54 protein-coding genes and 1 pseudogene (1 of these 55 only partly in view) are annotated in these 57,027 nt (G+C 57.8%); 32 read left to right on the top strand and 23 right to left on the bottom strand.

Annotated features, from left to right (window positions below; genetic code table 11):
- Positions 1-669: the 3' portion of an LCP family protein gene (locus tag HMPREF1153_RS04710; protein ID WP_009645746.1), read on the top strand. It extends 618 nt beyond the left edge of the window; only the last 669 of its 1,287 coding nucleotides appear in the window; its start codon lies off the left edge, out of view; the stop codon is at positions 667-669.
- 176 nt (positions 670-845) lie between these two features.
- On the top strand, positions 846-1,829 hold the full coding sequence (locus HMPREF1153_RS04705; RefSeq protein WP_009645878.1) for a nuclease: 984 nt from the start codon (positions 846-848) through the stop codon (positions 1,827-1,829).
- Between the two features lie 133 nt (positions 1,830-1,962).
- Here HMPREF1153_RS04705 and HMPREF1153_RS04700 read toward each other — a convergent pair whose 3' ends face one another.
- Entirely contained in the window at positions 1,963-2,799 is an 837-nt protein-coding gene (locus tag HMPREF1153_RS04700) for a C40 family peptidase (RefSeq protein ID WP_009645803.1), read from the bottom strand.
- Positions 2,800-3,158: 359 nt separating this feature from the next.
- Between HMPREF1153_RS04700 and HMPREF1153_RS04695 the strand changes: the two genes are divergently transcribed.
- The 8 genes from HMPREF1153_RS04695 to HMPREF1153_RS04660 all read left to right on the top strand — a co-directional run bounded on the left by HMPREF1153_RS04695 (position 3,159) and on the right by HMPREF1153_RS04660 (position 15,140).
- Complete coding sequence (locus tag HMPREF1153_RS04695) at positions 3,159-5,294, top strand: NAD-dependent epimerase/dehydratase family protein (RefSeq protein WP_009645773.1); 2,136 nt, start codon at positions 3,159-3,161, stop codon at positions 5,292-5,294.
- A complete protein-coding gene (locus HMPREF1153_RS04690; protein ID WP_009645750.1) occupies positions 5,291-6,196 on the top strand; it encodes a hypothetical protein in 906 nt (301 codons plus the stop codon). Before HMPREF1153_RS04695 ends, HMPREF1153_RS04690 begins: the two co-directional genes overlap by 4 nt.
- Positions 6,189-8,015: a DUF2194 domain-containing protein gene (locus HMPREF1153_RS04685; protein ID WP_009645808.1), complete on the top strand. Its 1,827-nt coding sequence runs from the start codon at positions 6,189-6,191 to the stop codon at positions 8,013-8,015. Before HMPREF1153_RS04690 ends, HMPREF1153_RS04685 begins: the two co-directional genes overlap by 8 nt.
- Positions 8,015-9,457 (top strand): GT4 family glycosyltransferase PelF, encoded by a 1,443-nt coding sequence (pelF, locus tag HMPREF1153_RS04680; RefSeq protein WP_009645871.1) that lies wholly within the window; start codon positions 8,015-8,017, stop codon positions 9,455-9,457. Before HMPREF1153_RS04685 ends, pelF begins: the two co-directional genes overlap by 1 nt.
- Positions 9,438-10,910, top strand: coding sequence for an exopolysaccharide Pel transporter PelG (gene pelG, locus HMPREF1153_RS04675; RefSeq protein WP_009645811.1), 1,473 nt, complete (start codon positions 9,438-9,440; stop codon positions 10,908-10,910). The genes pelF and pelG overlap by 20 nt, the downstream gene beginning before the upstream one ends.
- Positions 10,907-12,904, top strand: a complete 1,998-nt coding sequence (locus tag HMPREF1153_RS04670; RefSeq protein ID WP_009645847.1) for a peroxidase — start codon at positions 10,907-10,909, stop codon at positions 12,902-12,904. The genes pelG and HMPREF1153_RS04670 overlap by 4 nt, the downstream gene beginning before the upstream one ends.
- 24 nt (positions 12,905-12,928) lie before the next feature.
- Positions 12,929-13,951 carry an endo alpha-1,4 polygalactosaminidase gene (locus HMPREF1153_RS04665; RefSeq protein ID WP_009645754.1) on the top strand — a complete coding sequence of 341 codons (1,023 nt, stop codon included), beginning with the start codon at positions 12,929-12,931 and terminating at the stop codon, positions 13,949-13,951.
- A 172-nt stretch (positions 13,952-14,123) separates the two neighbouring features.
- Positions 14,124-15,140, top strand: coding sequence for a GGDEF domain-containing protein (locus HMPREF1153_RS04660; protein WP_009645747.1), 1,017 nt, complete (start codon positions 14,124-14,126; stop codon positions 15,138-15,140).
- Positions 15,141-15,197: 57 nt separating this feature from the next.
- Here the strand turns inward: HMPREF1153_RS04660 and HMPREF1153_RS04655 are convergent, their stop codons facing one another.
- Positions 15,198-15,629, bottom strand: coding sequence for a YybH family protein (locus tag HMPREF1153_RS04655; RefSeq protein WP_009645829.1), 432 nt, complete (start codon positions 15,627-15,629; stop codon positions 15,198-15,200).
- 278 nt (positions 15,630-15,907) lie between these two features.
- Here HMPREF1153_RS04655 and HMPREF1153_RS04650 point away from each other — a divergent pair, with 278 nt between their 5' ends.
- Positions 15,908-16,534 carry a hypothetical protein gene (locus tag HMPREF1153_RS04650; RefSeq protein WP_009645783.1) on the top strand — a complete coding sequence of 209 codons (627 nt, stop codon included), beginning with the start codon at positions 15,908-15,910 and terminating at the stop codon, positions 16,532-16,534.
- Positions 16,535-16,703: 169 nt separating this feature from the next.
- On the opposite strand, the gene HMPREF1153_RS04645 is transcribed toward HMPREF1153_RS04650, so the two are convergent.
- Positions 16,704-17,204 carry a bactofilin family protein gene (locus HMPREF1153_RS04645; RefSeq protein WP_009645812.1) on the bottom strand — a complete coding sequence of 167 codons (501 nt, stop codon included), beginning with the start codon at positions 17,202-17,204 and terminating at the stop codon, positions 16,704-16,706.
- Positions 17,205-17,218: 14 nt separating this feature from the next.
- Positions 17,219-18,145 carry a M23 family metallopeptidase gene (locus HMPREF1153_RS04640; RefSeq protein WP_009645835.1) on the bottom strand — a complete coding sequence of 309 codons (927 nt, stop codon included), beginning with the start codon at positions 18,143-18,145 and terminating at the stop codon, positions 17,219-17,221.
- 119 nt (positions 18,146-18,264) lie between these two features.
- Here HMPREF1153_RS04640 and HMPREF1153_RS12680 point away from each other — a divergent pair, with 119 nt between their 5' ends.
- The 3 genes from HMPREF1153_RS12680 to HMPREF1153_RS04630 all read left to right on the top strand — a co-directional run bounded on the left by HMPREF1153_RS12680 (position 18,265) and on the right by HMPREF1153_RS04630 (position 19,864).
- Positions 18,265-18,423 (top strand): hypothetical protein, encoded by a 159-nt coding sequence (locus tag HMPREF1153_RS12680; RefSeq protein WP_009645805.1) that lies wholly within the window; start codon positions 18,265-18,267, stop codon positions 18,421-18,423.
- A gap of 200 nt (positions 18,424-18,623) precedes the next feature.
- Positions 18,624-19,577, top strand: a complete 954-nt coding sequence (locus HMPREF1153_RS04635; RefSeq protein WP_009645886.1) for a D-2-hydroxyacid dehydrogenase — start codon at positions 18,624-18,626, stop codon at positions 19,575-19,577.
- 11 nt (positions 19,578-19,588) lie between these two features.
- Positions 19,589-19,864: a metal-sensing transcriptional repressor gene (locus HMPREF1153_RS04630; protein WP_009645791.1), complete on the top strand. Its 276-nt coding sequence runs from the start codon at positions 19,589-19,591 to the stop codon at positions 19,862-19,864.
- A 106-nt stretch (positions 19,865-19,970) separates the two neighbouring features.
- On the opposite strand, the gene HMPREF1153_RS04625 is transcribed toward HMPREF1153_RS04630, so the two are convergent.
- Entirely contained in the window at positions 19,971-21,494 is a 1,524-nt protein-coding gene (locus HMPREF1153_RS04625) for a DUF438 domain-containing protein (RefSeq protein ID WP_009645857.1), read from the bottom strand.
- A gap of 259 nt (positions 21,495-21,753) precedes the next feature.
- Here HMPREF1153_RS04625 and HMPREF1153_RS04620 point away from each other — a divergent pair, with 259 nt between their 5' ends.
- The 4 genes from HMPREF1153_RS04620 (at position 21,754) to rbr (ending at position 26,118) form a co-directional block, all read left to right on the top strand.
- Entirely contained in the window at positions 21,754-23,028 is a 1,275-nt protein-coding gene (locus HMPREF1153_RS04620; protein ID WP_037369861.1) for a PepSY-associated TM helix domain-containing protein, read from the top strand.
- Positions 23,029-23,198: 170 nt separating this feature from the next.
- Positions 23,199-23,417, top strand: coding sequence for a cation transporter (locus HMPREF1153_RS04615; RefSeq protein ID WP_006193255.1), 219 nt, complete (start codon positions 23,199-23,201; stop codon positions 23,415-23,417).
- 157 nt (positions 23,418-23,574) lie between these two features.
- Positions 23,575-25,455: a heavy metal translocating P-type ATPase gene (locus HMPREF1153_RS04610; RefSeq protein WP_009645738.1), complete on the top strand. Its 1,881-nt coding sequence runs from the start codon at positions 23,575-23,577 to the stop codon at positions 25,453-25,455.
- A gap of 129 nt (positions 25,456-25,584) precedes the next feature.
- Entirely contained in the window at positions 25,585-26,118 is a 534-nt protein-coding gene (gene rbr / locus HMPREF1153_RS04605) for a rubrerythrin (protein ID WP_006192533.1), read from the top strand.
- A gap of 88 nt (positions 26,119-26,206) precedes the next feature.
- Here the strand turns inward: rbr and HMPREF1153_RS04600 are convergent, their stop codons facing one another.
- Positions 26,207-26,965, bottom strand: a complete 759-nt coding sequence (locus HMPREF1153_RS04600; protein WP_009645874.1) for a class I SAM-dependent methyltransferase — start codon at positions 26,963-26,965, stop codon at positions 26,207-26,209.
- Positions 26,966-27,220: 255 nt separating this feature from the next.
- Here HMPREF1153_RS04600 and HMPREF1153_RS04595 point away from each other — a divergent pair, with 255 nt between their 5' ends.
- Both HMPREF1153_RS04595 and HMPREF1153_RS12895 read left to right on the top strand, forming a co-directional pair.
- Positions 27,221-28,078 carry an HAD-IIB family hydrolase gene (locus HMPREF1153_RS04595; RefSeq protein ID WP_009645823.1) on the top strand — a complete coding sequence of 286 codons (858 nt, stop codon included), beginning with the start codon at positions 27,221-27,223 and terminating at the stop codon, positions 28,076-28,078.
- The gene (locus tag HMPREF1153_RS12895; RefSeq protein ID WP_232208191.1) at positions 28,075-28,215 is read left to right on the top strand and encodes a hypothetical protein; all 141 of its coding nucleotides are present in this window, start codon (positions 28,075-28,077) and stop codon (positions 28,213-28,215) included. Before HMPREF1153_RS04595 ends, HMPREF1153_RS12895 begins: the two co-directional genes overlap by 4 nt.
- On the opposite strand, the gene HMPREF1153_RS04590 is transcribed toward HMPREF1153_RS12895, so the two are convergent.
- Genes HMPREF1153_RS04590 through HMPREF1153_RS04575 form a run of 4 tightly spaced genes read right to left on the bottom strand, consistent with a single transcriptional unit; the run spans position 28,199 to position 31,369 of the window.
- Positions 28,199-28,588: a cytidine deaminase gene (locus HMPREF1153_RS04590; protein ID WP_009645864.1), complete on the bottom strand. Its 390-nt coding sequence runs from the start codon at positions 28,586-28,588 to the stop codon at positions 28,199-28,201. The genes HMPREF1153_RS12895 and HMPREF1153_RS04590 overlap by 17 nt on opposite strands.
- Entirely contained in the window at positions 28,578-30,011 is a 1,434-nt protein-coding gene (locus HMPREF1153_RS04585; protein WP_009645866.1) for a thymidine phosphorylase, read from the bottom strand. The genes HMPREF1153_RS04590 and HMPREF1153_RS04585 overlap by 11 nt, the downstream gene beginning before the upstream one ends.
- A gap of 18 nt (positions 30,012-30,029) precedes the next feature.
- Positions 30,030-30,806 (bottom strand): cytochrome c biogenesis CcdA family protein, encoded by a 777-nt coding sequence (locus HMPREF1153_RS04580; RefSeq protein WP_009645794.1) that lies wholly within the window; start codon positions 30,804-30,806, stop codon positions 30,030-30,032.
- Positions 30,807-30,817: 11 nt separating this feature from the next.
- Complete coding sequence (locus tag HMPREF1153_RS04575; protein WP_009645869.1) at positions 30,818-31,369, bottom strand: TlpA family protein disulfide reductase; 552 nt, start codon at positions 31,367-31,369, stop codon at positions 30,818-30,820.
- Between the two features lie 261 nt (positions 31,370-31,630).
- Between HMPREF1153_RS04575 and HMPREF1153_RS04570 the strand changes: the two genes are divergently transcribed.
- The 4 genes from HMPREF1153_RS04570 (at position 31,631) to HMPREF1153_RS04555 (ending at position 37,274) form a co-directional block, all read left to right on the top strand.
- Positions 31,631-32,758, top strand: a complete 1,128-nt coding sequence (locus HMPREF1153_RS04570) for a DUF362 domain-containing protein (RefSeq protein ID WP_009645799.1) — start codon at positions 31,631-31,633, stop codon at positions 32,756-32,758.
- 131 nt (positions 32,759-32,889) lie between these two features.
- Positions 32,890-34,236: a Trk system potassium transporter TrkA gene (gene trkA / locus HMPREF1153_RS04565; protein WP_009645872.1), complete on the top strand. Its 1,347-nt coding sequence runs from the start codon at positions 32,890-32,892 to the stop codon at positions 34,234-34,236.
- 1 nt (position 34,237) lies between these two features.
- On the top strand, positions 34,238-35,686 hold the full coding sequence (locus HMPREF1153_RS04560; protein WP_009645786.1) for a potassium transporter TrkG: 1,449 nt from the start codon (positions 34,238-34,240) through the stop codon (positions 35,684-35,686).
- 259 nt (positions 35,687-35,945) lie between these two features.
- On the top strand, positions 35,946-37,274 hold the full coding sequence (locus tag HMPREF1153_RS04555; protein ID WP_009645849.1) for an ATP-binding protein: 1,329 nt from the start codon (positions 35,946-35,948) through the stop codon (positions 37,272-37,274).
- A gap of 6 nt (positions 37,275-37,280) precedes the next feature.
- Here the strand turns inward: HMPREF1153_RS04555 and HMPREF1153_RS04550 are convergent, their stop codons facing one another.
- The 4 genes from HMPREF1153_RS04550 to HMPREF1153_RS12280 all read right to left on the bottom strand — a co-directional run bounded on the left by HMPREF1153_RS04550 (position 37,281) and on the right by HMPREF1153_RS12280 (position 41,508).
- The gene (locus HMPREF1153_RS04550) at positions 37,281-38,453 is read right to left on the bottom strand and encodes a MalY/PatB family protein (protein ID WP_009645764.1); all 1,173 of its coding nucleotides are present in this window, start codon (positions 38,451-38,453) and stop codon (positions 37,281-37,283) included.
- Positions 38,434-39,840 (bottom strand): ATP-binding protein, encoded by a 1,407-nt coding sequence (locus HMPREF1153_RS04545; RefSeq protein WP_232208189.1) that lies wholly within the window; start codon positions 39,838-39,840, stop codon positions 38,434-38,436. The genes HMPREF1153_RS04550 and HMPREF1153_RS04545 overlap by 20 nt, the downstream gene beginning before the upstream one ends.
- 221 nt (positions 39,841-40,061) lie before the next feature.
- Entirely contained in the window at positions 40,062-41,201 is a 1,140-nt protein-coding gene (locus HMPREF1153_RS04540) for a trans-sulfuration enzyme family protein (protein ID WP_009645807.1), read from the bottom strand.
- A gap of 142 nt (positions 41,202-41,343) precedes the next feature.
- A complete protein-coding gene (locus tag HMPREF1153_RS12280) occupies positions 41,344-41,508 on the bottom strand; it encodes a transposase (RefSeq protein WP_369791796.1) in 165 nt (54 codons plus the stop codon).
- Between the two features lie 205 nt (positions 41,509-41,713).
- On the opposite strand from HMPREF1153_RS12280, the gene HMPREF1153_RS04535 reads away from it, so the two are divergent.
- The 3 genes from HMPREF1153_RS04535 (at position 41,714) to HMPREF1153_RS04520 (ending at position 46,185) form a co-directional block, all read left to right on the top strand.
- On the top strand, positions 41,714-42,301 hold the full coding sequence (locus tag HMPREF1153_RS04535) for a hypothetical protein (RefSeq protein WP_009645836.1): 588 nt from the start codon (positions 41,714-41,716) through the stop codon (positions 42,299-42,301).
- Between the two features lie 488 nt (positions 42,302-42,789).
- Entirely contained in the window at positions 42,790-43,758 is a 969-nt protein-coding gene (locus HMPREF1153_RS04525) for a hypothetical protein (protein WP_009645797.1), read from the top strand.
- Between the two features lie 762 nt (positions 43,759-44,520).
- Positions 44,521-46,185, top strand: coding sequence for a methyl-accepting chemotaxis protein (locus HMPREF1153_RS04520; RefSeq protein WP_009645792.1), 1,665 nt, complete (start codon positions 44,521-44,523; stop codon positions 46,183-46,185).
- A gap of 231 nt (positions 46,186-46,416) precedes the next feature.
- Here the strand turns inward: HMPREF1153_RS04520 and HMPREF1153_RS12890 are convergent, their stop codons facing one another.
- From HMPREF1153_RS12890 to HMPREF1153_RS12665, 3 genes are all read right to left on the bottom strand, one after another.
- Complete coding sequence (locus HMPREF1153_RS12890) at positions 46,417-46,614, bottom strand: hypothetical protein (RefSeq protein WP_037369855.1); 198 nt, start codon at positions 46,612-46,614, stop codon at positions 46,417-46,419.
- Between the two features lie 141 nt (positions 46,615-46,755).
- Positions 46,756-47,367, bottom strand: coding sequence for a hypothetical protein (locus HMPREF1153_RS04510; protein ID WP_009645779.1), 612 nt, complete (start codon positions 47,365-47,367; stop codon positions 46,756-46,758).
- A gap of 16 nt (positions 47,368-47,383) precedes the next feature.
- Positions 47,384-48,265: a hypothetical protein gene (locus HMPREF1153_RS12665; protein WP_009645851.1), complete on the bottom strand. Its 882-nt coding sequence runs from the start codon at positions 48,263-48,265 to the stop codon at positions 47,384-47,386.
- A 62-nt stretch (positions 48,266-48,327) separates the two neighbouring features.
- Here HMPREF1153_RS12665 and HMPREF1153_RS04500 point away from each other — a divergent pair, with 62 nt between their 5' ends.
- From HMPREF1153_RS04500 to HMPREF1153_RS04490, 3 genes are all read left to right on the top strand, one after another.
- Positions 48,328-48,519 (top strand): hypothetical protein, encoded by a 192-nt coding sequence (locus tag HMPREF1153_RS04500; RefSeq protein WP_009645787.1) that lies wholly within the window; start codon positions 48,328-48,330, stop codon positions 48,517-48,519.
- A 706-nt stretch (positions 48,520-49,225) separates the two neighbouring features.
- On the top strand, positions 49,226-49,594 hold the full coding sequence (locus HMPREF1153_RS12540; RefSeq protein ID WP_232208187.1) for a hypothetical protein: 369 nt from the start codon (positions 49,226-49,228) through the stop codon (positions 49,592-49,594).
- Between the two features lie 4 nt (positions 49,595-49,598).
- On the top strand, positions 49,599-50,261 hold the full coding sequence (locus HMPREF1153_RS04490) for a nucleotidyl transferase AbiEii/AbiGii toxin family protein (RefSeq protein WP_232208186.1): 663 nt from the start codon (positions 49,599-49,601) through the stop codon (positions 50,259-50,261).
- A 256-nt stretch (positions 50,262-50,517) separates the two neighbouring features.
- Here HMPREF1153_RS04490 and alr read toward each other — a convergent pair whose 3' ends face one another.
- From alr to HMPREF1153_RS04470, 4 genes are all read right to left on the bottom strand, one after another.
- Positions 50,518-51,636, bottom strand: a complete 1,119-nt coding sequence (gene alr, locus HMPREF1153_RS04485; protein WP_009645769.1) for an alanine racemase — start codon at positions 51,634-51,636, stop codon at positions 50,518-50,520.
- A gap of 50 nt (positions 51,637-51,686) precedes the next feature.
- Positions 51,687-52,964, bottom strand: a complete 1,278-nt coding sequence (serS, locus tag HMPREF1153_RS04480; protein ID WP_009645778.1) for a serine--tRNA ligase — start codon at positions 52,962-52,964, stop codon at positions 51,687-51,689.
- A gap of 158 nt (positions 52,965-53,122) precedes the next feature.
- Positions 53,123-53,539 carry a universal stress protein gene (locus HMPREF1153_RS04475; RefSeq protein WP_006192601.1) on the bottom strand — a complete coding sequence of 139 codons (417 nt, stop codon included), beginning with the start codon at positions 53,537-53,539 and terminating at the stop codon, positions 53,123-53,125.
- 61 nt (positions 53,540-53,600) lie between these two features.
- Entirely contained in the window at positions 53,601-54,038 is a 438-nt protein-coding gene (locus HMPREF1153_RS04470) for a universal stress protein (protein WP_009645881.1), read from the bottom strand.
- Between the two features lie 280 nt (positions 54,039-54,318).
- Between HMPREF1153_RS04470 and ilvA the strand changes: the two genes are divergently transcribed.
- Together ilvA and HMPREF1153_RS04460 are read left to right on the top strand one after the other, a co-directional pair.
- Positions 54,319-55,566, top strand: coding sequence for a threonine ammonia-lyase (gene ilvA / locus HMPREF1153_RS04465; RefSeq protein WP_009645863.1), 1,248 nt, complete (start codon positions 54,319-54,321; stop codon positions 55,564-55,566).
- Positions 55,567-55,644: 78 nt separating this feature from the next.
- Positions 55,645-56,394 carry a sulfite exporter TauE/SafE family protein gene (locus HMPREF1153_RS04460; RefSeq protein ID WP_009645777.1) on the top strand — a complete coding sequence of 250 codons (750 nt, stop codon included), beginning with the start codon at positions 55,645-55,647 and terminating at the stop codon, positions 56,392-56,394.
- 57 nt (positions 56,395-56,451) lie between these two features.
- On the opposite strand, the gene HMPREF1153_RS04455 is transcribed toward HMPREF1153_RS04460, so the two are convergent.
- Complete coding sequence (locus HMPREF1153_RS04455) at positions 56,452-56,838, bottom strand: desulfoferrodoxin family protein (protein WP_009645875.1); 387 nt, start codon at positions 56,836-56,838, stop codon at positions 56,452-56,454.
- A 79-nt stretch (positions 56,839-56,917) separates the two neighbouring features.
- Positions 56,918-57,027: pseudogene (locus HMPREF1153_RS13220) on the bottom strand (cupin domain-containing protein); the annotation flags it as partial.

Raw genomic sequence — 57,027 nt, 5'->3', positions numbered from 1 at the left:
GAGGAGGGCGACATCGGGCGCATCGAGCGCCAGCAGAAGTTCATGAAAGCGGTCATGGAAAAGCTCACGTCGCCCGCCATCATCACGCGCCTGCCCTCCGTCATCAAGGAGGTCATGGATTCCATCGAGACTGATCTCTCCTTCCGCCAGATGCTTGAGTTCGCGGGCACTCTGAAGGAGGCGCAGAAGAATGGCCTCAAGACCGACATGGTGCCAGGGCGTCCGCTCTACATCTCGGGGATCAGCTATTGGATTCCCGACATCATGAAGCTTCGCCAGACGGTCGCCAACACACTCGACATCGATGTCAACGCCTCGATGCGCGCCGCCATGGAACGTGAGAGCCACGAGTACGAAAGCTCGATCCCCGCGGGCGCAACCGAAGTGCCTGCAAGCGACACCTCCATCGGCCGCCCCAAGCGCGAAAGCTCGGGCAGAAGCGAAAGCTCCTCGAAGAGTTCAACAAGCCGCGAGGACGCGGACGATAAGGAGTCGAAGAAGGGCGGCAGAGATCGTGCATCGTCCGCTTCGTCAACAGAGAAGAAAGGCGCGGCACAGGACGCAGACGATTCGCGCACGCGTACGGAGGCGAAGTCTTCGGGCGCATCGCCCGCGGCGACGCCCTCTGCTGCACCCACCCCCGGCGCCGAGACGCAGAAAACGCAATGACGCTCCCCATACGAAAGGGGCTGTCGCACAAATCATGTGCAACAGCCCCTTTTTCGTGCGCAAAAGCGCCTTCTTCATCAACCCGGTCTATCCCTGATGCACAAAGGGAAGAATTTCTGGCGAAGCTTCTCAAATCATGGTATGATAGTAAAGAGAAAAAAAGGAGGCCGCCTGCCATGACGTCATCGAACATCACGCCGGAGGATCTGCTGCTCGGCTATGCGAACCCTGCCTACGATCAGCATGCCAAGCGTTTGCTCGCGCAAAAAGATGTCGTGGCGCGAATCCTCAAGGGCGTCGTTCCTGAATTTCGTCAAATCGATCTCGCAACCATCGTTGGTCGATGCATCGAGGGCGAGCCGGAAATCGGCGTCATCCCCGTCGATATGGACAAGACGAACGCTGCAAGGCGGATTCCGAAGGAGATTCGCGGAGACAATACGGAGAGCGCCAGTCCCACGGAAGGATGGATTCGTTTCGACATTTTGTTCCGTGCGAAAGTGCCTCAGACAGGTGCGCGTATCACCTTGATCGTCAACATTGAAGCTCAGAAGACGCAGTCGCACAGCCGTCTCGGTTACGCGCTGCTGCGGCGAGCCATATACTATGCCTGCCGCTTGATTTCCTCCCAGAAGGAAACGGAGTTTGCAAAATCAAACTATAATGACATCAAGAAGGTTTATTCCGTCTGGATCTGTATGGATGCGCCTGATGACAAGAGCGCCATCAACTTCTACGATATGCAGGAGCGTCACTTTCTGCATCGCACGAAAGCAGAAAAAAGCGATTATGATCTGCTGAACATCATCATGATTTACCTCGGTGCGGATGACTCGGGCAATGATCTCGTCCGCTTTCTGAAGCTCTTATTTCGCGATACAGCAAAATCTGCGGCAGAAAAGAAGAAGATTCTCGAAGCTGAATTCGATCTTGATGTTTCAAGCGATATGGAAAGGGAGATGAACACCATGTGCAATTTGAGCGAAGGCATCTTCGAGCGCGGCATCGTGCAGGGCATTGAGCAGGGCATTGAGCAGGGAGAATCTGGCATGATCCTTTCCATGCTGAAGAAAGGATACGATCTCACAAGCATCGCCGATATATCTCAATGGTCAATCAAGAAGATCGAGCAGTTGGCAAAGGCGCATCATCTGCTGTAAATACGCGCACAAACGTCCGCTGTTTGGAAAAAGATGCTTACACATTACCCCAAAGAGGGGCTGTCGCACAAATCATGTGCAACAGCCCCTTTTTCGTGTGCAACAGCGCCTCTATTGAACTGCACGATACCCTTCACCGTACAATATGCTTGCCGCCGTAATAATGCGCATTCCAGTAGTCGCTCGAAAGTTCGTCGATGCGCACGCCTTTGCTCGTCGAGGCGTGGATGAACTTGCCGCCGCCGAGGTAGATGCCGCAGTGCGACGCGCCTTTTTCGTACGTTTCGAAGAAGACGAGGTCGCCCTCTTCAAGCTCCGCCGTCTTCGCGCTCTTTCCGAGCTTGAATTGCTCGTCCGCCGTGCGCGGCAGCGTCATGCCGTTTTCTTGGAAGACATACTGCAGGTAGCCTGAGCAGTCGAACGCCTTCGGCGTTGTGCCGCCGAATTTGTACGGCGTGCCGATGTACTTCTTCGCCGTCGCTATGACGGCCGCCACCTTGGCTCGCTGCAGGAACGGAGCGCTCTCGGGCGCTTTTTTTATGCGCGGTTCGAGTGCGGGTACGTTCTCTTTGCCCGGCGCTTCCGCCGCTGTATCATCGACTGGCTTCACAGCGGGAAAGGCGATCGAGCCGCCCTGCGCAGGCTTTGCGGCGGGCGGGAGAGGAGCGGGAGAAGCGTCTCGTGCAGGCTGCTCCTGCAGGCGGCTCCATGTCTCGCGATCGACAACGCCCGTTTCCTTGAGGCTCTGGGCGCGTTGGAACGCAAGAACCGCGCTCTTCGTGCGGCTGCCGAAGATGCCGTCCGGCTCGTCGCTGAGGTAGCCTGTGCGCTTCAGTTCCTTTTGCAGCTTGAGGACGTCGTGCCCATGGGAGTTTTCCGAGAGGATCGGCGCGGCCAAGGCCGTGCCCGCCGACAAGAATACGGCAAGTCCGAAAGCAAGAAAGACCTTGCGCAAACGACAGAGGCGCATACCATCCCATCCTTTCCACGCAGCGGCAATCGCCTTAAATATATCTGTGCTTTTATATCGTTGCTTTCAAGTATACTGTAAAACTCCGAGAAGTCAAGCCTGAAGGGTATCGGCTCTATGTGAGCCCTTTGTCCTTAAAGGAAAGAATTCTATAAGATTTACAGAACATGTGGATAAAGACTTGCCATAAAATAATGAGTCATATATACTAGTAAAGTAAGTAATTCTAGGCGGATAGATACAGAATTTGCCATATTCACCGTCTTGTTGATAGACAGAAAGTCCTTTGCTAAACGATACACTGCCTGTTGCGTCGGATGGTGAATAAAGGTCAAGCGAATGGAGCCTGAGACAAGAATATGAGTACATGGACGAAAAAAGTGATGTTTGCGGGGCTGCCGCGCTTCTTGGAGCAGCTGCTTGCCGCGTGTTTTCGCAAGGAGGCGTGGGACGTCTCGCGCCTTTCTGCGAGCGTGGAGGAGCGCCCGCCCGCAGGCATGAAGACGTATGACTGCGCCTTGGAGAGCGCTGAGGCGGGCATGGTCTTTGCCGTGGAGAATCTCGATCTCCTCATCTATCGTTTGGAGTGCGATCCCGTGCTGGGAGTGCGACGCCTCGATGCCATGCTGCGCTTTGCCCGCGCCTCGAAGGTACGGCGCGTGTTCCTGCTCTCGGGTGACGAGGTGTTTGCGCCTGGGACAGAGCCGCTGGAAGACGCAGCGCTCCAGCCGCAGGGCGAAACGGGGGCGCTGCTCGCGCGTTTGGAAGCTATGGGGCTCTCCTGGCGTGCGCAGGGACTTTCCGTGTCCATCGTGCGCCTTTCTGAGCTTTATGCGCCGGGACAGACTTCAGACGACGGCTTCATCGGGCGCCTCTTCGGCGCGGCTTTGATGAATCGTCCGCTGCCGCGCTACACTGAGCCGGCCGCCACCTCCTGCGGCTTTCTCGATGCGCGTGACGCAGTCTATGCGATCTATCAGGCGGCGGCACGCGACTTCAATGGCGCACATCTGCACATCGGCGCACCTGCGGCAACGACGATGGAGGAGCTTTATGCGATCTGCCGCGAGTTCTTCCCGCGCACGGAGGAGGCGGCACTTCCGCGCGAAACGCAGGGACGCGCTATCTTGAAGAGCGCAATCGCAGAAAAGGAACTCGGCTGGCGTCCCGTGCGTCCTCTCGCGCAGGGGCTCAAGGAGACATGGGAGACGATGTGCGCGATGCACGATACGCGCGTCGCGGACGTCCGCGCGATGTCGCGGCGCGCGCGTCTCGCACGCCTCCAGCAGCGCTTCATCCCCTACGCGGAGAACCTCGCGGGCGCGGCTTTGACGGCGGGCGTAGGCGCTTTGCAGGGCGGCACGACGGTGAACGCCATGACGGCGTTCGACTTCGCCTTCCTCTACATTGGCTGCATGGGACTTCTCTACGGCAAGCAGCAGGCGCTGATCGCGGCTGTGCTCTCGCTTGCGCTGCTCGTGCACAGCCTTTTGGGGGCAGGCGGCGACCTCGTGGCGATGCTCTACAATCCGCGCGAGTTCCTGCACTTCGTTTCGTACTTCTTCGTCGCGGTGCTGACGGGCTACTTCGCCGATCGCGCGAGCTATCAGCAGCTCGCCGACATGCGCATCAAGCGCCGTCTGAAGAATCGCTATTCCTTTTTGGAAAGCCTTTTCAAGGAAAACCTCGCCGTGAAAGATCGCCTCTATCGCCAGATCGTGAACTCGGACGACAGCATCGGCCGCCTTTACCGCATCATTTCGCGCCTCGATTCCGTCGAGACGGAGAACCTCTTCACGCAGGCGACCTCGGTCACGGCAGACATCCTCGACGTCGAGGATGTCGTCGTCTACGTCGTCGGCGAGGGCGGCTACTACCTGCGACAGAAGGTGCGCCTCGGAAGTCGGACGGGTGAGATGCCGCGCTCTTTGCGCGTTGACGATTATCCGTATCTGCAGGAAATGCTCCGGGAGAAGAAGATCTTCGTCAACCGCAATCTCATCAAGGGGCTGCCCGATCTCGCCGCGCCGATTTCCTACGAAGGGCAAGTGATCGCCGTCCTGCAGATCTATCATCTGGACTTCGAGCAGTGGAGTCTCTATGAGCAGAACCTCCTCTCCATTACCGCGCGCCTTGTTTCGAGCTCGCTCGGACGCGCCTACGCGTGGGAGCAGGAGACGGCAGGGCGCAAATACATCGACGAGACGCGCATCCTGCGCATCGAGGAGTTCCAAAAGGTCATCGAGGAGTTTCGCGAGCGCCGCCGCATGCAGGCAGACTATCCTGTCGCGCTGCTGCCCGTCAACGTCAAGGACGAGAACTACCGAGAGATCGATCACAAGATTGCGAACAGCATTCGCGCCGAAGACTTCATCGGCGCGACGACAGACGGCGTTGCCCTCCTTCTGCCCGACGTCGCGGGCAAGACGCTCGACATGGTGCGTAACCGCTTGGAAAAGGCGGGAATTGAAACGGGGGAGAGCCTTTCGCTATGATCAGCGATTTGTTTGCAGGAACAGGACTCCTGCTTCTCGTATACTTCATATTGGTCGCCGTCTATATGGCGGTCGAAGGAAAGCGCCGAGGTCGGATCTCAGCGGCGGCCAAGGGCGTCTTTGCCGCCGCTCTGCCCGGACTCGGGCTTCTTCTGCTGCTCCTTTACGAGCTTTTCGGTCATGCGCTCGGGCTCATGAAGCGCACGGGGTCGGAGGAAGAGGAGGAGGACTTCAGCATGTCCTTCGGCGATCATGCGTACAATGCAGACATCGTGCCGCTGCGCGACGTGTTCTTGATGGACGATCCGAAACTCAAGCGCAAGTTCTTCACCGACGCCATCAAGCAGAACGTCGTGGAGCGGCAGGGAATCCTCAACGAGGCCGTGCATGACAGCGACCGCGAGATCGCCTACTACGCCGTGTCGATGATGACGGCGCACATGGAGCAGCTCGGCGAGGAGATCTATGCGCTCGAAGAGGCGATCAAGCGCGGCGTGGATGACGATGCGCTTCTCGACAAGTATGTGGAAAAGGTGCGCGAGTTTCTGCTGCGCCGCTACGGCGACTCCGTGACGCGCGAGCAGCAGCGCATGCGCTACATGGAGATGCTGCGCCTCCTCTCGGAGCGCCATCCCGACCATCCCGCCTATCACGCCGAGCGCATCCGTGCATTGATCCGCGCAAAGCGCCTGAAGGAGGCGGCAGAAGCCTGCGCCGCATTTCGCGCAAGCCTCCCCGAGGCGGAGCTGCCGCTTCTCCTGACACTTCAAATACAGCAGGCGGCGCATGAGCGCGAGGCGATGGAGGAAACGATCGAGTCGCTCAAGCGACTGCCAACGCGCCTGACGAACGAAGCGATGCAGGCGATCCGCTACTGGGAAGGAGGTGCGGCGCGTGAATAAGCGAAGCCTTTGCCTCCTGCTCTTCATCGCGTTCCTTCTGGGCTGCTTCTTCCAATACAGCCGCTTCGACGGCTTTCTTCATCTCGATGCTCGGGGAAACCGCACGCTTGCGGATCGCGTCCTGCGGCCGATGCCGCCCGAAGGGGAGGAGCTCGCGCGCGAGAAGTTCCTCATCGTCTATGATCCCGCCGATGTCCTCAGCATGTATGCACGGCACAATATGGAAAAGATCCTCAAGGAAAAGCGCAAGGACTACGAGAGCCGCACCGTCTACGATACACGTCCCTTTGACGGCGCATATCAAGGCGTCGCTCTGGCGACGGGGCGCTTGGACGCGGTGAAGATGCTGCCCGCGCTCTTGGACTATGTGCGCTCGGGCGGCACGCTGCTCGCTCTGCAAAAGATCGAGCAGACGCCCGAAAATCCTTTGCCGGCCGCCGTCCTGCAGGATTTCGGCATCGCATCCGTAGGCGAGACTGCCGATGTTCACGGCATCCATATACGGACGAACTTCCTCGTCGGCGGCAAGGATTTCCGCTTTGGCGAAAATTCGGCGTTTACGACGCAAGTCAATAGGGTCGATCTGACCGAGGACGCTGCCGTGCAGATCGAGAGCGCCGACGGGGTGCCGCTTCTCTGGGAAAAATCACTGGGGACGGGGCGCATTTATGCCTACAACGGCGTTGAGCGTGACGACAAGACGAACCTCGGCATCTTCACCGCGATGGCGGCGCACTGCGGCGAGGATGCGATCTATCCCGTCGTCGGTGTGAAGATCTTCGTCCTCGACGATTTTCCCTCCCCCGTGCCCGAAGGGGATTTCTCGCGCATCTACGACGAACTCGGCGTAGATACGGAGACCTTCTACCGCCAGATCTGGTGGCCGTTCATCCGCCGTCTGGCACAGGAGGAGGACATTCGCTATACGGGCGCCATCATCGAGACGTACGGCGCACAGGTCAAAGGGCCGTTCCGGCCGCTTGGCGGACGCGCGGCGCGTGACGGACTGATCATCTACGGGCGCGAACTTTTGAACATGGGCGGCGAGCTCGGCCTGCACGGCTACAACCATCAGCCGCTTGCCCCTGCGGGCTACGGACAGCCGCGGCTCAACTATGTGCCGTGGGAAAGTCAGGAGGATATGGAGGAGGCGCTGCGCGAGCTGAGGAACTACGTCAAGTCCGTCTATCCCGACTACGACTTCCGCTTCTATGTGCCGCCGTCGAACATCATGAGTCCCGAGGGGAAAGCCGCGATCCGCAAGGTGTTCCCCGAGGTCATCGCCTTCGGCTCTCTGTTCGACGGGCCGGCGAATGAGCGCGCCTACTATCAGGGTTTTGAGCGCAAGGACGGCGTCTTTGAACTGCCGCGCATCAGCTCGGGTCATGAGGATGACGGGCTCATGCTCTGGCAGGAAATCAGTGCGCTGAACTATATCGGCGTTTTCTCGCATTTCATCCATCCGGACGAATTGTTCTACGAGGAGAGCGCGAACATGACGTGGCAGGGCATGTCGGAGGGGCTGAAGAGCTTCATGCACAAGATCCGCGTGCGCTATCCGTGGCTGACGGCGGAAACGATTTCGGACAGCCTGCCGCTCTTTTCGGATTACTTCGATATGGATTACCGCGTGCGCCGGACAGATGATCGTCTGGAGCTTTATTCGTGGGGCACGGGCGGCGAGCTGCGCTTCCTGCTGCGCACGGCGAAGGAGATCGAGCGCACGGAAGGCTGCACGGCGGAATTTGCCGATGACGGCGTTTACCTCGTCCGCACGAGTGAGGCGCGAGCCTGCATCTATTGGAAAGGAGAGAAGTGATGCGCATCTGTCTGTTGGCGGAAGGTTCTTATCCCTACGTCGTAGGCGGCGTGTCCTCGTGGATTCAGATGCTCATGGAGGGGCTTCCCGAGCATGAGTTCGTCGTCTACACCATCGGCGCGGAGATGAAGGATCGCGGCAAGTTCAAGTTCAAGCTGCCCGCGAACTGCGTCGGCATCGAGGAGGTGTTTCTCGACGAGATCCTCTCCCTGCGCGCTTCCGACATGCTTGAGGGCATCTTGACGCACGACGATTGCCAGACGCTCTACGAGCTTGTGCGCGGCGAGCACGACATCCCGCTCAAGCGGCTTTTGGAAGTCTTCGCCTACGGGCGCTGGAAGTCGCCGCTCGCCGTCTTCATGTCGAGCGACTTCTTCGATGTGATCGTGCGCGTCTATCGCGAGCAGTACGAAAATCTGCCGTTCACGGATTTTTTCTGGACGATGCGCTCGATGCTCCTGCCGCTCTTCTACTTGCTGCAGCAGAAGCTGCCCGAGGCGGACGTCTACCACAGCGTCGCGACGGGCTACTCGGGCGTCATTGGCGGCATGGCGGCGACGCGATACAAGAAGCCGTACATGATCACGGAGCACGGCATCTACTCACGCGAGCGCGAGGCGGAAATCTTGAAGAGCGACTGGGCGAAGGCGGACTTCAAGGGCGTGTGGATTCGCTACTTCTACTACCTCGCACGCCTTTCGTACCACAGCGCCGATCGCCTCTACACGCTCTTCGAGCACAACGGCAAGATCGCCGCTGACCTCGGCTGCGATCCGGAAAAGATCGAGATCGTGCCGAACGGCGTGCGCATGGAGCGCTTCTCTTCCGTTCCCAAGCTTCTCAATCACAAGGGGCCGATCACGATCAGCGCAGTCGTGCGCGTCGTGCCCATCAAGGACATCTTGACGCTCCTTCGCGCCTTTGCCATCGTCAAGCGCGAACTGCCCGACGCGCACCTCGTCGTCATGGGCGGACTCGAAGAAGATCCCGACTACGTTGCAGTCTGCCATCGCACGGTGCGCATGCTCGGACTTGAAGATGTGACCTTCGCCGGCTCCGTCCCCGTGGCAGAATATCTGCCGAAGATGGACATCCTCGTCCTGTCGAGCATCAGCGAGGGGCAGCCGCTCGCCGTCTTGGAAGGATTCTCGGCGCACCGCCCCTACGTGACGACGGACGTCGGCTGCTGCCGCGAGCTGATCTACGGCGACAGCGGCGACGATCTCGGCACGGCGGGCGCGGTCGTCGCGCCGCTCGACTACGAGGCGATGGCGCACGAGATCGTGCGGCTCGCGAAGGACTACGAGCTGCGCCGCTCGATGGCGGCCATCGGCTTTGCCCGCACGAAGTCGCGCTACACGCACGAACAATTCATTGAGTCGTATCGCAAGGCTTATCAGGACATAGGAAAGGAGGGGGCACATGGCGGGCGTCGGCTTTGAACTCAAGCGTCTCTTTCGGGCGCGCACGGCGACGGGGCATCTCAAGGCGTACTCGTATTCCGCCATCGTCACGACGGGGCCGTTCGCCCTTTTGACGAGCATGGTGCTGCTGATCCAGACGCTCTTCCAGCTCCACGGCACGCCGGAGGCGGAATCGGCAGTCTATCTTGGTGCCGTCGTCTATTCCTTCGTGTTTTCCCAGCTGCTCTCGTGCGGCTTCACGATCGTCCTGACGCGCTACCTCGCGGACTGCATCACCGTGCAGCACTACCGCGATGTGACGCCGTCGCTCTTCGGCATGAGCGCGATCCTGCTCGTGCTCGGCGCTGCCGCCTCCGCGCTCTTCTTTTGGGACAAGCCGCTCGCCTTTGAGCTGAAACTCCTGTCGTACCTCTTCTTTTCGGAACTGCTGCTCGTCTGGACCGCGAGCGTCTATCTGACGGCGGTCAAGCGCTTCAAGTACCTGATCCTCGGCTACCTTGCGGGCGTCCTTTTAAGCGTTGCGCTCGCGGCGCTCCTCTTGGAGCTGGCGTGGCTTTCGCCTGCGGTGGCGGCGCTCTTTGCCATGGACGTCGGCATGGGCGCACTCGTCCTCTTCTTCTTCCTCTATGTGACGAGCCGTTTCGGCTTGCCGAAGGACGGCATGATCTTCGCCTTCCTGCCCTATCTCGGGCGACACGGGCGGCTCTTCATCGGTGCGTTCGGCTACACGCTCGGGCTTTTCCTGCCGAACATCCTCATCTGGCAGGGGCCTTGGGGCGTGCTCATCGAGGACACGTTCCTCTACGCGCCGCGCTACGACGTCGTCGTCTTCTACGCGCTCCTTTCCATCCTGCCGCTCACGACGATGTTTGTCGTCAAGGTGGAGACGCATTTCTACGAGCGCTACGCGCAGTATTTCACCTCCATCACGCACGGCGGCAACCTTCAGATGATCGAGGACGCGCGAAAGGATCTGCTCTACGTCATGTGGTTCGAGCTGCGTCAGGCGTTCGAGTTCCAGTTCGTCTTTACGCTCGTCTTTCTGGCCTTTGGCAACTATGTGCTGTCGTTCGCCGGACTCGATTACAACTCGGTCAACATGTTCAACGTCATGCTCTTCGCAGCCTTCTTCGCGGGCGCTCTGCAGGTTCTCATGATCATGCTTGAGTACTTCGACTTCCAGAGCGGCGTCTGGCGCATCGGCGCGATTGCGGCGCTCGGGAATCTCGCGCTGGGTCTTTTCTCTCTCTATCTCGGGGAAAAGAGCTACGGCTTCGGCTTCTTCCTCGCGACGACGCTTGCGCTCGCCTACGGCATCTGGGCATTGATGCGCTTCGCCAAGAGCATCAACTACTATGTGTTCTGCGCACAGCCCGTCTTCTATCGGGCCGACGCGGGGATTTTCCAAAAGATCGCATATTGGCTCTACGGAGAGGAGCTTCCCGATCTCGAAAGGATGGAAAAAGCATGAGCATACTACAGAAGATGAAACGTCGCAGGGCGCTCGCACTCCTCAAGAGAGCCTGCACCCTGACGCTCGCTCTCGGCATGACGTCGGGCGCGGCGTCGGCGGCGAGCCACGACGCCCTGCACGATGTCTACGGCTACTTCTCCTACATGATGAACGTCCGAGACGAGATACGATCCCACCGCGCGGCTCTCGCGGCGCTCGCCGAAGCACGGGCGGACGTGGAAAGCGCGCGCGCCAACCTCGTCGAGGCGCAGGAAGCGACGCGGGATGCCGCCGCCAACCTCGCGCTTGCCATCCAAAACCTGCGCGCGGCAGAAGAGCATCTCGCCGCCGTTCGCAAGGCGCTCGCGTCGGCCGAAGAAGCGAGCGCCTTGCGAACGGAAGAAGCGATCGCGGCACAGAACGCTGAGGCAGACTACGCACCCGAGGTCGAGGCGCAGCGCACGGCGCTGGAATCGCTCTACCGCGAGGCAGACAGTCTCTCGCGTGCGTCAGATACGACGGGCGGGGAGAATCCCGATCGCGAGAAAGTGGTCGCACGCATCCTCGCGGAAGTCGGCTACGAGCAGAACCGCATCGTCGACGCGCAGCGCATGGTCGAAGAAGCCCTTGCTGCCGAGCGCGGCACGACGCCGGACGCGGCCGGCGCAAAGCTCGCGGCCGTCTCCGCCGAGGTCGATGCGGCGCAGGCGAGGCTCGACGCGATGGAAGCGCAGCTCGATGCGCTGACGGCTCTGCGCGAGCAAACGGAGGACGCGGAGCGCGACGCGCGCGAACTCGTCGCCGACTACACGCAGGAAGCCCAAGCGAGCGAAGCCGACCTCGCCGAGAGCCGCAAGAACAAGGAGGAAGCGGAAACGTACGACGCGGAGGCGAAAGCCTGGGCGCTGCAGGCGGCGGATGAGCAGAAGGCCGCTGAGCGCCGGCTCCTCCAGAGCGAGCACGATCTCGCCTATTTCGGCGAAGGCGCGGGCGCGGAGACGGGCGTCGAGTACTACACATGGCGCGGCGAGAGAGCGGGGCATCAGCTCTATCTGCCGCTTTCGTACTTTTCGCGCACGCACGCGGGCAAGACGAAGCTCGACTACGGCATCTCTGCGGGCTACGTCAAATCCCATACGGGATTTGACAGCGGCGTCTCAGGCTTGACGGATACGCAACTCAGTGTTACGATTCACAATGAAAAGCCTCGGACGAGCGTCCATTATGGCCTCTCGGTCAACCTGCCGACGGGCGAGAGCAAGATTTATCAGCGTGCTGCCGTACCCGAAGGACTCGCACGCTTCACCGACTTCGGTGCGGGCTGGCAGTTCATCCCGAGCGTCGAAGTCACGCACCGCATCAGCGAGCGCGACCGTCTGACGGGGAGGTTCAGCTATGCCATGCGCGGCGGCTACGACTATTCGAAGGAAGTGCCGAATGCGCATGTATCGCCGGGCAACATCTTCGCGCAGGAAATCGAGTACCTCCATGCGGGAGATAAGAAATCGTATATGGTACAGCTCTACCACAACGCAACGTCGAGCGCCGTACAGGACGCGGTGGACACAGACAGCCGCACGATTACGGGCAAAATGCACTACCGCGACGGCGACGACTGGGAGCTTCGCTTCTTCTACAACCAAGCTGTTTCCCCAAAAGACGAACTGCGCTTCTATGCCATCTATGCGCTGACCGAAGCGGCCAAGGGCATCGCCTCGCAGGAAGTCGCGCGGCAGTACTACGGACTCGGCCTGCGCCACCGCGTGTCCGACAAATTGACGTGGCAGATCATGGCGCACTATCAGAACGTGAGCACGACCTACGACCCTTTGCGCACGGCGCTCAACACGGGCAATGGCTTCAAGCGCTGCTCGCTGATCGCAGGCCTTGCGTGGAAGGCGAGCGAGCGCAAAAATCTCACGCTCCAGGTCGAGCGCTATGTGAGAAGCGACGTGGGCGGCGCGGGCTACAACGGCTGGGGCACTGCGCTCTGGTATCAGCAGTCGTTCTGATTTTGTCATCGCGAAGGAGTGTGTATGGGGAAAATAAAAAAAAGCGTTGCCGCGCTTCTCTTAGGAGCGGCGGGACTCTTCGGGCTGCAGCAGACGCCCTTTATCGCAGATGCGCCGAAGGACGCCGCGGCACGCACCGCCGTCGTGCCGGAAACGGCGATGGTCGATCTTACGCAAGCGCTCGGCCGCTATGCACGCGCCCGTAAGGAAGACTTCCTGCTCGTCGGAAACGGCCCCGTGGGGCTTCTGGAAGTGACGGAGGACAATCCCGAGGAAAACGTCGCACGGCTCATCGGAACGCTCGACGGCATCCTCATGGAGTCGGTCTTCTATGACGGCTATGAGGAAGAAGGAGAGATGCCCGAGCGGCGCGATGCAGAGACGGAAGAATACCTCGCCGCCATGCTGCGAAAGCCGCTGCTCGCAGGACGCTCCGTCTTCACGCTCGACTATGTGAAGGGCGAGAAAATTGCCGAGGCAGAAGCGCTCGGACATGCGGCCGGCTACATCTCCGAAGCCGGCGACCGTCTCTTGGATGTGATTCCTGCGCGCGCGCCGCAGGAAGAAAATGCAGCGGACGTCACGCGCCTCAAGCAGGTGAAAAACTTCCTCGCTCTGTTGAACCCCGAGCATTTTCCCACGCGCGAAGCCTACCTCGACGCGCTCGCCGCGACGAACTACGACCTCCTGATCGTCGACCTCTACTATGGCGACCGTCCGCTCACACCCGAAGAGACTGCCCGCCTCAAGCACAAGGCGAATGGCGGCCGCCGCCTCGTCCTCTCTTACATGAGCGTCGGCGAAGCGGCGGATTACCGCCCCTATTGGAAAAAGGAATGGGACAGCGAGCGTCCGCACTGGCTCGCCGAGCCGAATCCCGAATGGCCGGGCAGCTACAAGGCGCGCTATTGGTCAAGAGAATGGCACGACATCCTCTACGGCAGGGAGGACGCCTACCTCGACCGCATCATCGCCGCCGGCTTCGACGGCGCCTTCCTCGACGTCATGGACGCGTGGCAGTATTTCAAGGAATCGGAAATGAAATAGCTCTATCTGATCGGCGCTGTAAATTCCCATACGTAAATTTCCAAAGAAAAGCCGGAGAAGAATTTTCTTTGAAAAAATCTTTCTTTTGTTCTATAATGAAAGAAAGGCTGTTTCACAGCGGTAGAGATTTATACTCGTCTCAAACTGCAGCGGCCGGATAGGAGTTTTACCGATGAAAAGCACCGACATGAGAAGGAAGCGTTCGCTGAAGGTCAGCGGAGCGCACCCTATGGAAACCTTGGGCATTCCTCAGCCGATGCCGCAAGAAGCGAGGAAAGATACAAAGGGGCGGGAGGAGGCGTGCAGAGAGGCGATATTACGCGTCTTCTTGGAAAAGACAAATGTGATCGCTTACCGCTACGAAGTGGCGAAAGACGAAACGACGCTCTGGCAGGCCGCTCCTGGCGAAGAAATGAAAGAAGCACATAGGGCAAACTTCTACGACTATTTTACCAATGAAGTGCTCGCGGATGCCGACCAGCGCGAGGAAGTGCTCGCACGCTTGACAGACGCCTGCCGGAGGATTCGCGACGATGTCGTCGAGTATCGGGTCAAGACGAAAGACGGCAGTCCGCTTTGGCGGCGCACGTCGTATCGCAGCTTGGCGGCAGAGGACGGACAGATCTATGCGGTCGTCGGACTCATGGAGGATCTGCACGATACTACGCACATGATGGAGCGGCAGGAGGCACAGCTGAAACGCGATCCGCAGACGAGGCTCTTTGACCGCGAGGGGTTGGAACTTCTCGTCAACCATCAGCTCATGAATCTATTGCGCGGCGAGAAGGGTGTGCTCTTCATCGTTGGCATCGACGACTACGAAGAGCTTTGTGAAGCGTTGGGCGAGTCAGCATGCAATGGCTACATCGGCACGCTCTCAGACTCCGTTCGTGCGGACTTCCGAGGCGTCGATGTCTTCGGGCGCGTCAAAAGAGATGAGGTTGCCGTCTTCATCTCGGGACGCATCTCCATCGATATCATCGAAAAGCGTGCGCAGCGCATTCTTGATCTCTTCCTGCGCGTGCAGCCGCAGGACCATGCGCCGGTATCATTCAGCATGGGTATATCGGTCACGGGATCGCCTGCAGAGACGTTTGATCACATGGTCGATGAGGCGGAGGAAGCCATGCTGTCAGCGCGTAGGTTCGGGCCGAACCGCTGCCGCATGTACGACGAGATCAAGGGATGAGGTTTATTCTTGACATGAAAAAAGAGGGGCTTCCCAGCGGAAGCCCCTCTTTTTCTGTCAGATCTGCTGGCGTTCGTTTGTGATCGGCATGCCCGAGATATGAGCGTGCAGGATCTTCCAGCCTTCCTGCGAGGTGCGGCGGTACATCTGGCTCGTGCGTCCCTTATGCTCGATCTCCGTGCCATCGGAGCGCAGCTTGCCGTGAAAGTCCCATGTGTACATGGCAATCGCCGTATCGCGGTAGACTTCGATCTCGAGGTCGCGGAACTCGAAGTGGCGCTCCGTGTAGAGCTTCTGCAGACGATCAATGTAGAAGTGCTGCCGGATGTTCTCCCAGCCGATGTCCTCCCCGCGCGGGTGCACCATGGACGTCTTCGGTCCTGATTGCCAGATGCTGTCTGCAAGCGCCGTGTTTGCATCATTCAGCGTCTTTTTGTAGAGATCGACGAACTCCTCTACGATGGCGGCGTCTCCTTCACGAACTGTCATGGACGATTCCTCCTTTGGATGGGGAGAGTGACCGTATGGAGCAAGAACCCCGTTCGGGGCAAAGGGTCACACTGCCCGATGTTGAAATTTTCCACAATCATCTGTTTTTATTTTACCATGAAAATCCAAGAGGTCAAGTCCGAAGGGCGCAGACTGATTGGCTAAGCTTCGGTAAGATATGTTATACTAGCATTGACGTATCTAGCCCTCTATAGACTTTAGCGCAGAGGAGCCGCTGCCCGAATGCGCCACATGAAGGAAAGGGAAAATCGCATACAATGAAAACACCGCTTCACTATCAAATTTCCGAATACGACTGCGGACCGACATCCATGCTCAATGCCATGAGCTTCCTCTTCTCGCGTGAGGAACTGCCGCCCGAGATCCTGCGCAATACGATGCTCTACTGCCTCGACTGTTACGGAAAGGAAGGACACCCTGGCAAGAGCGGCACCTCGTGCATGGCGATGATGTTCCTGTCGAACTGGCTCGACGGCTTCGGCAGGGCAGGTCTGCTCCCCGTATCGAGCCGCTATCTTCGCGGCGAGGAAGTATTCATCGGGGAAGGCAGCCGACTCAACGACGCGCTGTGTCGCAAAGGCGTCGCCGTCGTGCGCCTGTGGTTCGAGGTCGAGCACTATGTGCTCATGACGGGCGTCAAGGATGAGGAAATCCTGCTCTTCGATCCCTATTATCAGGAAGAGCCGTTCAAGGGTGCAGAGTCTTCTGTGCGCATAGATCTGAAGCATCCCCTATGGTACAACCGCCGCGTCCCTTTCTCCTTCTTCAACCGTGAGACGCAGGAGCTGTACGCACTCGGAGAGAAAGATACGCGCGAAGCCGTACTGCTCTTCAACGATACGACGAAGCTCACGGCAGAGAAATCCATCGAATACTTCATCTGAACGATGGATTGACCGCGCAGATCGCATCAAAAAAGCCGCTGCATGTCCGAAAGGTTCATGCAGCGGCTTTCTTTACGGCAAACTGGACACACAAACGTCCACTTCGCGGACAAAAGTACGCCGCCCTTAATGAAAGTTCCGAGAAGCTATGTCATACGGGCGCAGACTTTCATTTTTTCTCCGCCTTCGTCGATGATTTCAGCTGCGCCGCCATCTTCGACGATGATTTCGCCGAAATGTCTACAGAAGACACTTGTTCCTGCAACGGTCTTGCCGCAGGCTGCGGGCGCACTTTCAGTTCAATGCCGGCACGCGGATTCATCTCGCTGCGCCCCTTGAAGATACCGCCGTCCTCGATCTGGAAAGCGTTGACCTTGACATCGCCGATGAGCTGCCCTTCGCTGTGGATCGTCAGTCCCTCTTCCGTCTGCGCGTTGCCGTGTACCGTGCCCGATACGTCAAGCGAGCGCGCAGAGACGTTACCCGTGACCATGCCTGTCTCTCCGACGATTACGGAGCCGGAGAGTTTTAGCTCACCCTCGATCTCCCCGTCGATGCGCAGATTTCCCGTGCCGCTGACCTCGCCATGAATCTTCGTGTTCTTGCCGATGATCGTTTCTATATCGCCTGAGGCGGAACTGTCATCGCGCCTTTTCATCACACCAAACATAGACTCCCCACTTCCTATAAATAGCTTGCCGGATTCACTGTCTCGCCATTGACATGGATCTCATAGTGGACATGCGGCCCCGTCGAAAAACCCGTGCTGCCCATATAGGCGATGACATCACCGCGCTTCACATGCTGTCCCTCGTGCACCAAGACTTCGGACGCATGACCGTAGCGCGTGAGGATGCCGTTGCCATGGTCAATATCGACCATGTTGCCGTAGCCGCCTCCGTTCCAGCCAGCCGTCGTCACGACGCCGTCCGCCGTCGCCACGATGGGCGTCCCCATATCGTTGGCGATGTCGATACCTGGATGAAAGTCTGTGCCGTTCCAACGCCAGCCGAAGGGTGACGATATGTCGCCCGATGTCGGCCAGCCCGAAGGGACATTTCCCGGCACGCTCGTCCGCGCCATCTTATCCTTTTCGGCCGCACGCGCCGCCGCTTCTTCTCGCTGCTTCTCATATCTCGCTTCAAGCTCCGCGAGGTTTTCGCGCCGCTCAGGCAGACCACGCGACATCGCATCGAGCGCACGGCGCACCTGTGAGACTTCCGCCGGCACAGCCGGCCCGCCCTGCCCCGTATGCTTGGCAGGCTCGTCCGCCGCCCCCTCGTCGAGCAGGCGGCGCAGCGTCTTCTCACGCTCTGTGAGCTTTTCCATCTCGCTCTGCAGATTCTGCGCCTCCTTGGCAAGCTCCTTCAGTTCCGCCTGACGGCCTGTCTCAGTGGGCGTCTCCGCCTTCGCGTCCGACGCGCTGCTCCAAAGGCTGTACGACACATAGCCGAATCCCGCCAGTAGAACCACGCCAAGAGCCGCCAGAGCGCACGCCAAAAGCTTCAGCCTCCGAACCGAGAAGCTGTAGCTTCGCACTGTCTCACCCTGGTGCGGGATGACCTTCAGCGTATACTCACGCTCGTCCGGCTTCTTTCCTTTCGTATTCAAGCCATGATCCCCCAACGATTTTGAAGAATGATACCACTTTTCTCATACAGTTATCATTATAGCATAGAAGAAAAGAGAAGATCAAACGTTTTAGGTCGCAATTTGAAGGAGGAATCCGCATGAGCAACATCTATGGTTACATTCGTGTATTTAGCGTGAAGCCCCAAGAGGTCAAGCCGAAGGCGCAGACCGATTGGTCAGGCTTCTGTAAGGGCGTGCGGACATATGTTCAGCGTACCTCCTTGATGATGCCATTGCAGGAAACGGGCGCAAAATAAAACAGGCATAGCCGGTTTTACGAACTGGCTATGCCATATTTTTTTTGCGAAAGCGGTATCCGTAAAGGAAGTTATCAAACGTCCACGGTTTGGACACTGTGCGCTGCCCGTAATGAAATGGGATAAGCAGACATGACGTATAGGTTGCATCCTATGGTATAATAGAGGAAAAATCGTTGATCTGCGATAAAGGAGGCGCCATGAAAATTCTGATTGCCTTGAGAGCAAACGAGCATCATAAGGAACAGCTGCAAAGAAATGCAACAGGGGCGGAGCTTCTTTTCATCCCTGCCGATCAGGTGCGTGAAGAAGACCTCGCCGATGTTGATGCCATCATCGGCAATGTGCCGACGGAGCTTCTGCCTGCAGCGAAGAAATTGCGCTGGTTGCAGCTCAATACGGCAGGAGCAGACACTTACTGCAAAGAAGGCGTGCTCAAGGACGATGTCCTCCTGACGAATGCGACGGGAGCCTATGGCCTTGCCCTTTCCGAGCATCTGCTCGCACAGCTCCTCGCGATGATGAAGAAGCTCTATCCCTACTACGACAACCAGAAGAAGGGAATCTGGCACGATGAAGGGAGCGTCACCTCGATCGAGGACGCGACCGTCTTGATCCTCGGCGCAGGCGACATCGGTCGTGCCTTCGCGCGCCGCGTCAAGGCGCTCGGTGCTTACGTCATCGGCGTGCGCCGCCGCGAGGGAGCAAAGCCCTTCGGCATCGATGAGATGGGCACGATGGAAGAACTCGATTCTCTGCTCGCACGTGCGGATGTCGTCGTATCGGTTCTGCCAGGGACAACGGCGACGAGGGGCATCTTCGACAAAAAGCGCTTTACTGCGATGAAAAAAGGCTCCTACTTCCTGAACATCGGGCGCGGCAACGCCGTCGTCACGGAAGACCTCATCGAAGTGATGAAGGAAGGCCGTCTCGCAGGCGCGGCGCTCGACGTCACAGATCCCGAGCCCCTTCCCGCCGATCACTCGCTCTGGCATACACCGAATATTTATATAACGCCGCATATCTCGGGCGACGATCACCTGAGCGCAACACAGGACAAGATCGTTCAGATCGCTGCGAGAAATCTTGCGGCATTCATGCAGGGCGTACCGCTCGAAAACCTCGTCAATCGCACGACGGGATACAAGGACTGAGGAGGGATACCATGCGTCAATGCATGGACATGGAGAACCTGCACCGCAGGCTCAGAAAGATTCGCGGACAGGTCGAGGCTCTCGACCGCATGGTCGAGGAGGAAATTCCATGCGAGGATCTTCTCTCACAAATCAATGCCGCAAAGGCTGCGCTGCACAAATGCGGTCAGATCGTGCTCGAAGGCCACATCCAACACTGCGTGAAAGACGGCATCGCCCACGGCGATGCGGAAAAGACGGTCGAGAGCTTCACCAAGGCGGTCGAGCGCTTCGCCAATATGGGATGAGACTTTGTGAACGTCAGCTGCACCCTGTGGGCTTGATTTGCGGAACGTTTTCATATACGACTTTGGCATACGGATTAAAACGAATACCGAAAGCGCCCGGCTAATTCTACTTCTTCTCGCCAAATTGCGCGAGAGCTTCGGAGAAGTCCTCAACGAGTTCGACCGCGCCCGTGTATTCGCCGTTCTCGTCGTAGATGGCGAGATAGCGCACGCCGACAGGCTTGCCCTTGATATAGCGATAGATCTCCATGCGATCGCGCTTCTTCGCCTTGAAATCGGCGACGAGCTGCTCGATGATCGGCACGATGTTGGCGGGATGGCAGTTGTAGACCTTGCTGCCCAAAGCGATGCGCGGGCGCGCGAAGACCTGCCCGGGATTCGAGAAGAAGCGCAGCATCTCGTCCTTGTCGATGTAGGTGATGTCGACGGGCAGGAGGTTCAAGATGGCTTCCAGCTCCTTGCAGCCGATTTCGCCCGTCGATAGCCGCACCTTGCCCGAGGCGATCATCTTGCGCTCTTTCGCTTCTGCCTCCGCAACATAGGCATCGCCCGCCGCCCATTTCGGTGCATCCTTGATGAATGCGATGCCGAATTCCGGCATGTCGCGGTAAATCATGAGCCAATCTTCTTCAGAGAAGAAGCGCAGCGTCAGCGGGAAGAGGATCTTCTCTTCCTTGTAGATCATGTCACGGATGCGCTGGAAAAAGGCCGAATAACGCTCCTCTTCGCCCGAGATCCCATCGCCGAACGACTTCATGAGTGCGCGAAGCTCCGCCTTGATCTCGTCATCGACACCCCACATGACGCCCGAAGGACCCGTCACGCCGTAGCGGTAGAGAAGTGTCATGAGCAGCGATTCCTTCTTGCCGTAGTGCGAGTAGATCGCGTGCAGTTCGCCGAGACCGCGGCTCAAGCCGGAGACATCGTTCGCCTCCAAGGCGGTTTTCAGGCGATCAAGGAGTTCGGACAGCCCCTTGTTTTCGAGATTTAACACCGTAAGCGGATGCCCGTCGGGCAGATCCTGCACCTCGGGTGCGGCGTCCGCAGCGGGCGCTGTGCCGCCAATATGCCCGTGGAAGAGTGCCGAGTGCACGTCGCAGAGCTTCTGCACCTCGTGAATCGGCGTACCGCCTTCGATGAGCTGCTGCTCGGCAGCGGAGATCTCCTCGGCCGAAACGCTCGCGAAGCCTTTGATGAAATCTTTGCGTACCGTCTCCAGAGACTCGCCCGCCGAAAGGCGCTGCAGGAAACCCTTGAGCACAGCCGCGCGTTCCGTCGCCTCTCCGTCCACCGCGCCTGCCGTCGCAGCTGCATGGGTGCAGCCGCAGCCGCCTTCGCCGTGCACATGGGGCTGCGCCTCGTGCGTACCGCAAGAGCTGCACGCATGCGCCGCAGCAGCTTCATCCTGCTTGATCGTGAAACCGCGTGCCTCCAGCTCGCGCACGACGTCTTCCAACTTCATTCCTTTGATCGCCACACCCTTGGGCACGGTCATGACGCGCCCCATGACGTTCAAGACCATCGGATTCGTAATCTCCTTGAAGCCGATCTCTGCCATTGCCTGCTGAAACTCCGGAAACTCCTCGACAAGTTCCGCCACCGTTTTATTTAAGTCCAATTCCTTTTTCATATCGATCTCTCCTGTTCCAAATCTGAATGCGTTTCTCATTGCTGTCATTATAACAAATACAGATTGCGCTTGTCGTCATATTTGTTACGGGTTTTGGAGAGACCGAATTTGCAATGCGGTTGCTTCTTGGCGTATTTCGACGAGACGTCGATCTTTTCCGAAGATGAGCCAGATGTCATTGCCAGCGAATTGACTCCCTTGAGAAACCAAGATAAGCATGACGCACATCATACCGCCATACCGCTCGAAAGGACACTTCATGAGACTCATCTATCGTCTGCATCGCTGGATCAGTGCCGTATGTGCGTTCTTCTTCCTGCTGCTCGTCTTGACGGGACTGCCGCTGCTCTTCAACGGCGATATCGCGCGCTGGAATGCGCTTGAAAAACGGCCTGCCTTCGGCGAGACATCCTCTCGTATGCTTTGGGCAGAAGCGGTAAGGGGCTTGGAGCGGATCGAGCGCGAGAATCCCGGGCGCAGGGTGCAGTCGATTTCCGCCTATCCCGAGCGCGGGCTTCTCGTCTATCGGTTTTCGCACACCGGCGGCGGATATGGCGTGTCTGCGCTCGCCTACGCGCCGCAGCAGGACACGCTTGTGCCTTGGCGGAGCGGCGGCGTCAAATCGCCCGCGCTCGCTGCCTTCATGGGCTGGATGCATCACCTGCATCTGCGTCTCGCCATGGGGCAGGGCGGCATGATCTTCCTCGGCATCATGTGCTTCTTGAGCTTCCTCTCGCTCTTGGGCGGGGTGCTTCTCTATCCGTCCTTCATGAAGCGGCGGCTTTTCGGCGGTATGCGAGGTGGCACGTCAGCGGGCAGTTTTTTCGACTGGCACATCTTCCTCGGCATCATCACGGCAGTCTGGGCGGCGCTCTTGACCTTGAGCGGAATCGCCATCGTCTTCGGCATGCTCGGCTACAGCAGCTATGCCGAGGATGTGATAGCAAGTGTGCCGCAGAGGGAAAGTGCGCCGCCCGCCATAACCTTCGCTGAGATGATTGCTTATGCAAAGGAGCATTTTCCCGCCCAGGAGATTCTCTACCTCGACGCTGCCGAAGGATCAACCCCCGCCGCATTGACGCTGGCGGATGCCGAGAGACCGCAGATGTTTCGCGGGCAGGACGTCTACCTGCTGCGCACGGCGGGCGGCGAGATCGAGAACTTCACGAAGCCCTTGCCGCGCTGGCTCGTCTTTTGTGATGCCGTGCGCGATCTGCACCTGCACAATCATTCGACGATGTTCCTGAAGATCATCTGGGCGGTTCTCGATCTGCTTTGCGCCGCCGTCATCGTCACGGGCTTTTGCGGCTGGCTGCAGAGAAGCCGCCGCAAAAAGGAGAGACCGCCCGTGCTCGCGCCCCATCCGGCGGCGAAGGCTGTGCCGTGGAAGGCGCCTGCGCTCTTCGTCGCGCTCTCCCTCGTCGCCATGGCCGCGCCGCTTGGCGATACGCTTGCGGGCAATATCGTGGGATCTGCCGCGTGGCTCGCGTTCTTCGTCAGCGCTTTCGTGCTATGGCGGCGCGGCAAGCGGTAAAAAGAAAATGGCAGCTTCGTCCATGCGGTGAGGTTGCTATTTTTTATTCGGAACAACAGCTGTGTGCCTATGCCAATCTTTTTCTAAAAAATCGCTTGACAAACTTTCTCGACCTCGCTATAATGGCCATAACGATTAAATAATCACTTAATCATTAAGGAGGAACTCCCATGAAAAAGAGCTACAAGATCGAAGTCGAGTGCGCGAACTGCGCTCAGATGATGGAAGACGCAACGAAGAAGATCGAGGGCGTAAAGGACGCAACGGTGAACTTCATGGCGCTGAAGATGAAGGTCGAATTCGCCGACGGCAGCGAGCCGGCTGAAGTCATGCCGCGCGTCTTAGAGGCCTGCCGCAAGATCGAAAGCGACTGCAATATTGAATTCTGAGCCGTCCAAGAGGCAAGTCCGAAGGACGCAGACGATTGGGAAACGGCTCGAATGCGAAAACGTCCCAAGAACGCGAGCTGCAAGCGAAGCGTGATTGGTTGACGTTGACCGCCCAGAGTAGGATTCAACATCACGTCGCCAGAAAGCAGGTATTTTCGTGAACAAGAAACAAAAAAGAAATCTCATCCGCATCCTTCTGGCGGCCGCCTTGATGATCGTCTTGAGCCAGCTGCCCGTGGCGGGTCTGCCGCGCTTCTTCCTCTACGTCGTGCCGTACCTCATCGTCGGCTATGACATCATCATCAAGGCAGCGAAGGGCGTATGGAATCGTCGTCCGCTCGACGAAAATCTCCTGATGTCGATCGCGACCATCGGCGCGATGGGGCTTGCTCTCTACGAGGATGGCGACTATGTGGAAGGCATCGCCGTCATGCTCTTCTACCAGGTCGGCGAATGGTTTCAAAGCTATGCCGTCGGCAGAAGTCGCAGAAACATTGGCGAGCTCATGGACATCCGCCCCGACTACGCGAATGTGGAAGAGGATGGAAAGCTTATACGCCGTGACCCCGACGAAATCGAAATCGGCACGGAGATCGTCGTGCAGCCGGGCGAGAAGATCCCCATTGACGGCATCATCACGGATGGCGCATCGACGCTCAATACGAGCGCACTGACGGGCGAGAGCCTGCCGCGCGACGTAGAGAAGGGGCACGCCGTCTTCAGCGGCTGCATCAATCTCACGGGCGTCTTGAAGATTCGTACGACGAAGGAGTTCGACGAATCGACCGCCTCGAAGATTTTGGAACTTGTCGAGGATGCCAGCGCGCGCAAGTCGCGTTCGGAGACGTTCATCGCACGTTTTGCGCGCGTCTATACGCCGATCGTCGTCGCGGCCGCCATCCTCCTCGCCATCGTGCCGCCCGTCGTGTGCCTCGCCGCGCTCGATGCCGCGCCCGACTGGGGTACATGGATTTACCGCGCCCTGATCTTCCTCGTCATGAGTTGCCCATGCGCACTCGTCGTCAGCGTTCCCCTGAGCTTCTTCGCGGGCATCGGCGGTGCGAGCCGCGAGGGCGTGCTCGTCAAGGGCGCGAACTACCTCGAAATGCTCGCCGAGGTCGACACCGTCGTCTTCGACAAAACGGGTACTTTGACCCGTGGCGTCTTCGAGGTCAACGCCGTGCATCACAGCACGATGGATGACAAAAAGCTTCTGGAGCTTGCCGCGCTCGCCGAGAGCGCTTCGTCGCATCCCATCAGCCGCAGCCTGCAGCAGGCTTACGGCAAGGAGATTGATCGCTCGCGCGTCACGGACATCGCGGAGATCGGCGGTCTCGGCGTGACGGCGAAGGTCGACGGTATCGAAGTGGCCGCCGGCAATGGCAAGCTCATGGAGCGTCTCGGAATTGAGTACCGCCCGTGTCACCACCCGGGCACAATCGTGCAGATGGCGGTCGCAGGCAAGTACGCCGGACACATCGTCATCTCCGATGCGCTCAAACCGACGTCGGAGGCGGCGATCAAAAGTCTGCATGAAGCGGGCGTGAAGCGCGCCGTCATGCTCACAGGCGACGCGCATGCCGCCGCTGAGAAGGTCGCGGCGGAACTCGGCATAGACGAGGTCAAGAGCGAGCTTCTGCCTGCCGACAAAGTGCAGGAGGTCGAGCGCCTGCTCGCGGGGAAAACGGCGAAGAAGCTCGCTTTCGTCGGCGACGGCATCAACGACGCGCCCGTCCTCAGCCGCGCCGACATCGGCATCGCCATGGGCGCGATGGGCTCTGACGCTGCCATCGAGGCCGCCGACGTCGTATTGATGGACGACGATCCGCTGAAGCTGCCGAAGGCGATCCGCATCGCGAGAAAGTGTATGGCGATCGTGCATCAGAACATCGTCTTCGCCATCGGCATAAAGCTCCTGTGCCTCGTGCTCGGCGCCGTCGGCATCGCCAACATGTGGTTCGCCATCTTCGCTGACGTCGGCGTCATGGTTCTCGCCGTCTTGAACGCGCTGCGCGCTCTCTTCGTGCGCAAGATGTAAGCCGTGAGTATCGGGCGATCGGAACGAGAATCATTCATATTAAACAAATAGGGATTGACGGTATTTGCCGCCGGTGTTATGATACAGGAAAGTCCGTATCTACAAACTATTCTATGAGGAGGAATTGTCATGGAATTGAAAGGTTCACAGACCGAAAAGAATCTTTGGGCGGCATTTGCCGGTGAGTCACAGGCCTATACGAAGTACGGTTACTATGCATCGCGTGCGAAGAAGGACGGCTTCGAGCAGATTTCGGCGCTTTTCACGGAGACTTCGGGCAACGAGAAGGAGCATGCGAAGATCTGGTTCAAGCTCGTCGCGGGCATCGGCACGACGGCGGAGAACCTTGAGGCAGCCGCTGACGGCGAGCACGAGGAATGGACGTCGATGTATCCCGAGTTTGCCAAGGTCGCAAGGGAAGAGGGCTTCACGAAGATCGCAAATCTCTTCGAGGCCGTCGCAAAGATCGAGAAGGAGCACGAGGAGCGCTATCGCCTCTTGCTCGCAAACGTCAAGGATGAGAAGGTCTTCAAGAAGGACGAGAAGATCATCTGGCAGTGCCGCAACTGCGGCTACGTCTGCGAATCGCCGCAGGCACCGCAGGTCTGTCCTGTCTGCGCCCATCCGCAGGCATATTTTGAACAGCTCAAGAAGAATTATTGATTCAGCGCGTCCTGCAAAAGGAAACGGGGCTGCTGCACGTCCATTTCGTGCAGCAGCCCCGTTTTTTAGCTGTATGATCGCGCGCCGACTATAGCCGCGTGCTGAAGTTTGCCACATAGCCGAGCTGGGCGGCGTGGTCGTGGAAGAAGTCGAACATCGTCGTGAACATGTCGCGGTTCTCCTTCTTCATGGCGTTCGTCATGATCTTCAACGCGCCCTTCGCGCCTTCGTCGTGCAGGATGCCAGGTGGGTCGAGGAGCGTCATATCGCCATGCTTCTGCTCCGTACGGAAAGCATGCTTCTCGATCGTTTCCTTCCAGCCTGCAAGCGTCAGCGGCTCGACGTGGACGTTGATCGCCTTGGAAAGCCCGGCCATAAGCTCGTGCTGCACCTTCGGGTCTTCCTCGCGGAAGACGACGTCGTGCGTCAGAAGAACGCCGCCGGGCTTCAGGACGCGCGAATACTCCTTGAGTGCGCGCTCCTTGTCCTCACCGATGAGCATCGTGAGCATCGCCTCGTTGATGACGACATCGAAGCTCGCATCCTCGAAGGGAAGCGCGAAAGCGCTGCCGTTGACGACGGAGAGCTTGTCTTCGAGCTTCTTTTTCTTGATATTTTCACGCGCTTTTTCGAGCGCCGCCTCATCAAGGTCTATGCCGACGACTTCGCAGCCGTACCGCTCGGCGACGAGGATCATCGTCGTCCCCATGTTGCACGCAACTTCAAGAACTTTGCACGACGGCTCGATCTTCGCCTTCTCCAAGAGCCAGTTCGTCGCGTCGATGCCGCCCGGGCGCAGCTTCGTCTTCCCCATTCTCGCCAAAAAGGTATGTCCTGTTTCACGCATGATCGTCATCTCCTTTATATAATAGGCAGTTATCTCTATTAATTCTCATTATAGTAAGGAAAAGACAAAAAGTCAACAGTTTTCCTATTGAATTTATATGATTTTTACATCTGTGCCGAAAGCGCGGCGCAGAAGCTGTCCGTTTTTTACGACAGGACTCAAGCGCGTGCAGCAGCCGTTCTTTCTTGCTATAATAAACACAGCGTTTTCTCAAGACGAGAGAATGGTGTGCGATACAGGGAGGAGTACCCCACAATGAAACCATACGAAAAGTACATGTTGATCAGCGACCTTGACGGTACAATCGTGCCTCATGGGAAGGCGATTTCTGCGGCGAATGCGGAGGCGTTTCGCGCTTTTGTCGCGGGCGGCGGCCTTTTTGGCATTGCGACGGGGCGCACGCCCGAGGCGGCAGGCGGCTATGTCCGCGGACTGCCGATCACGGCGCCGAGCATCTTCTTCAACGGTTCCATGCTCTACGACTGGCAGGCGCGGAAGGTTCTCGCGCAAAGAAATTTGCAGGGCGCAGAAGACTCGCCCAATATCTGGCCGCGCTTCGCCGCCGAGTGCTTGAAGATGTTTCCGCAGGCGTGCGTCGAGGTCTATACGGAAGAAGCCTGCTGCATCGTCAGCCCTGAAGAGAACGACGATCCACGGCTCGTTCGGGAGTTCTATCGCTGCCGGCATATACCTCTTGCCGACGTTTCCGACATGCGGCGGACGCCGTGGCTCAAGCTCCTCGTCTGCGATGCGCCGCCCGCGCTGCACCGTGTGGAGCGTCTTGCGAAGAATTTCGGCACAGCGAGACTCAGCCACCATTTCTACTCCGAGGCCAATTATTATGAGTTCGTTGCCCAAGGCGTATCAAAGGGAGCCATGATCGAAGAGATTCGAGGACTTCCCATCTGCCAAGGAAGGCGCATCATCGCCCTCGGCGACTACTTGAACGACCGGGAGATGATCGAGCTTGCCGACATCGGGATCGCCTCGGGCAACGCGCATGAGAGTATCAAGCAGGCCGCCGACTTCACGGGCTGCCGGGCGGAAGATGATCTCGTCGTCTGGCTGCTCGCACATTTCGCCGAAATCACGGCGCAAAAAAGCGCGGATTGATGCGCCGGCATCCTTCCGCCCTCCTGCGATCCGCGCCGCTCGTCTTTGCACAGGTCGTGCGGCAAAACTGCCGCATCATGCAAAAATCCCTGCCGTCAATCGAGCGGCAGGGATTTCTCTTCAAGGGTGAACTTTGAGAGTAAAGGCGAAGGGCAGCAGTTCTTCTTTGGTCACGACGCGGCGCTTTCCCGCGAGGTTGGCGAGAATGATGCGCTCGACGGAGAATTCGGCGATGACCTGGCGGCACGCGCCGCACGGCGAGCACGGCAGCTCGCCGTCTGCGACGACGGCGAGTGCCGCAAAGCGCTGGACGCCCGCAGCGACGGCGCTGAAGATGGCGGTGCGCTCGGCGCAGTTCGTCAGACCGTAAGAGGCGTTTTCGATGTTGCAGCCCAAGAAGACGCGCCCGTCGGGCGCGAGCGCCGCCGCGCCGACGGCAAAGCCCGAATACGGCACATAGGCATGGGCGCGCGCTTTCTTGGCAAGCTCGATGAGAGATTCATCGTCCATCTGCGCCGCCCTCCTTCTCTTCACGTCTTGCCATGGCGGCGCGGATCTCAGCGAGGAGCGCGTCGCTCATGACGTCTTTTGCCTCTTCCTCGTGCGCCCTTTCGGCGTGGCCGAAGCTTTCCTTCGTGACGCGCGCGAAGATGCGCGGGCGCTTCTCGGGCGGCTCGGCTGCGATCTCAAGGGCGCGGGTATAGCAAGCGGCTGCGGGTGCGAGCCGGCTTTCATCGTTCGTGCAGAGCACGGCGAGCGCCTCTCCTGCTTCGATGGCTTCGCCCGTCTTTTTCAAGATGCGGATGCCTGCCGCATGGTCGATGCGGCTTTCTTTCGTCTCGCGCCCCGCGCCAAGCATACAGGCGGCCTGGCCGATCTTTTCGGCGTCCATGTGCGTGATATAGCCGGCCCTCTCGGCGAGAATTTCCAAGTGAAACGCCGCCTGCGGCAGTTTTCTTGGATCGGCGAGGCAGGAAGCGTCACCGCCCTGCGCCTCGACCATGGCGGCAAAGGTGCGAAAGGCGCTGCCGTCCTCGATGGCCTTCTCTGCAAGCCTTTGGCACTCGGCGAAGTCGCCGCGCCCGATGAGGCGCAGCATGTCGGCGGCGAGCGCGAGGCTGACCTCCCTGAGGTCGGCGGGGCCTCTGCCCTTGAGCACTTCCATGGCTTCGGCGACTTCGAGCGCGTTGCCGACGGCAGATCCCAAGGGCACGTCCATGTCGGTAATGACGGCGGAGGTCTTTCTTCCCGCACCCTCGCCGATGGCGACCATGGCACGCGCGAGCGCGAGCGCGTCGTCGAGCGTCTTCATGAAGGCGCCGCTGCCCGTCTTGACATCGAGCACGATCGCCGCGCTGCCCGCCGCGAGTTTCTTGCTCATGATAGAGGCGGCGATGAGCGGAATGGAGTCGACCGTCGCCGTGACGTCGCGCAGCGCATAGAGCTTCTTGTCGGCGGGTGCAAGCTCGCCCGACTGCCCGATGAGGGAAAGCCCCGTCTTTTCTATAACGGCGAAAAAGTCTTCGCGCGAGAGCGTCGTCTGAAAGCCCGGAATGGATTCGAGCTTGTCGACGGTGCCGCCCGTGTGGCCGAGACCGCGCCCGCTCATCTTGGCGATGCGCCCGCCCGCCGCCGCGACGATGGGGCAGGCGATGAGCGTCGTCTTGTCGCCGACGCCGCCCGTCGAGTGCTTGTCGACCGTGGAGCTGCCAAAGGCCGAGAGGTCGACCTCGTCGCCCGAGGCCGCCATGGCGAGCGTTAAGTCGCGCATCTCCTCTTCCGTCATGGAGCGAAAGCAGATCGCCATGAGCATCGCCGCCATCTGATAGTCGGGAATCTCACCTTTCGTGAATCCCTCGACCATGGCGCGGATCTCGCTTGCAGCAAGCGGCTCGCCGCGCTTCTTCTTCGTGATGAGATCATACATGCGCATGGAGATTCCTCCCAGAAACTAGAAAGAGAACGGCACGAGGCCGGAGAGCCAGCCCATGAAGCGCATCGTCCAGCCGAACCACATCATGACGCCGAGCACGACGAGCGAGACGCCCGCGACCTTCTGCACGGCAGGCAGGAAGCGATAGAGCGTGCGCACGCGCTTTTCGAGTCGCTGCCAGAGGAGCGCGAGCACGAAGAACGGCAGGGCGAAGCCGAGCACGTAGAAGCCGAGCAGCCAAAGCCCCTCGACGACGGTCGCGCGGCTTCCCGCATAGATGAAAATCGCCGCGAGGATCGGCCCCGTGCACGGCGTCCAGCCGACGGTAAACGACATGCCCAGAAGGAAAGAGCCGACGACACCCTCCGATGGGCGATGCAGGAACGGCCGCCACTCGCGATAGAGGAAGCGCGGGCTGATGAGTCCCGAGAGGAACAGTCCCAAGAGCGCGAGCATGACGGCCCCCGCCTTTTCCAAAAGCGCGAGATGACCCACGAGAAACTGCCCGAGCACCGTCGCCGTCGCGCCGAGCGCGAGAAAGACGACGGCGAAGCCTGCGAGAAAGGCCGCGACGTTGCGAAAGAGCGCACGCCCTGCCGCAGCGGGCGGCGCCGAAACACCTGCCGCGCCGCTTGAGGCCGTTGCGCCGCTTGAGGCCGTTGCGCCATTTGAAGCCGCCGCGCTGCTCGATCCCGCGAGGATCAGCACGAAGGTCGGCAGCATCGGCAGCACGCACGGCGAGACGAAGGAGACGACGCCGGCGAGAAACGCCGCGCCGAAGGAGATTGCTTCCAAGAGAAAACCTCCTACTTCGCCGCGCGCGTGAGTGCCGTTTCCAGCTCCGCCGCCGTCGTTCCGCCGATCTTCTTCAGCAGGATCTTGCCATCCCGGTCGATGACGTAGGTCGTCGGAATGGCGCGAACCTTGTAGGTATCCGCCGCCTCTCCCTTGAGGTCGAGGAGCACGGGCATCGTGTAGCCGTTGTCCTTGAGGAACTTGTCGACCGTGTCCTTCGGCTCCTGCAGGTTGACGGCGTAGAATGTGACCTCGCCTTCATGCTTCTTGGCGAACTCGTTGAGCTCGGGCATCTCGGCGCGGCACGGCGGGCACCATGTCGCCCAGAAGTTGATGACGTAGAGCTTCTTGTCCATGGCGGCGTTGATCGCGACCTCCGAGCCGTCGAATGATGTCGCCTTGAAAGGCGGCGCCGTCCCTTCCACGCCCTCTGCATCCATCGCCTGCTCCGCCTTGGCTTCCGCCGACTTGCCCGATTCCTCCGCCTGCAGGCCGCAGCCCGTCATAAGAAAGAGCGCGAGAAGAGCGCCGATCAGACCTTGCATCGTTCGTCTTGTTTTCAAAGTGAATTCCTCCTTTGTGATTCCATAGGCTCACAGTCCCGAGACAGGACTCTTCTCAGCGACCTACGTCGCGCCGATGTTTCCATTTCTCTCCATAACGTTTATAGTACTATTCTACGGAGGAACGTTCTCAAGGTCAAGGCGAAAAAGATGAGAATAGGAGATTTCATATACTTTTCATGTACTCGTATGCTACAATAGATTTAGGGGAATTCGTCCCGTAAGAAAGAACGTGTCTGCAAAAGAAAAAGGAGCAATACCATGGCAGAGAAAGCAAAAGTTTATTTCACCGATTTCCGCACGGACGTCGGCACGAGCCTGACGAAGAAGCTGCAGCGTCTGTGTCTTACGGCGGGCCTCAAGACGATCGAGCTTGAGGGCCGCTTCGTCGCCATCAAGATGCACTTCGGCGAACTCGGCAACCTTGCGTTCCTGCGCCCGCAGTACGCGAAAGCCGTCGCCGACCTCGTGAAGGAGGAAAAGGGCATTCCTTTCCTGACGGACTGCAACACGCTCTATCCGGGCAGCCGCCGCCATGCGCCCGAGCATCTCGACTGCGCGAACATCAACGGCTTCAACCCGACGACGACGGGCTGTCAGATCATCATCGGCGACGGTCTGCGCGGCACGGACGAGCTGGAAGTGCCGATCAAGAACGCCCGCGTGTTGAAGACGGCGAAGATCGGCCGCGCCGTCATGGACGCCGACGTCTTCATCAGCCTCACGCACTTCAAGGGGCACGAGCAGACGGGTTTCGGCGGCGCGATCAAGAACATCGGCATGGGCTGCGGCAGCCGCGCGGGCAAGATGGAGCAGCATTCGTCGGGCAAGGTCGGCGTCCACGAGGAGCTTTGCCGCGGCTGTCGTCGCTGCGCGAAGGAATGCGGCTCGGATGCGATTTCCTACGTTGAGAACAAGGCGGTCGTTGACAAGGAGCTTTGCAAGGGCTGCGGTCGCTGCATCGGCTCGTGCACGTTCAACGCGCTCTACAACGAGGTCTGGGACGCCGCCGACATCCTCGACCGCCGCATGGCGGAATACGCGCAGGCCGTCTGTCAGGACCGCCCGTGCTTCCACATCAGCATCGCGCGTGACATCTCGCCGAACTGCGACTGTCACGGCGAAAATGACGCGCCGATCCTGCCCGACATCGGCATGTTCGCCTCGTTCGATCCCATCGCGCTCGACCAAGCGTGCGTCGACATGGCGCTGAAAGCGCAGCCGATCCGCAACAGCAAGCTCGGCGACCACCTCGCCAAGCCCGATTGGCATCATCATCACGACCATTTCCTCGACTCGAATCCCAACGTCTGTTGGGAAGAAACGCTCGTGCACGGCGAGAAGATCGGTCTCGGTACGCGCGACTACGAGCTCATCACACTGAAATGATTTGCACCGCCGCGCCGAATGCGTTAAAATAAGGCAAAGGGTGCAAAAAGCCAAGGGAAGCCCGTGCAAATTCGCACGGCGGCGGCTCCCTTGGCTTTTTTTGTGCATACATCTCAAGAGGAGGAGTTTCCTTGCGCATTGTCATAGTCGGTGCGGGAAAGCTCGGCTACAGCATCGCCGAGCTGCTCGCGAACGAGGAGTTCGATGTCGTACTCGTCGATCAGGACGAGACGCGGCTCGAAGCGGCGAAGAACACGCTCGACGTGCTGACGGTCACGGCGAACGGCGCCAGCCCCATCACGATGAACGATCCCGACATCCGCTCGGCGGACATCCTCATCGCCGTGACGGCGGGCGACGAGGTCAACATGATCGCGTGCATCCTCGCGAAGAAGCACGGCATCACGCACACGGTCGCACGCATCCGCGACATGCAGTTCCTTTCGGAAGCGAAGGAATACCTGAAGGAGAACTTCGACATTGACCTCATGCTGAATCCCGAACTGATCACGGCGCGCGAGGTCTATCGCATCCTCATGACGCCCGCCGCGCTCGACGTCGAGGACTTCGCAAGCGGCAAGGTGCGCCTCTTCGAGACGAAGGTGACGCGCCACTCGCCCCTGGCAAACATCCCGCTGAAGGATCTCGAAATGCCCAAGGCGATCCTCGCGGGCATGATCTTCCGCGACCACCGCATGATCATCCCGCATGGCGACGACTGCCTGCTGCCGCACGACAACGCGTATTTCATCGGCGATCCCGCCGAAATCGAGAAGTTCAGCGAGACCTTCGTACATCGCGACGCGAGGAAGCTTGAACACGTCATGATTATCGGCGCGGGGCGCACGGGGCGCTTCCTTGCCAAGATGCTCGACGATGCGGACGTCGCCGTGAAGATCATTGATACCAATCGTGAGCGCAGCCGGCTTGCGGCAGAAGCACTCGAAAACGGCCTTGCCATCTGCGGCGACGGCACGGACATCGATCTTTTGACGGAAGAGGGCGTCGCCGACGCCGACGCCGTCGTCTGCCTGACGGAGGACGACAAGCTAAACCTCATGCTCGCGCTCCTCGCCAAGCATTTGGGCGCGAAAAAGACGGTCGTGCGCGTCGCGCGAGGCGAATACGTCGATCTCATGGAAAAGGTCGGCGTCGACATCGTCCTGCCGACGCGCCTCTTGTCCGCCTCGGAAGTCCTCGCTTTCGCGCGGCGCGGCGGCGTCGTTTCGGTATCACTCCTTGAGGGCGCAAAGGCGGAGGCGGTCGAGGTCATCGTGCAGGAAGGCGCACCTGTCGCGGGCATTCCTCTGATGGATGCGCGGCTGCCGCGTGAATGCCTTGTCTGCGCCTATGTACGCGGCGACGAGGCCGTGATACCAAACGGCACTTCGGTTCTTCTGCCTGGAGACCGAACCATTCTCTTCATCCAGACGCGCTTCGCGCAGAAGGTCATGAAGTATTTCAAGGGCAAGGATTGATATGGACGCACGCATCGTTTCTTTCCTGCTCGGGCGCATGGCGTTTCTGGAAGGCGCGGCTCTCTTTCTCGCCTTCGGCCTCGCGATCTTTTGGGAGGATGAGCACCCGCTTGCCTTCGGTATGCCCGCGGCGCTCTCCTTCGTCCTCTGGCGCGTCTTCTCGCACCTCTCCAAGGGGCATCGCCACACGATCGGCGTCACGGACGGAGCGGTTTTCCTCTTCGCTGCATGGCTTTTAAACTCGCTTCTGGGGGCGCTGCCCTTTTTCCTCACGGGCGAACTTTCCGCCGCCGACTCCTTCTTCGCGAGCGTCGCGGCGTTTACGACGACGGCGCTCCTCTTCACGCCGACGGGACTCGAAAGCTCCCTTGGCTTCTGGCAGATCTTCCAAGGATGGATCGGCGGCATGTACTTCCTGTGCCTCCTCGTCACGATCATGCCGCAGGTCGGCGGCTGCTTCGGTCTGACACTCTCGGTGCAGCAGGGCACGAACTTCAGCCCTCTTCTGCGGCGCATGAATGCGGCGGCACGCAAGATGGCGCTCCTCTACGCCTGCTTGACGCTCCTCGCGCTCGGGCTCTTCCTGCTCGCGGGCGAAAGCTTCCTGTCGAGCGCCTTGCTCGCCTTGACTTCCATATCGACGACGGGACTCGACCCGCGCGGCCTCGTGCTGCGGGGAAGCGGCATCACGACGGAACTCGCGGCGGAGGCCGCGATGCTGCTCGCGGGCGTGAACTTCCTCTTGTGGCAGCGGGCGGCGGCGCGGCGCGACGTGCGCACGCTCTTTGCCGACGCGGAACTGCGCTTCTTCCTCCTCGTCGTATGCGCGGGCGGCGCGGCGCTCGCCTGCTATCTCGCCGTCGTCGGCGTCTACGATGTCGAGCACAGCCTTCGCATGGGCTTCTTCCACGCCATCTCGTTCGCGACGACGACGGGCTTTGCCGCTGCGCCGCTCGCCTCCTGGCCTACCTTTCCTCATGCCGTGCTGCTGCTTCTCGCCACGCTCGGCTCTTCGGTCGGCGCGGTCGGCGGCGGCTTCAAGGCGATGCGCCTGCTCGTGCTCATCAAGATGGCAAAGGCGGAAGTCCTGCGCACGATTCACCCGCGCATGATCGTCAACGTCAAGATCGACGGCAAATCCGTGCCGCACAAGCTGCACGGCAGGATCTTGAGCTTCTTCTTCCTCTATGTCGTCGTGCTGATTCTCGCGACGCTCGGCCTCGCGCTCGCGCACATCGACACCCTGCCCGCCATGGGCTTCGCCGTCGGCTGTCTGTCGGGCACGGGCACCGTCGTGACTCTCCTCTACGGCGGCAAGGACTTCCTGCTCCTGCCCGGCTGGGTCAAGGTCTTCGCAGGCTTCTTGATGATCCTCGGGCGGTTGGAAATCTTCTCCTTCTTGATCCTGCTGCGTGCAGGAATCGATCGGCTGCACAGGCGGCAGTGGTGACGCTAAGCAATATTTCACGAGATGCACTCATATACATCGGGCGAAAAGATTTGGCTGTGCAGCGGGTTTTTATATGAAAAGATTTAGCTATTTGCTTGGATTTTATCTAAAAAGATTTAGCTAAATGACGGGATTTCTGTCGAAAACATTTGGCTAGATGCTGAAATTGTGCTAGAATGGATTTGCTTGGATTCCTTCAAGGACGCCACGCGATCTCTGTAAAGCAGAAAATTGAATGCAGACATCAGGAGACCGACACATGTTTCGACGAAAGATCTATTCCAAACTGGCACGATGGAAAAACGAGCAGCGCGGCTCTTCCGCCCTGCTGATCGAGGGACAAAGGCGCGTAGGAAAATCTACGATCGTAGAAGAATTCGCGCGGCGTGAATACAGAAGCTATATCCGACTGGATTTTTCCCGCTGTTCGAGGGAGACGCATGACCTGTTCAACGATGTTTCTGATTTGGACTATATTTTTCTGCAGCTGCAGCTGCAGAGCAGCGTACAGCTCTTTCCACGGGACTCCGTCATCATTTTTGATGAAGTGCAGCTTTGTCCGCGGGCACGCCAAGCCATCAAGGCATTGGTACACGATCACAGGTATGACTATATCGAAACGGGATCGCTCATTTCCATTCGCAAGAATGTCAAGGACATCTTGATTCCGAGCGAAGAATATCGCCTCTATATGTATCCGATGGATTTCGAGGAATTCCTCTGGGCATTTGACGATGAAGCGACGGTGCCCCTGCTGCGCCAGATGTACGAGAAAAAAAGAGCGGTGGGAAGCGCTGCCCACCGCAAGCTCATGCGAACTTTCCGCCTCTACATGCTGATCGGCGGTATGCCGCAGGCGGTGTCGGCATACCTTTCAGCCAAAAATTTTGTCGATGTCGATCGAATCAAGCGTGCAATCGTAGAGCTTTATGAAGCCGATTTTCATAAGATCGACGGTACGGGACGCTTATCGCGATTGTTTGCGGACATTCCTACGCAGCTGCACAGACGCGCCTCACGCTATTCGATGGCGGGCGCTCTCGGACGGAATCGAACGCAGGGCGGAGCGCGGCTGATTGCCGAACTTGTAGATTCCCGCGCCGTTTTGGCAGCATATCATGTGAACGAGCCGAGCGCCGGCCTGTCCTTATCGAAAGACCCCAGGCGATTCAAACTCTACTTGTCCGACACGGGACTCTTTACGACCCTCGCTTTTCGTGATCAAGAATTTACCGACAATATCATATATCAGAAGCTTTTGAGCGATCGTCTGCCGGCAAATCTCGGCTATCTCTATGAAAACATCGTTGCCCAGACCCTCGCTGCCAACGGCAGACAACTCTATTACCATACATTTCCCAATGAGAAGAAGACCAATCTGTACGAGATTGATTTCCTTGTGCCGCGAAAGAACAAGATCTGCCCATTGGAGGTCAAATCTTCCGGCTACAAACGCCATGCTTCTCTCGATGCCTTTTCCGAGCGATATTCGCAGCATATCGACGAGAAATATCTAATCTATACGAAAGATTTGCAGCGAGAGCATGATGTCCTTTGCCTGCCGGTCTATATGGCGCAGTTCCTCTAGGACGCCTCACTCGAACGCGCGTGCCAGAGCCTCAAGACCCTTCGTGAGCGTCGCCTGCGGGCAGGCGATGTTGATGCGCTGGAAACCTGCGCCGCTCTTGCCGAAAATCGCGCCGTCGTCGAGCCAGAGGCGGGCCTCGTCGATGATCTTTCGCTCGAGCGCCTTCGCTTCAAGGCCGTAGGCACGAAAATCGAGCCATAAGAGGTAGGTGCCCTCCGGCTCGACAAGCTGCACCTTGGGCAGACGTTCGGCGAGGAAGCGCTTCGTGTGCGCGATATTCTGCTCAAGGTAGGCGAGAAGCGCATCGAGCCACGCGCCGCCCTCGCTGTATGCCGCCTGTGCGGCAAGAAGTCCGAAGATGTTCGGTTCGTCATAGCCTGTGCTGTAGACTTCCTTGCGGAAGGTACGGCGCAGGCTTTTTTCCGTGATGAAAATGTTCGAAAGCTGCAGCCCTGCGAGGTTGAACGTCTTGCTCGGCGCGGTGCAGGTGATCGTCCGCGCCGCAGTCTCGGGCGAGAGCGAGGCAAAAGGCGTGTGCTTGTGGCCGGGGCGCACGAAGTCGGCATGAATCTCGTCAGCGACGACGAGAACATCGTGCGCGAGGCAACTCGCGGCAAGACGCTCCAATTCTTCGCGCCGCCAGACGCGCCCGACGGGGTTGTGCGGGCTGCAGAGAATCAAAAGCTTCACCTTGTGCTCGCGAATCTTCTGCTCGATGTCGTCAAAGTCCATACGGTATGCACCGTCCTCGAAGAGCAGCGTGCTCGTGACGAGCTTGCGCCCATTACCCTCGACGACGCTGAAAAACGGATAGTAGACGGGTTCGGTTATGAGAATGGTATCATTCGGCGCAGTAAATGCACGCACCGCCATGGAGAGCGCGAAGACGACGCCCGGCGTCATGACGAGGGAATCCCTGCCCGGATTCCAGCCATGGCGCGTGCTGAACCATTGTTCGAGCGCCCTATAGTACTCCTCCTTCGGACGCGAATAGCCGAAGATACCGTGCTCGGCGCGTCGGCGAATGGTATCACGCACCGCCTGCGGCGCACGAAAGTCCATGTCGGCGACCCAGAATGGCAAAACGTCCTCGGGATAGCCGCGCTCGACGGCGAAGTCGTATTTGAGGCTGTTCGTATGGCGGCGCTCGATGATTTCATCAAAGTCGAAATGGTTCATGGAAGAAGTCTCCTTTCGTATGCTTTGGGTATGTGGCTGCAGCCATGCGTTCCTCGTGACCGAGGAGGTAGAGGAAGGCGAAGGCAGGGATGCGCAGCAAGGAAGCACCGGATTTCACCTTCTGTATGCCGCAGTCCGTAAGGTTTTTCGTGAGGACGAAGGAGGCCGCGGCCTCTGCCGCCAATTCGCTGATGGCGTCATCGTCCGAAATGACGGCATTTTCGCGGTACTTGACCTCGATAAGGATGTTGGCGAGGCGCGGACGCTCGACGACGATGTCGATTTCCTTATTTTTTCGGCCGCCGCGGAAATAGCCGACCGATGTCGCCTTTTGGTAATAGAAGGCCGCTGTATGCTTGTAGACGGTGGTTTCTACGATCTTTCCCATCTGCACGGGATCAGTCAGAATGGCGTCGTCCATGAGAACGGCATTCCGTATGGCGGCGTCGGCAATATAGATCTTGGGCTGCGCCTTTAAGATTTTTTTCCCTGCCATCTCGACAGGCCAACTCTGATAGATGAGGTTGCCGCTTTCAAGATAGCGAATGTAGTTTTCGACCGTGGGGCGCGAAACTCCGTTCAATTCCTTGGCAATCGCCTCTACGGAAACAATCTCGGAGGATACGTTGCATAGATAGAGAAAGATCCGTTCCAATTCAGTGGCGTTGCGTATATTGTAGAGTGCGGGCAGATCGCGCTTCAAGACCTTGTCGACGACATCTTCGCGCAGAATCTGCTGCGCCAGCATATCGTTATCTGCAAGCGCAAGCTCAGGAAATCCTCCGACTCGCAGATAACGGATGAAGTGCTTGTGCACATCCGCGAGCAACAAGAGAAACATCTGTCGCTCCTGCTGCTCCAAGGAAAACAAGGTCGACAGCTTCAAATCGGGAGCAAGATCTGGCAAAGAAACCTGCAGAAGAGCGCAATATTCGTAGAAGGAGAGTGTCGGAACGGAGATGATGGACCAGCGCCCCGTGCCGCTTTCCTCGCTGCCGCGCACGATGGCGGGACTTGCCGATCCCGTGGCGACGATGTGCGAATCCGGCTGCATGTCATAGAGTGTTTTGAGCCACCTGTCCCAATCCGAAGCGTACTGGATCTCGTCAAAGAAATAGTAGACATCGTGTCCCGCATAGATCATCTCATGGTAGCAGTCCAAAATCGCCTGAAACGCGCTGAGTTTCAGCATGGGATGATCGAGCGAGATGAAGACGATTTTCTGCGGTGCGACGCCCTGTGCGAGAAGCGCCTCAATCATTTGATATTGTATCGTCGTCTTGCCGACTCGCCGCGCTCCCGTCAAGACGACAGTGCGCCGCAGGGTCGTCTCCGACAAACGCCGCATCGCATCATAAAAGGCAAAGCGTCTGTAACTTTTCGACATGCCTCGCGCAATCATTCCCGTTTTCCACCATGGATTGTACGCTGTGAGGACTTTGCATATTGCCTCCTGACTGATCAAAGGCATCAAGATCACCTTCTTTCAAGGTGATTATAGCACAAACTTTCATTTTTAACGACAAATATTTAAAGTATATTTATAATCTTTGCAGCAAAAGATGAAAGTTTAGCCTTTATTTCTTTCGTCTTTGCCCTGCCGCCCTCTTATCCCTGCAAGGCCTGCTGCAGATCGGCCTTGAGGTCTTCGACGTCCTCGATGCCGACGGAGAGACGCAGGAGTTTGTCGTCGAGTCCCGTGCGCTTTAGGAGCGCGGCGGGCATTTCAGCGTGCGTCTGGGCGATCGGATACGTCAGAAGCGTCTCGACGCCGCCGAGGCTTTCAGCGAAGGCGATGAGATGCAGCTTACCGAGAGCCGCCTTCGCGAGTTCGGCGGAGCGCACCTTGAAGGAGATCATGCCGCCCGCGCCGCTCGCCTGCTTCTGCTGCAGCGCGTAGCCCGGATGGTCGGCGAGTCCCGGGTAGAGCACTTCGGTGACTTCGGGCAGCGTGCCGAGCCACTGGGCGATGGCGAGCGCGTTCTCTGCCTGCCGCTCGACGCGCACGCCGAGCGTCTTGATGCTGCGCAGCATGAGCCACGAGTCGAGCGCCGAGAGGTTCGGCCCTGCCGATTTGGCGAGCAGTTCGATGCGTTTTGCCTGCGCGCTCGTCGCATCTTTGAGCACGAGGAAGCCTGCGATGACGTCGTTGTGTCCGCACAGATATTTCGTGCCGCTGTGCAGCACGATGTCCGCGCCGAGCGTCAAGGGCTTCTGGAAATGCGGCGAGAGGAAGGTATTGTCAACGGCGAGCAGGGCGCCGTTTTCGTGAGCGAGCGCAGAGAGCGCCGCGATGTCCGAGATCTGCATCATCGGGTTCGACGGCGTTTCAATGAAGACGAGCTTCGTCTCGGGACGCATACGCTTGCCGACGAGCGCGAGGTCGCGCACGTCGACGTATTCGAAGGTGATGCCGTAGTCTGCAAAGACTTCTTCGGCGAGGCGCACCGTACCGCCGTAGAGGTCTTCGCTCATCAGGACGTGATCGCCCGCCGAAAGAAGAGAGAAAACGAGCTGCACCGCCGCCATGCCCGAGGAAAGCGCCCAAGAGCGCCCGCCGCGCTCTAGGAGCGCCACCGTCTTTTCGAGAGATTCGCGCGTCGGATTCGCCACGCGTCCGTAGTCGTAGCCCGTGCTCTCGCCGAAACGCGGATGACGGAACGTCGCCGACAGGCAGATCGACGGACTGATCGCCCCCGTCGCGTCGTAGGTATGGCAGCCGTGCACTTCAAGCGAATGATCTTTCATGATTCTTCCCCCAATATACTATTCATATTGATATACTATGGTTTAATATTATAGCATAGGAAGAAGATTTGCGCCACAAGATAATGCAGCGCTTGCAGAGGGCTCTTTGTCAAGAGTTACGGTGAAATTTTTTCAAAAAATTTTATGCCGCTTTTGATCGGCGGGCTTGTCGGGCTTTATTGTTCAGCAGGAATATGATGCGGCGACGGAAATTTGTGATGTTGCGGAAGCCATAGCAGATGCGTTTCAATACTTTGATCGTATTGTTGCATCCCTCCGTGAAGCCGTTGTTGTAGCCAGTCTGAATTCCCAGCCAGATTTCTGAAATTCAAAAAGCAGCAGCACGAAGGCATGATGCTCTTCGCGTCGCTGTTTTTTGCTGGCGCATGCAGATGCCGACTGCAAAATTTTATGGCAATGAAAAAATATTTTTAGAATTAGCAGGAAAATCCGCGGGGGGGGAATAATATCCATGTCTAGAGTATATTAGAGTTTGTTCAAGGAGGAGTTCTATGAGACAACGCGTATGGAGTTTAACGATTGCACTCTGCGCCGTCCTGTGCGTCGCGCTCGGGGCGAATGCGGGCCTCGCGTCGGCGAAGGGGTTCCCCGTCGTGGTCGCACAGTATACGGTTGCGGGGGAGGGCGGCGATGTCGACATCCACTACAACGTCATCATTCACCAGGAGGAGAGACAGGTTATTCGCGAGGGACGCGTCACCTCTTATTATGTGCCTGCCGAGCTGGAGATCTACCCGCGCGGCGGCAAGAGCTCGGTGATGCAGGGCGTCTACGGATTCGCGCACAGTAATGTCACGGGCGCATGGCGCGGTATGTTCATCGAGAAGAACGAGAAGGGCGTCTATGATTTTGACTTTGACGACGCGCACCTCGTTCCCGTGGAACAGGCGAGCAGGACGGGCGTTTGTTTCAAGACGGGACCGAATGAAACGGCGCGCACCCTCGTCAAGAAGTTCGGCGCGCGCAAGTACAACAGCATCGCCTATGTCGGGAGTGCCGCCTATGTGCTGAATGTGCTCTATGCCCTTGACAAGGGGAATAAAGTTCCTCCGATGGTAGACGAGGGAACGCTGCGGTGAGGTAGGGATGGTGCTCAAGGAAGGATGTGAGAGCTGTTTATGCGGTGGTCTATAGAGATACTGATTTATGTAGGTGTTTTTATATGGATATGGTGCCTGACAAAACGCCCTAAAGCAGAACGCAAAAAGCTTTCAGTGATTTGGGCAGTTATCGGTGTTTTTTACGCTTCTGTGTTGATTTGGCAAACGGAGCTCGGTTTATGGTTTGCTATACATGCTATGCCGGCACTTGCGACAATGTTTTGCGTACGGTTTGCTTGTATAGATGGAAAGACACGGCCGAGCCTGTTGATAGCAGGTATCGTGGCACTGCTCATAGTTAGAGTTGTCGCTAAATTCATACTTAATATAGAAGAACAAGAAATAGACGAAACTCTCGTGCCTCTTTTCATAGGAATAGTGATAGCATTGCTGGACTATCTCATATGGGCAGATGGATGGCGGTGTATCTTGGATAAGATGACACGACGGATAAGGAGCTGAATGAAATGAGGAATCAAACAAGGAACATTTTTAAGGTCTGCATGGCGGCGCTGCTGTTTACCGCCGCATTCCTGTTCGCGCAGGGCGGCACCGCCTTCGCCACGCCCTATAACGGGGATATCGGGGAGACGCGCTTTACGAGCCTAGACCCGTGGGATAATCAGAGCACCTTTATCCTCAAGCGCTATACGAAACCGAACGGCGGCAGCAGCGGCGGGACTGTCCTCGTGACGCCGGAGCCCGAACAGGGCACCTATGAAATCGTCGACCCGACGCAGGAGGCAGGCCGATGGAACCGGTCGTTTGACTACGACGAGAAAACAGGCGTGCTCACCCTCTACGATGATGGGGGCCCCATCGAGCGGTGGACAATTTTATCATGGAAGGGGTGGGAGCCGGGCGATGTGCGGGTAGAGCAGCTCATCCCCGAGAACAGCGCCTATGACGCGATCTATGAGTGGCAGGAAGACCGCAGCGCCCATGTTGCCTATATCCCGGGTATCGGGGAAAGGACCCTGCCTGAGTATATCTTGAATGTAATAAGGATGTTCAATAGCATGAAGGACCTCCTCGACGAAGGAGAAACGTACGCGCTCGGCGGTGATGCCAATGGCGAGTTTATCACATTTGTCGTGCGCAAGACGAAAAAGCAGGCAAGCGCCCCGCAGGCAAGCCCCGCCGTTCCCGCGCGCTACATGCTCATCGATGCGAATGACAGCTCGGAATGGGTCGCGTTCAGCTACGATACCGCGACGGGGATATTCACGATGTATGCGGATTCCGAGAACGGGGCGGACGAGCCGTATTCGTATCGCCGGTTCCTCTCTGACGGCAGACTTGAAACAAAACAGCTGAACGGTACTGTTAGCGGTATCTTTACACCAAACGGCAGCGGGGAATACTGGGCTGGGTCTACTCGTATTTACCGTTACGTCACCGACGGTATGCGCCTCTTCCTGCAAAAGGTACGCTGAACGAACACGCGGCAATTCCAAATGAAAAAGGGGCTGTAACGAAATTGTGTAAAAGCACGATGCCGTTACGGCTCCTTTTTTATGCCGACATGCCCTCTCCGCGGCATCCGCCGCGCAGTTCGCGGAGGCGGATGCACCGAGCGTCTTTGCCGCGGGTCGCCCGCATGGGATCTCTTGCCGCCGCACATCCCCGTGCGCAGGAGAGGGATATGACGGCGCCCGCGACCTATCAGTAAGGGAAAGTATAGGAAGCGCTGATAAAATGAGGTCGCCCAGATTTGCACAGATGCGCTGTATCTATAGCGGTCAACGTCAGCCAATCATGCGGCGCACTTCGCGCTTGCATTCTTGGGACGTTTTCGCATACGAGCCGTTGCCCAATCGCCTGCGTCCTTCGGACTTGGCTCTTGGACGGCTCAGCAAGGAGACAAACCACAGGCGTAGCGGTGCTACGTCGAGGATTTGTCGACGACGAGAGGACAGCGCAGATGTGTGAAGATGGGTGGCTGAATTTATCAGTGATTCCTATATACAACGCATATACAATTGGGGCTTTCTGCGCGACACAATACATTGTTGCACGGAAAGCCCTGTTTTTATACCCGTCTTGATATCAATTGAACCTTCACGGCACTGCTCGCATACGCTTCAACTTGAATTTTATCATTGACTGTGCTATTATCACAAAAGAATACTATAGGAATCGGGTGCATTTTGCCCCGGCATAACAGCTTCACGTTATGCAGAAAGGTTATGAAAGCAATGTCCATTCGCGTCAAACTCCTCTCCATTCTCATCACGCTTTTTGTCTTCATCGTTGCGCTCGTTGGATTCAACTTCCACACGTTCGACCAGCTCAAAGGCGACTCGCCGATGGTGAACGCCTCCGGGTCGCTGCGCATGAAGGCGTACCAGCTCTCGTGGCTCTCCGCGCGTCTCGTCTCGGCGGACGACACGGAAGCCGGCGCGATCCGGAAGAACATCGAAGAATTTATCGCCCAGTACGACAAGATTCTCAAAGGGCTCGATGCAGGCGATCCCGCGCTGAACCTCACGAAAACGGACGATCCTGCCGCACGCGCGCAGCTCGACGCGGTAAAGCCGCGCTGGGAAGCCTACCGCGCGCAGGTTACCGCCGTGATGGACGCGGACAGCCCGGAGGCGCGCACCGCAGCGGACGCCAAGGTCGCGGCTTCCGTCGCGGACTACGTTGCCGAGGTCAATAAGCTCGTCGGCGCATACGACGCCGCAAGTCAGGAAAAGATCGCTGCCTCCAAGACCGTACAGGAGATCGTCATCCTGCTCGCCCTCATCATCGTGGGCGGCGCATTCTTCGTCATATTCACGCAGATTCTGCGCCCGCTCGCTATGTTGACACACTCTTTTGCAGACATTGCAGAGGGGGACGGCGATCTCACGCAGCGGATGCACGCCGAGCGCGACGATGAGATCGGGCAGATCGTACAGTATTTCAATAAATTTGTCGCGAATTTGCAGACCATCATGCGCGGCGCACAGGACGCCGCCAAGCAGGTCTCCGCCCTCTCGACGAACCTCTCGCAGGCGAGCAGCGAGAGCAGCCGTGCCGTCGAACACGTCGCGCACATCATTACGGACGTCGCGGGCGACGCGAACGCACAGAATAGAGATATGCAGGGGCTTTCCGATCGCGTCACCGCCATTGCGGGCAATATGACGCAGATGCTCGACTATGCACAGCATTCGTCCGATCTCTCGGTCGGATCGAAGAAGCACGCGGAAGCGGGGCGCACGAACGTCAGCAATGTCTCGGCGCAGACGGATCGCCTACGCGGCATCGTTGACGAGATGAACGAAAATGTCCAGACGCTCACCCAATACGCGGAGGACATCAACCAGATCGTCGACATCATCAAGGATCTCTCCGGGCAGACCAACCTCCTCGCCCTCAACGCCGCCATCGAGGCCGCACGCGCGGGAGAGTCGGGGCGCGGCTTTGCCGTCGTCGCCGAAGAGGTGCGCAAACTCGCCGAGAACTCCGGCAACGCCGCGGATGAGGTGACGAAAAAAATCGCCGACATCCGCGGCCAGGTCACGCAGACACGCACGGCAAACGATACGCTCGTGCGCGAACTCGACGAGATCATCGCCGTTGTGAAGGGGCTCACTGGCGCACTTGACACCATCCTGGAGAGCTCGCGCGCCAGTGCCGATGCCGTCGCCGAAATCAGCGCGCTCAGTCGTTCGACTTCGTCCGATACGAAGGACATGGAGACGACGACGCAGGGCGTCGCAAAGAGCGCCACGCATATCGCGAGCCTCTCCGAGGACTCCGCCGCCGCCATCGAGCAGCAAACCGCCTCCATCGAGGAGTTCACCGCCACCGCCGAAAACCTCGCGCAGCTCGCATCGAACCTCGAGGGGCTGGTCGGCAAGTTTAAGGTATGATATCGACGTCCCACACATAGAAAAGAGCGCAGGCAGCAATGCCCGCGCTCTTTTTATATGGGTCGTGACCCAGTTGAGCGCGGCATGAAAATCACGATGCAGGAGATCCTCCGAGATCTGTGCCTGCCGATCTGCTTTTGTGATACCGTTCGACTTATGATTGGGATGGTGACTTACTTGACAAGATCTTCTTCGGTCTTTATACTAAAACCAAAGAGGTCAAAGAACCTTTTACCCTCCAGGGGCAATTGAAGCCCGGCGGACTGGTAAAAGGTCTTGGCCTTTCTTTTCTTCTTCTTTTTGCAGTTTGAACTTGACAAGATCTTCTTCGGTCTTTATACTGTAGTTAATGAGGTTGCCTTTTCTAGCTGCCAGGGGGAATTGGACCCCGGCGGGAGCTAGAAATTTGGTAGCCTTTTCTGTTTGCATGCTTTGTACCAGCTTGCGTTTTCTTATTTTCCATTGACAAAAGCCCTTTCTTTCCTTATACTTTGCATTGAGAGGCAGCTCGTTTCTTTCCCCAGGGAGAATTGCACTCCGGCGGATCGGAAGAAACGGGCAGCTTTTTCTTTATCTGCCGCATCCTGCGTCTTCTTCCCTTTCCTCGGGAGCTGCGCTTTGGGACGCGATTTTTTCTTGCTCGGCGAAATTTCCCGCGCTTTTCTTCTGGTGCGTTTCGAAGGCTTCGTTCACTTCCTTGCGGCTGAAGGCGGCTACGGCGCGGTCGTAACCGTAGCCCGCATCCTGCGAGATCACGCTGTAGGGGCTGTTTTCTTGGATCGCCTTGCCGACGAAATCGTAGATGTTTTCCTTGAGGAGGTCGGCATCCACGCGGCCATCGTCGTACTTGCCGTTTCGGAGCGTGTCGATCAGAAAGCGTGCAGCGAAGTCTTCATCGAGCTTCTGCCAGCCTTTTTCGTCGGTCGGCGTGTAGATGGAAAGGCCTTCCTTGAAGGTGTTCTCGCGGAAATTGCGTGCGTAGTCCTTCTGTATTTTCAGCTCGATGCCTTCCTTCGCGTCGTCCGTCGCCTTGAACGCGCCCGGATGGACGGCGAGCGTGCCGTCGGACTGTGCGCCAATTTTGCCGTCCCATCCTTTCTGCCACGGAATCTGGCTGGCTTCGAGCAGCTCGACGATCTTCTCCGTCGTTTCCATATAGACGTCGCGTTTCGGGTGCTTCATTCTGCTTTCCTTCCTTTCATCGGTAGTGTTTTTCATTTGCACGAAGTCTTCTTCCGGCTTTACTTTTTGGATGTCTTTTGATACAATGAATGTACAAAGAGCGTCCATGGCTGCGGATGACGCGCGAAACTCGTTCGCGTGGGTTCTGAGCCATTTGAGGCTCTTCTTTTTGTTGATTCTTCGCCGCGCCATGCCACGCTTGCTGATAGTAGAAATTCCCATCGGAAGTCTTGACACCGGCGAGCATTTCGCGTATACTAACAGTAGTGGGAGCGTGTTGCCGCGTGTTTATGCTAACCCTATGTTGGGTGGGCATCAACGCGGGATCACGCTCCTTATTTGCGTACTGGATTTGATACAGCTCCACTTGCGCTGTTTCTCCAATAAGGCAGCCGTTTCGTTCCTCCGCAATCAAGACAAGCGTGTTCAGTTGGTTATTGTGCTTGACGGGAAGCATGATGTAATAATACGCATTTACCGTATTTTTATGGTGTTGTGCGCGTTTTTGTCCATCGGACATGCCCGAGAGGTTTCTTCCTGCTTTGCGATTTGGCGCGATCTCGATGACGACAGAACTTTTTATGAAATCTTCCATGTTACTCAATACTTTTCCCGTAACCACAAGATTTTTGCGCCTATCCGTCGCCTTATTGCGAACAACATGCCTCTTTCCATAAGGTCTGCTCGAAATGCCAACATTAGCCGAAGCATCAAGCGTGAGTATGGGGCTTTGATGTGCAAGCTGAGCAATGAACGCCGCTGCTTGCTGATTTGTCATACCACGCAGCCAATTGTCCATGGCATCCATATCGAGCACTGGAACGCGCTCATCGAGATCGACGCCTAAAATACTGCACACTTTCCGACGGGCGTGAATTTTTTTCCGAGGCTTTGCCAAAGGGCGATTTTTCCTGTATACTGGGAGTGAAACAGGTGCTGTGACGGAAAGGAGCGCGGACGATGAAAGAGCAGGCGAGCACGCAGGTGCATGATTTGAACGATCCCGATATGGCGGGCGATGTTCTGACGATGGACGAGGTTGTCGCGGAATTCGGCTATGACTGGGGTCCGCCGAACTTCTGGCCGATCGACGAAACACCGACGCAGGAAGAGCTTCAAGAATGGGGACGCAAGATGGGCGTCATGGACTGACCGGAAAGTAACGAATCCGTGCAGGACATATAGACAGCGAAAAAGAATCCCTCCGACGGGACTGTCGTCGGAGGGATTCTTTTTTGTTCTTCACTTGAACGGCACGAAGCCTTTTGGCTTTTCACGTTCATAGGGATAGCTTTTCTTCAGTTCCTCGCTGTAGGGATCGACGAAGAGCAGTTCGCCTTTTCCGTATTCCTTCTGGCGCTCGATCTCCGTATCGAGTTCTTCAGCTTGCTGATCGCGCCGGAGGTGCGTCCTTGCAGCGAGAAGTGCGAGTTACCCAATCAGTCTGCGCCCTTCGGGCTTGACTTCTTGGACTTTCATAGTAAGCTACACGCACAAACGTCCACTTTGTGGACATTGTGCGCCGCCCTTAATGAAAGTTACCCAATCAGTCTGCGCCCTTCGGGCTTGACTTCTTGGACTTTCATAGTAAAGCCTCACTTCTTGGTACAATAGAAATACAATCTTTCTTTAGCAGAACGATGCGACAATTAAACTTGCAATCTTTCCATCCCCTTCTGTACAATCGAATGCCCAAAAGGCAACGAAGATGCTATAATATGAACAAGAAGAGAATATATAGCAGGCGCAGGGTTGCCCGCCATAGGAAAGGAGCGTTGTCATGGAATACATATCGGGGCTTCATGCGCTCAACATTCCGTGCCGTTTGGAAACGAGCGGCGATTGGCATACGCTGTCGTTGTCATGGAAAACCATTCCCTTATGGAATACGGAGAAATCGCCGTTTGGCACAGAAGGGATCGAACGGCATCAAAGTCTTATGGGCAAAAAAGGGACTTTCTACATTGCAAACCACATCCGAGCCTGCCTTGATCTGCTCTTGGCAGGAGATTTCTCCAATTTGCAAGGTATGCGCCGCGATTATATCTGCACGGATATTTATGACGCAGATATTTTTGCCGCTGTTTGGAAACTGCGCGAGACAGCGCACTGGGCAGACATCGACCGATTCATGGAAAAAGAGTATCGAATGAAGTGGATTCTTTTCAGGAAGGAGCAAAGGGCGAATGAATACCGCACAAATGCGTCATATAGAAATCATGCGTAATTTCTTGACAGAACTCAACAAGGAAACCGATACGTTCATCTTGAAAGGCGGGACGAGCCTTCTTCTTGCTTATGGACTAGATCGGTTTTCCGAGGATATTGACTTGGATGGAGAGAAACGGCGTCTCAAGGGATTCATCGAGAGTTATTCCCAAAAGCATGGATTTTCTTTCCGTATCGCCAAGGATACGCCAACCGTCGAGCGATTCATGCTGGCATATGACCCATCCATACAGAAACCATTAAAAATCGAAATCTCCTATCGCAGCCGCAGCATTCCAGCGAATACGCATCATCGCGTGAATGGAATAGAGGTCTACACAATCGACCGAATTTGCCAGTTGAAAACAGGCGCGTACCAGGGACGGGATAAGATCCGTGATCTCTATGACATTTGCTTCATTTGCGATCGATACTTTGAGGACTTGTCGGAGTCTGCAAAGGAGCAGCTGAAGGACGCTTTGACCTATAAAGGCTTTGATTATTTTGATTATGTCACTTCCACGCAGGACGACGCACTGATCGATAAGGACACATTGGCAGGACTTTATCTGAATATGTTTGAAAAGCTGAATCTTCTCTATTCAGAGGAGGAAGCGAAAACTCTTTCTGCCAAGGAAACGGATGCAGAAAAAGAAGACGATGAACAAGAGGACTGGCGCCGCTGAAACCGACGAGCAGAGAATCTCATGCCAGTTCTTTCCATAAACCGCTCCGATGCCGCAAAACCGCTTTATCTCGTGGGATAAGGCGGTTTTTCTGCTGTCGGGCGAGAAACCGTCGTATTTCAAGGGATGCAGCGGCTTCTTTCGCCTTTTCCGTGCCCTACACGTCAAGCCGATGCGTGATGTGGCTCTTTGTCAAACGAAAACGGTGTCCCATTTCAAGCGAAACGGGACGCCGCTGAATATATATCCTGAAAGCTCAGATATAGACGCGCGGCACGCGCGATGCTATGAGACATGGGATCTCGTAGTTGATCGTGCCGAGCCAATCGGCAACATCGTCGGCACTCAGCGTCGCCGAGCCGAAAAGCGTGACTTCCGTTCCTTCGGCGACTCCTTCGACGTCCGTGACGTCGATCATGCACTGATCCATGCAGATGCGCCCGACGACGGGAGCGGTCTTGCCGAGGATTTCGACGTGCGCCTTGCCCGAGAGGGCGCGGATATAGCCGTCGGCATAGCCGAGGGGGAGCGTCGCGATGCGGCTCTTTCGCTTGGCGTGCCAGGTGCAACCGTAGCCGATGGCAAATCCCTCGGGCACGTCCTTGACGAAGAGCACACGCGCCTTGAGCGCCATCGCGGGGCGAAGCGGCGACTTCTCGCGTACGTCGCGAGCGACTTCTTCGCTCGGGTACATGCCGTACTGGATGATGCCCGCACGCACCATGTCGAGATGCGCTTCGGGCATTTGGAGGATCGCCGCGCTCTCGGCGATATGGCGCAGCTTCAGATGAACGCCCGCCTCTTCTATGGCTTCTGCGGCACGCAGGAAGAGCGCAAGCTGTCCTCTTGCGTGCGCCTTGTCTCGAACGTCTGCCATGGCGAAGTGGGAGAACGCGCCTTCCAGCTCGATATTCGGCAGGGCGGCGATGTCACGCGCGAGTGCAGGCGCTTCTTCGCTCGTACAGCCGATGCGCCCCATGCCCGTGTCGATGGCGAGGTGCAGCTTCGCTGTCTTTTCCTGACGCATGGCTTCGGTGGAAATGGCTTTGGCGAGCGCGAGATTCGCGACGGTCTGCGTCACATCGAGGGCGACAGCTTCGGCGGCTTCAAGAGGGTCGATGAGTCCGAGAACGAGGAGCGGCGTCCCAATCCCCGCGCGGCGAAGCTCGGCGGCTTCTGAGAGCGTGGCGACGGCGAGGTACGCCGCGCCCGCCGCGATCGCCTCCTTCGCGACGGTGAGAGCGCCGTGCCCGTAAGCGTTCGCCTTGACGACGGCGCAGAGTTTTGCGCCGCCACAGAGCGCCTCGCCGATCACGCGGTAATTGTGCCGGATCGCTTCGAGACTGATTTCAGCCCAGACGGCACGCTTGCTCATGGGAAAGCCCCCTTCGCTTTGATGGGCGTGATTTTCGCATACGTTTACTTTCACGGCTTTTCGATGACTTCCACGCCGCCCATGTAGGGGACGAGCGCCTTGGGCACGCGCACGGAGCCGTCTTCCTGCTGATAGTTTTCGAGGATCGCCGCGACCGTGCGCCCGACGGCAAGCCCCGAGCCGTTCAGCGTGTGGCAGAACTCGGGCTTCGCCTTCGGCTCGCGGCGGAACTTGATGTTTGCGCGGCGAGCCTGATAGTCGAGGCAGTTCGAGCACGAGGAGATCTCGCGGTAGGTGTTCTGCGCGGGCATCCAGACTTCGATGTCGTATGTCTTTGCCGACGTGAAGCTCATGTCGCCCGTGCAAAGGAGCACGACGTGATAGGGAATCTCCAAAATACGCAGCACGTCTTCCGCCGCATCGACCATGCTTTCGAGCTCATCCCAAGAGTCTTCGGGTTTCGTGAACTTGATGAGCTCGACCTTGTTGAACTGGTGCTGGCGAATGAGGCCGCGCGTGTCGCGCCCCGCGCTGCCAGCTTCTGCACGGAAGCATGCCGTGTAGCTCGTGTAGCGCTCGGGCAGTTTCCTGCCGTCGAGGATTTCGTCGCGGTGATAGTTCGTCGTCGGCACTTCCGCCGTCGGCACGAGGTAGTAGTCGAGGCCTTCGAGCTTGAACATGTCCTCGGCGAATTTCGGCAGCTGTCCCGTGCCGATCATGCTCGCCTCGTTCGCGATGTAGGGCGCGAGCATTTCCGTGTAGCCGTGCTTCGTCGCGTGCAGATCCATCATGAAATTGATGCAGGCGCGTTCGAGCCGCGCACCGAGTCCCTTGTAGAAGGTGAAGCGTGCGCCCGTGACCTTCGCCGCACGCTCGGCGTCGAGGATGTCGAGATCAGCGCCGAGATCCCAGTGCGCCTTCGGCTCGAAGGTGAACTTTCGCGGTTCGCCCCAGCGGCGCACTTCAGGGTTCTCCGTGTCGTCCTTGCCGACGGGCACGTCGTCCTTCGGCATGTTCGGGATGTTCAGGAGGATGGTGTGCAGCTCGTCTTCCACCTCGCGCGTCCGAGCGTCGAGATCGGCGATCTTCCTGCCGACCTCGCGCATTTCGGCGGAGATCGCCGTGACGTCCTCGCCCTGCTTCTTCTTCGCGCCGATCTCCTTCGACACGCTGTTGCGCCGCGCTTTGAGTTCTTCCGCCTCCTGCAGGAGCGTGCGGCGCTTCTCCTCAAGCTCCTTGAAGCCGCTCAGTTTCAGCGGGTTACAGCGCTTTTCGAGCATCGCCTGCACCTCGTCGATATGATCCCTGACAAATTTGATGTCCAGCATGTCGAATCCTCCCATTGGCAGAAAATATCTGCCACAAATCGTTTTATCTTCGTATTATAGCACAGGCGGGGCGCTTACGGCAAAGTTCCTATGACGACAAAAGGAGCTATGGGGAAAATACTTTCGCATTTCCCCACAGCCCCTTGGAAAATCAGCCGCTATTTGACGACGAGCACAGGGCACTTCGCCTGCTCGACGATGTACTGGCTCACGCTGCCGAGAAGCACGCCCTTGACAACACCGAGGCCGCGGCTTCCCATGACGATGAGATCCGTGCCGCTGTGCTCCGCGAAATCGAGGATGGCGACGGCGGGCGAACCCGTCTCCGAGAACGCTTCCTTCTTGATGCCCGACGGCACCATCTGCATGGCGCGATCGAGAATCACGTTGCCCGCCTTCGTGACCGCTTCAAGCACCACGTCGGACAAGCAGGCATTGATCGCGAGCTGGTTGATATTCGCGATGTAGAGGAAGTTCAGCTTCGCCTCGCAAACCTCCGCGAGCTTGATCGCCTCCGCTACGGCGCGATCCGAGCCTTCCGAACCGTCAATGGGGACGAGAATGTTCTTCAACATGGTATAAACCCTCCTTCTACCAATAGCCTTTGTCAAAGCTGCGCCATGCGCCGCCCTTGACTCATTTGGCAATGAGGACGGCGCATTTCGCCTCCTCCATGACCTCCTGGCTCACGCTGCCCAGCAGGAAACCTGTGACAGGAGAAAGCCCCCGGCCACCCATGATGATGAGATCGTGCCCGTTTGCCGCCGCGAATTCCACAATCTTGCGGGACGGCATGCCGACCACCACATGACTCTCGGCATCCAAGCCCGCGGGCAATTCCTTCCGCGCTTCTTCCAAGACCTCCTCGGCGGAAGATACGCCTTTCGCCATCACGCTCAAAGGAAGCCACGACGGATGATCGGGGTCGCCGTCGGTCTCCCTCTCGAAATAGGACACGAAGAGGATGTCGATATGCGCTCCGACCGGCTCTGCGAGCTTCACCGCCATCTCCAACGCCTTCTTGGAATGCAGCGAGCCGTCCACCGGCACGAGGAACTTCATCTTATCCTTCACCTTGGCACCTCCTTCCACCATGGTCTGTCTTTCTACCTGTATAGTTCGTGAAAGAGAAGGAAAATCCTCTCCCTTTTTAGAAATTTTTTGGAAATTTTTCGTTGATTTTCGCTGATTTTCCTCTACACTCCAAAGCAAAAACCTGCCAATCGCACCCTTCGCGTGATATAATAGAAACGCAGACAAACGCGCTGATCCGGGGGGAATGCGTTGCATGAAACGCCCCTGCCCTTGACCATGCGCAGAACATGCGATTGAGCATGAATCTAGGAGGAATTCCATGAAGAAGAACTCACCGGCGAACGATATTTCCGCCATCCTGCAGGAAACGACCATTGCCGGCGTATATGAGGCGGCACGCACCCTGGACGGCGTGACGAAGAAAACGCAGCTCCTCGACAGCCCCTTTTTTTCCGCATTGAGCCAAAACGACGTCTATCTGAAGCCCGAGAATCTTCAGAACACCGGCTCGTTCAAGGTGCGCGGCGCCTACAACAAGATCGCTCATCTGACGGATGAGGAACGCTCCAAGGGCGTCATCACCTCGTCCGCCGGCAATCACGCGCAGGGCGTCGCGCTCGCTGCCCAGCGACTCGGCGTCAAAGCCGTCATCTGTATGCCCGCTACGACGCCTCTCCTCAAGGTCGAGGCGACGCGCTCCTACGGCGCTGAAGTCGTGCTTGCAGGCGACACCTTCGATGACGCCTACAAGCGCTCGCTCGAACTGCAGGCGGAGAAGGGCTATGTCTACGTCCATCCATTCAACGACCGCGACGTGCTCTTGGGGCAGGGAACGACGGCGCTCGAAATCATCGACGAACTCAAAGATGTCGACGCCATCCTCGTGCCCATCGGCGGCGGCGGCTTCGCCTCGGGCGTGGCATTCGCAACGAAATCCGTGCGCCCCGAGGTCAAAGTCATCGGCGTCGAGCCTATGGGCGCCGCCTGCATGGCCGCCTCCTTCAGCCGAGGGCAAGTCTCGACGCTGCCCTCTGTCGAGACGGTCGCCGATGGATGCGCCGTAAAGACGCCGGGCGACCTGACCTTCGCCTTCTGCCGCAAGTATCTCGACGACATCATCACCGTCTCCGAGATGGAGATCATGAGCGCCCTGCTCTTCCTCATCGAGAAGCACAAGCTCATCGCCGAAGGCGCGGGCGTCCTCTCGCTCGCGGCGCTCACACGGCTGCCCTTCCAAGGCAAGAAGGTCGTGTCCATCCTCTCGGGCGGCAACATCGACATCTCGACCATATCGGCGCTCATCAGCAAGTCCCTCATCGCGCGCGGCCGCATCTTCTGCTTCGCCGTGCAGCTGCCCGACAAGCCCGGCCAGCTTCTCAAGGTGGCGGAAATCGTCGCGCGTGAGCACGCCAATGTCATCAAACTCGTCCACAACCAGGCGAGCGTCACCGACAGCTTCCAGCAGGTGCAGCTCGAAGTCACCGTGGAGACGCACAACCGCGAGCATATTGAAAGACTGACCGCCGCCTTGGAAAAAGAGGGTCTGCCCGTCACAAAGATCTATTGACGCAGCTCCTTGAAAAACTTTCCTTTCTACGAAAACACGGACATTTGTGCGTGTAGCTTATGAAGGAGACTTTGCCTTATGGAAAATTACCTTGCGGCGCTCGCGACCCATACAGGCCCCCTGCTCGCCATCTTTTTCGCCGCCTTCCTACAGGCGATCACGGGCTTCGGACTCGTCATCGTGGCGGCGCCCCTCTTGATGTTCTTCTACGATCCGAAGATCGTCGTGCCCGTCATGCTGCTTCTCGCATGCTCAGGCAACACCGTGCAGGCCTATTTGATGCGCAAGAAGGCGAACCTTCCTCTGATCGGTCACCTCGCGATCGGTGTCTTGCTCGGCATCCCCATCGGTTTCTTCGTCTTCGACTATGTATCGAGCGACACCTTGAAGGTCTGGATCAGCACCGTCGTCTTCCTCTCGCTCCTCATCATGCAGATCTCGCATCGTCACATCCCGGAATCAAGGCGCAACACGATCATCACGGGCATGTGCTCGGGCTTCTCCTCCATGACGACGGGCATGGCGGGACCGCCGTTCCTCATCTACCTCGCCTACACGAAAATGAGCGCCGAAACCTTCCGCGCCACATGCTTCGTCTTCTTCCTTTGCTGCAACTCGACGTCGCTCATCGGCTACCTGATCGGCGGACACCCGCTGACGGCTGCCGTCCACGAGTTCATCTACCTCCTTCCCGCCCTCGCCGCAGGACTTTCCCTCGGGCACGTGCTCGCGCGCTTCATTCCCACAAGCCTCTTGCGCCGCCTGATCTTCTTCGTCCTCTATGCCACTTGCATTTACACGATCTGGAGCGTCGTATCGAAGGGGTAGCCAAACAAAAAAGAGCCGAGCTTTGACTCGACTCTTTTTTCGTTTACAGCTCAGAAATCAGAGATCCGCCTTCCAAAGACCGTGCAAATTACAGTACTCGTAGACCGCGACCGGCTCATCTCCCTCGGCGAGGAAGAACACCGCCTCAGGCTTGTCCTCGGGCGTCAGATGACAGATCTGCGCTCCCTTCTTCGTCTCAAGGTGAATCCACGAGATCAGATGCTCAGGCGTCATCGGATGCGCGACCGAACCGACGACGACCGTGACCTTGCGCGCCGCCTTGTCATACGTCGCTACGGGCACATGCTTCTCCTGCGCTGCATCCGTCGTGTTCGCCTTCAGTTCCTTCAGATCCTCGCCGCAGCAAGACAGCTTGCCGCCGCCGTCATGAATCAGACCGACGATATCTCCCGACTCCTTGCAAATGAAAAACCTCTTTGCCATAATATCTCCTCCTTCAAGATAAAAAATCCTGTTTATATTGTAGCATATCACATCTTCTACGGCTATATTTTTCTCGCATTCACAATTCCTTGTATCCAGGCGGCACTGGTGCGACGATACTCACGAAGATGAAATCTTCCTCGCCCGTATTGCGCAGACCGTGACACGTCCCCTTGCCCGTGATGATGA

The organism is Selenomonas sp. CM52 (assembly GCF_000292955.1).
In the GTDB taxonomy this organism is placed as follows: domain Bacteria; phylum Bacillota; class Negativicutes; order Selenomonadales; family Selenomonadaceae; genus Selenomonas.
The sequence above is the reverse complement of the archived record's forward strand: the minus strand, read 5'-3'. Positions and strand labels throughout refer to the sequence as shown.

Bases quoted from the DNA above. Each gene is read 5' to 3' on its own strand.
- ilvA (WP_009645863.1), top strand. From the start codon at position 54,319: ATGAAGAAGAACTCACCGGCGAACGATATTTCCGCCATCCTGCAGGAA.
- HMPREF1153_RS04510 (WP_009645779.1), bottom strand. From the start codon at position 47,367: ATGAAGCACCCGAAACGCGACGTCTATATGGAAACGACGGAGAAGATC.
- HMPREF1153_RS04535 (WP_009645836.1), top strand. From the start codon at position 41,714: ATGAGACAACGCGTATGGAGTTTAACGATTGCACTCTGCGCCGTCCTG.
- HMPREF1153_RS04650 (WP_009645783.1), top strand. From the start codon at position 15,908: ATGAAAACACCGCTTCACTATCAAATTTCCGAATACGACTGCGGACCG.
- HMPREF1153_RS04550 (WP_009645764.1), bottom strand. From the start codon at position 38,453: ATGAACCATTTCGACTTTGATGAAATCATCGAGCGCCGCCATACGAAC.
- HMPREF1153_RS04570 (WP_009645799.1), top strand. From the start codon at position 31,631: ATGGCAGAGAAAGCAAAAGTTTATTTCACCGATTTCCGCACGGACGTC.
- HMPREF1153_RS12890 (WP_037369855.1), bottom strand. From the start codon at position 46,614: ATGCAAACAGAAAAGGCTACCAAATTTCTAGCTCCCGCCGGGGTCCAA.
- HMPREF1153_RS04455 (WP_009645875.1), bottom strand. From the start codon at position 56,838: ATGGCAAAGAGGTTTTTCATTTGCAAGGAGTCGGGAGATATCGTCGGT.
- HMPREF1153_RS04630 (WP_009645791.1), top strand. From the start codon at position 19,589: ATGCGTCAATGCATGGACATGGAGAACCTGCACCGCAGGCTCAGAAAG.
- HMPREF1153_RS04700 (WP_009645803.1), bottom strand. From the start codon at position 2,799: ATGCGCCTCTGTCGTTTGCGCAAGGTCTTTCTTGCTTTCGGACTTGCC.
- pelG (WP_009645811.1), top strand. From the start codon at position 9,438: ATGGCGGGCGTCGGCTTTGAACTCAAGCGTCTCTTTCGGGCGCGCACG.
- HMPREF1153_RS04670 (WP_009645847.1), top strand. From the start codon at position 10,907: ATGAGCATACTACAGAAGATGAAACGTCGCAGGGCGCTCGCACTCCTC.
- HMPREF1153_RS04655 (WP_009645829.1), bottom strand. From the start codon at position 15,629: ATGACAGTTCGTGAAGGAGACGCCGCCATCGTAGAGGAGTTCGTCGAT.
- HMPREF1153_RS04665 (WP_009645754.1), top strand. From the start codon at position 12,929: ATGGGGAAAATAAAAAAAAGCGTTGCCGCGCTTCTCTTAGGAGCGGCG.
- HMPREF1153_RS04560 (WP_009645786.1), top strand. From the start codon at position 34,238: ATGGACGCACGCATCGTTTCTTTCCTGCTCGGGCGCATGGCGTTTCTG.
- HMPREF1153_RS04540 (WP_009645807.1), bottom strand. From the start codon at position 41,201: ATGAAAGATCATTCGCTTGAAGTGCACGGCTGCCATACCTACGACGCG.
- HMPREF1153_RS04525 (WP_009645797.1), top strand. From the start codon at position 42,790: ATGAGGAATCAAACAAGGAACATTTTTAAGGTCTGCATGGCGGCGCTG.
- rbr (WP_006192533.1), top strand. From the start codon at position 25,585: ATGGAATTGAAAGGTTCACAGACCGAAAAGAATCTTTGGGCGGCATTT.
- HMPREF1153_RS04590 (WP_009645864.1), bottom strand. From the start codon at position 28,588: ATGGACGATGAATCTCTCATCGAGCTTGCCAAGAAAGCGCGCGCCCAT.
- HMPREF1153_RS04545 (WP_232208189.1), bottom strand. From the start codon at position 39,840: ATGTCGAAAAGTTACAGACGCTTTGCCTTTTATGATGCGATGCGGCGT.
- HMPREF1153_RS04690 (WP_009645750.1), top strand. From the start codon at position 5,291: ATGATCAGCGATTTGTTTGCAGGAACAGGACTCCTGCTTCTCGTATAC.
- HMPREF1153_RS04460 (WP_009645777.1), top strand. From the start codon at position 55,645: ATGGAAAATTACCTTGCGGCGCTCGCGACCCATACAGGCCCCCTGCTC.
- HMPREF1153_RS04595 (WP_009645823.1), top strand. From the start codon at position 27,221: ATGAAACCATACGAAAAGTACATGTTGATCAGCGACCTTGACGGTACA.
- HMPREF1153_RS04555 (WP_009645849.1), top strand. From the start codon at position 35,946: ATGTTTCGACGAAAGATCTATTCCAAACTGGCACGATGGAAAAACGAG.
- HMPREF1153_RS04645 (WP_009645812.1), bottom strand. From the start codon at position 17,204: ATGTTTGGTGTGATGAAAAGGCGCGATGACAGTTCCGCCTCAGGCGAT.
- HMPREF1153_RS04635 (WP_009645886.1), top strand. From the start codon at position 18,624: ATGAAAATTCTGATTGCCTTGAGAGCAAACGAGCATCATAAGGAACAG.
- HMPREF1153_RS04500 (WP_009645787.1), top strand. From the start codon at position 48,328: ATGAAAGAGCAGGCGAGCACGCAGGTGCATGATTTGAACGATCCCGAT.
- HMPREF1153_RS04520 (WP_009645792.1), top strand. From the start codon at position 44,521: ATGTCCATTCGCGTCAAACTCCTCTCCATTCTCATCACGCTTTTTGTC.
- alr (WP_009645769.1), bottom strand. From the start codon at position 51,636: ATGAGCAAGCGTGCCGTCTGGGCTGAAATCAGTCTCGAAGCGATCCGG.
- HMPREF1153_RS12680 (WP_009645805.1), top strand. From the start codon at position 18,265: ATGAGCAACATCTATGGTTACATTCGTGTATTTAGCGTGAAGCCCCAA.
- HMPREF1153_RS04705 (WP_009645878.1), top strand. From the start codon at position 846: ATGACGTCATCGAACATCACGCCGGAGGATCTGCTGCTCGGCTATGCG.
- HMPREF1153_RS04625 (WP_009645857.1), bottom strand. From the start codon at position 21,494: ATGAAAAAGGAATTGGACTTAAATAAAACGGTGGCGGAACTTGTCGAG.
- serS (WP_009645778.1), bottom strand. From the start codon at position 52,964: ATGCTGGACATCAAATTTGTCAGGGATCATATCGACGAGGTGCAGGCG.
- HMPREF1153_RS04660 (WP_009645747.1), top strand. From the start codon at position 14,124: ATGAAAAGCACCGACATGAGAAGGAAGCGTTCGCTGAAGGTCAGCGGA.
- HMPREF1153_RS04585 (WP_009645866.1), bottom strand. From the start codon at position 30,011: ATGCGCATGTATGATCTCATCACGAAGAAGAAGCGCGGCGAGCCGCTT.
- HMPREF1153_RS04475 (WP_006192601.1), bottom strand. From the start codon at position 53,539: ATGTTGAAGAACATTCTCGTCCCCATTGACGGTTCGGAAGGCTCGGAT.
- HMPREF1153_RS04620 (WP_037369861.1), top strand. From the start codon at position 21,754: ATGAGACTCATCTATCGTCTGCATCGCTGGATCAGTGCCGTATGTGCG.
- pelF (WP_009645871.1), top strand. From the start codon at position 8,015: ATGCGCATCTGTCTGTTGGCGGAAGGTTCTTATCCCTACGTCGTAGGC.
- HMPREF1153_RS04695 (WP_009645773.1), top strand. From the start codon at position 3,159: ATGAGTACATGGACGAAAAAAGTGATGTTTGCGGGGCTGCCGCGCTTC.
- HMPREF1153_RS04615 (WP_006193255.1), top strand. From the start codon at position 23,199: ATGAAAAAGAGCTACAAGATCGAAGTCGAGTGCGCGAACTGCGCTCAG.
- HMPREF1153_RS04600 (WP_009645874.1), bottom strand. From the start codon at position 26,965: ATGCGTGAAACAGGACATACCTTTTTGGCGAGAATGGGGAAGACGAAG.